The sequence below is a fragment of the Streptomyces sp. NPDC001156 genome (assembly GCF_053598275.1).
Genome location: NZ_JBSFJX010000039.1, coordinates 1 through 57,671 on the forward strand (window position 1 = coordinate 1; position 57,671 = coordinate 57,671).

The following is a 57,671-nucleotide window of genomic DNA, read 5'->3' on the forward strand; positions in this document are numbered from 1 at the left end:
CGTCTCGTCCGGGAGCGGGCTCTGCGGTGGTCTCGGCCGGAAAGCGAGCCGACCCGGCCCGGATGTTTCTCCGCCTTTCAACGATGTACAGCTCGCTCCTCCTCACCGCGCCCACGAGTGAACCCGCGGCGCAAGGAGGCGGTAGAGCTCTGCATCGTCATCTTGCTTCAAGGGGTACGCGAGTTGCTCACGCAGGGACGTGACCCTGCTTCACATCTTGACGCCTCTGGTTCAGACCTTTAGGTTCACAGGTCGCCAGCGACTCAGAAATGCGCCTCACGTTCAGCTGGCTGAACCGAGCTTTCACCGTTCCCCCCCACCGTCAGCCTGGGCCGTACAGGCGGGCGCAGAACGAGGTCAGTATCTCCACCATGTCCCGCACCAGATCGTCTTCAACCTCGCCCTTATCCAGGACGACGAGACGGCGCCCGGTCCTCCGAAACCGCCTGGTACACAGTGCGGAACTCCGGCAACGGGACGTGCGTGGACGCGCGAGCCGCCGCCACCGCCAACGGCACCGTCGTCCAGCAATACACCTGCAACAACACCGTGGCGCAGCAGTTCCAGTTCCGCTCGACCGACAGCGGCTACTCCCGTATCGCCGCCCGCGGCAACCCCCAGCAGGTCATCGACGTCACCGACCGCTCGCAGGCGGAGAACGCGCCACTGCAGCTGTGGTCCTACGCCGGCGGCCAGAACCAGCAGTGGAGGCCGGTCCAGGAGACGGGCGAGCGCTACCACTTGGTCGCCCGCCACAGCGGCAAGTGCCTCAGTGCCGCCGCCACGGCCGGCAACAGCGTCCAGCTGACCCAGCGCAGCTGCGACGGATCAGGCGCCCAGAGCTTCCAGTTGACCGCGCAGTGACCCCACTCTCCTCCCGACTCCTCGGAAGGCCCCCCACATGACCCGTTCCAAGTTCCTCGCAGCGGCGACCGTCGCGAGTGTCGTCGGCGCGCTGGCGGTCTTCGGCGGTGGCAGCGCCGACGCCGCGGACCCGAACGTCGCGCCCGGCGGCAACTTCGACCTGTCGATCTGGCAGTTGCAGGAGCCGGTCGGCTGGCCGGGCTCCCCGACCACCATTCCGTCGTCCCGGCTCCAGGGACCCAATGGCTACCAGGACGCCTACTTCTACACCGATTCGCGTGACGGTGCGATGACCTTCTGGGCCCCGGAGTTGGGCGTCACCACGCCCAACTCCAACTACGCCCGCTCGGAACTCCGGGAGATGAACCGCGACGGCAGCGCCGCGAACTGGCCGCTCAGCGGTACCCACCGGTTGAACGCGACCCTGCGCGTGGTGTCCGTGACGTCCAACGTGTGCGTAGGGCAGATCCACCTCGGCACCGGCGGTTCGTCCACCAAGCCGCTCCTGGAGCTGTACTACCACGCCAACGGCGACATCGTGCTGGGCACCGAGAACTCCCCGTCCGGCGGCCAGACATTGCACACGGTGGGGCACGTGTCCATCGGCAAGACCTGGCGGTACACCATCGGCGTCTCCGACGGGAACACCATCGACCTGACGGTCAACGGCAGCACCACCCACTACGCCATCCCGTCGTCCTTCAAGCCGTACAAGCAGTACTTCAAGGCCGGCTCCTACAACCAGTCGTCCTCGGACAGCACCACGAAGGGAGCCAGGGTCGCCTTCTACGGACTGACCGTCTCCCACAGCTGATCGACCGCACGGACGGGGCCGTTCCCCCACTGCCTGTGCCGCTCACACACGGTAGTGGGGAGCGGTCCCGTCCGCCTGTCGCCTCACCGTACCGACGCGGCAGGCGGACGCTCGCGCAGAGCGCCGTAGCCGATGAAGTACGCCGGTACCCGCTTGACCCACGGTGACGTGGTGAGCAGGTCGCCCACCCGCTCCGCCCGCCTGGCGTTTCCGAGGGGCGGCCGTCCCGCGAACACGGGCGCGATGACCCGCGCGTGAGCGATCCGCTGCAGTGCCTGCGTCGCGGCCGTGGTCGCCCACCGGCGCCGCTGAACGGCGCGTACGTCTTTTACGCCGACCGCACCCCTGCGCAGCGGTTCGACCAGATACCTTGCGGCGGCCACCGCGTCCTCCACGGCGAGGTTGATGCCGATGCCGAAGACCGGTGACATCGCGTGGGCCGCGTCGCCGATGCACAGCAGGCCAGGGCGGTGCCAGCGCCGGAGGCGGTCGAGCCGTACGTCGAGCATCTTCACCTCGTCCCACGACCGAAGCGCATCCGTCCGGTCCGCCAGCCAGGGCACGGCGCCCGAGAACTCGGCCATGAACCGGTCGAGTCCGGCGGCGCGACGCTCGGCGTCGGTCCCCTTGGGGATCAGCACGGCACACTGCCAGTACTCCCCACGGTCGATCAGTGCGGTGAGGATCCGGTCGCCGACGCCTCCCACCAGGCCCTGCGGGTCGGCTTCCCGTCGTGGCAGCCGGAACCACCAAGCGTCCATGGGACAGGTGAACTCCTGCAACCCCAGTTCGGGCCTGGACCTGGCCAGCGAGCCCCGGCCGTCGCAGGCCACCGTGAGGGTGGCCCGCAGTTCGCCGGTTCGGCCGTCCTCCGTGCGGTACCGCACGCCGGTGACCCGTCCGTGTTCCAGCAGGAAGGACGTCGCCTCGGTGTTCATGCGCAGAGAGAAGGACGGCTCCTTGCGTGCCTCGTCGGCGAGCAGGTCGAGCAGATCCCACTGCGGCACCATCGCCACGTAGTTGTACGGGCCCGGCAGGACGTTGATGTCCGAGACGGTGATCAGCGACCCTTCCGCGCCGAGCGGCAGCTGCACGGTGTCCACCCGACGTTGCGGCAGACGGGAGAATGGCTCGGCCAGGCCGAGGTCGTCCAGCAGCGCCAGAGTCGAGGGATGGACGGTGTCACCGCGGAAGTCTCGCAGGAAGTCGCCGTGCTTCTCAAGGACCGTCACGGCGACGCCGGCCCGGGCCAGCAGCAGACCGAGGACCATTCCGGCGGGCCCGCCGCCCACCACACAGCACGTCGTCTGCTCCATCGCAGCCCTTCCCTTCGTTTCCGTTCGCTTCCCATTGCTTCGCTTCTGTGACATGTGCGTCCACGCCGACACCAAGTGAATCCCCCGTCCGCGACGCGTCGTCACACGCGACCCTCGCGCGGCCCGGCGGCCCCGGCACTGGCCCATACGAGTGATCCATCGCGCGGCAGGGTGAACGACGTGTCCTTGCGCCCCGCGCCGACGGCGACCAGCCGCTCGCGACCACTAGCGTCCCCCCTGTGTCGCTGAGCTACGCCTTTGTGAATCTGAAGCCCGGAGTGGGAAAGACGACCAGCGCGGTCTGGTTGGCCCACGCACTTCACGAGTCCGGTATCTCACCCCTTCTGGTCGACAGTGACCCCGCCTCCTCGGCGCTGCGCTGGAGCGAGTTGGCGGGTGGCTTCCCGTTTCCTGTGATCGCCCTCCCGGTGGGTGATGTGCACCGGCGCGTGAACGACTTCCTCGGCCACCGGCAGGCCGTGGTGTTCGACGCCCCGCAGATGGAGGACCACGCGCACATCGCCCGCAGCATCATGAGATACGCGAGCGAGTGGATCGTGCCGGTGACCCCGGCCCCCATCGAGCTGGACCGCATGGCACCCATCGGCGGTGAGATGGGCGACGTGCAGTCCCTGCGCGCCCGGCCGGCCCGTGCGGCTGTCCTGCTGAACCGCACGAATCGTGCCGACGCCACGCGCACCGGTCCCGATGCCGACGCGCGCGAGGCCCTCACCGAGCGGGGATTCGACGTGCTGTCCACCCATATTCCGCGCCTCGACCTGTACGCCCAGTCATTCGGCGGCCCCGTCGAGGTCAAGGGGTCGGCGTACATGGACCTCGCGGACGAACTCATCAAGCGTCAGGACAAGGCGTGAACCAGCGCAAGGACACCTACCGAGCCGCCCTGCAGCGCGAACCGGACGCTGCCGCACCGCGTCCCGCCAAGGTCACCCGGCTGCACACCCGATACGTCCGGGTGACCATCGAGCTCGACACCGCCCTGTCACGGGACCTGATCCAATGGGTGGGGGCTCCGGTGTCCGCGATCGCGCGCGCCGGTGCCGCGGTACTGCGACCTCTGCGCGGCACCAGCTGACGGGGCAGGAACCGGGGCCGCACCTCGCTTGAGCAGGGCGTCATCGGGACACGGGTCATGGCGCCCCTCCTGGGGGCGAGTCGGACCCGTGCCCGCGCGGCCCGTCCCGTTCACAGTCACAGGGCCAGCAAGGCCTGTTCCACGACCTCGGTGAGTGCCGGGTGGATGTACAGCACGTCCCGGGCGATGCGGTCGACTGTCAGGTTCAGCGTCATCGCCTGGATCAGGGGCTGGATGAGTGTCGCGGCCTGTGTGCCGATGATGTGTGCGCCGAGGATCATACGGTCGTGAGGGTTCGCCAGGACCTTCACGAAGCTGGTGGTGTCCTCCAGGGCCCATCCGTAGGCGGTCGCCGCGTAGTCGCGGACACTCACCAGGTACTCGATCCCGCGGAGGCGTGCCTCCTGCTCGGTCAGTCCGGCACTCGCGATCTGCGGGTCGGTGAAGACGGCATGCGGCGTGATGTTGTAGGGGAGCGTGTGGAGGTCCTGCGGATGGAGGATGTTGTGCCGCACGACACGCGACTCGGCATTCGCCATGTGCTTGAGCTGGAAGTGATTGGCCACGTCGCCGAGTGCCCAGACCCCCGGCACCGAGGTGCGGTAGGCGCTGTCGGTCGTGATGTGACCGTGTTCGTCGAGTTCCAGGCCTCCGGCGGCCGCGTCCAGGCGGTCGGTGTTGGGCCGGCGGCCGACGCTGACCAGCAGCGCCGCGGCCCTGACGACACGCTCGCCGTCCGGACACGACACGGTGAGTGTCACGCCCTCCGGGCTCGGTTCGACAGAGGTGACAGCGGCGTCGAGAAGCACGCGGTGGCGCCGCGACGCGAGTTCGGTGAACCGCGCCGAGATCTGCTCGTCCTCTCCGGTCAGCAGGCGCGGCCCCCGCTGCACGATCGTGACATCGCTGCCGAAAGCGCCGAACACATGGCTGAACTCGGCCGCGATGAAACCGCCGCCGATGACGGCCAGGGATGCGGGCACCTCGTCGATCCGCATGATGGTGTCCGAGGTGTGGTAGGCCACGGAGTCGAGGCCGGGGATGTCCGGCACCACGGGTCGTGATCCGACGGAGATGACGAACGTGTCGGCGGTGATCCGCTCGTTTCCGACCTCGAGCACCTTCGGCGCGACAAAGCGTCCTTCCTCGGTGTAGACATCGATGCCGTTGTTCCTGCGATACGTCAGCGCGCTGTCGTGCAGCGGATCGATGCGGTGGAAGATCCGGTCGCGGATGGCGGTCCAGTCCACGTGGTCGACGGTCGCGTGGACACCGAGCCGTGCTGACGCCCGCGCGCCCCTGGCCGCGTCGGCTGCGAGGACGAACATCTTGCTCGGAATGCAGCCTCTGTTGAGGCAGGTGCCGCCGAAACGACCCGGTTCCACGACGGCGGTGTGCAGACGTGCGAGTTCATCGCTGAGCAGCATGTTGCCGGTGCCCGCCCCCACGACCACAAGATCGTAATGCCGCACGCCCGTCCACCTTCCGTCGGTGAGATGTGTGGCCTTGCAGCGCATGGCCGTCTGGCGCGACCGGGCAGCATCTCGACCCGCGTTCCGGTTCCGGCCGCACCACAACTTCCGAACACATACGTTTTGAGTATTTATCACGGAAAACGGTGCGTCTGTCGGCAATGCCGCCGCGAAACATGACCCGACCCCCGTGCTGGTGGCTGCGTCCGGCACGCGGACGAGTCCCGGGCGTGGAGGAAATGCCGGCCGCCCAGGGCAGGCCGCGTTCCTCCGGGCCCGGGCGGGAGCCGATGGCGTGGCCGGAATCCGGCTTCAGGGCAGGGTGATGCCGTCCAGCTTTCCGGCCTTGGCGTCGTCGACGAGTGACGAGAACTGGTCGGTGCTCATCTGGATGCGCTGGCCGAAGTCATCGGTGAGCACGATCCGGCGGTCGGGCGGTGCGCTCGGGTCGACGAACAACTGCGGACAGCCGCAGTTGCAGTTGCCGCAGAACGTGGCGACGGGCTCCAGCCCGCTGATTTCGGTCATGCTTGCTACCTCCGTGGGCGTGCCGTTGCGGCGCGCCGGTGTCCGGGACCGGCGGTCGCGGGGACTGCCCGAGAGATACCCGGCGTGCCGTGGGAAGACGCGCGTGTCACCCATGTGCCGGGGCGCGGGGGAAGGGGGACGGCGTGCGCTCGCGCTTCCCGGCGCTCGCAGTGACCCGCATCACGCCAGGTGGATTGAGTGCGACGCCGGGCAAGAAACCGTACCCACGCCTGGCGACGGTCTGTTCCCGCGTGGCCCGCGCCCGGGCGACCCTGATGGATCTGCTGGACGAGGCGGACGAGCTGGCCGCACCGGCGCGGCCTGAGCCGACTCGCGCGGGGTGTCGGAGCCGGACGGAAACAGCCGGCACCGACACCCCCGGAGCGCCATTCCCGCAGCGACTGCCGGGTGGCCTACTTGGCCGGAGCGAACACCCGCTGGGCCGCGACCGCGGCGCCGCCTCTGGCCCACTCCTCGAACGGCAGCGGCCGGACCACGAGGTCGCAGTCCGCGGCGGCGCCGAACGCATGGGCGGCGAAGGTCTGCCGGATCTGGTCGGCGAACAGGTCGTAGGAGGCCACGCCCTCACCGGAGATGATGATCCGTTCCGGGCCGATGAGGTTGGCGACCGAGGCCAGCGCCAGGCCCATGGCATGTCCGGCACGGGCGAAGACCGCCCCGACGGCAGGGTCGCCGGCGTGCGCGCGTCGTACCGCCTCGTCCATGGTCAGTGCGGGGTCGACGGCGGCCTGGCGGGCCTGTTCGATGATCGCGTGTGTCGAGGCGACCGCCTCGACACAGCCGGTGTTGCCGCAGGTGCAGATACGGTCGCTCCCGCCTACCGGGAGGTGGCCGACCTCGCCCGCCACTCCGTGCGCCCCGGACACCACCCGGCCGCCGATCGAGAGCCCGGCGCCGATGCCGGCGCCGACGGTGACCAGAGCGAAGGATGACAGGCCGGCGCCCGCACCGAACCACTGCTCGGCCACGGTCAGGGCCCGTACGTCGTTCTCGATGACCGTTGCAATGCCCGTGGTCGACTCCACCAGCTGGGCCAGTGGCACCCGGCGCCAGTTCAGAAAGGGGGAGTACTGCACGGTGCCGGTCTGTCCGTCCACGTCGCCCGAGATGGTCACGCCGATGCTGTGGATCGCGTCGGCCTCCTCCAGGCCCGCCGCGGCCCGCAGTTGATCCACCAGCCCGGCGATCGCCAGCACCACGGTGCCCACGTCACGCGAACTCAGGGCGGTGCGCCGGGAGGTGAGCGGCTTGGCCGCCAGATCGGCCAGTACGCCGATGAGTTCGTCCCCGGTGACCTTCACCCCGGCGAAGTGGGCTCGTTCCGCCCGTACGGCGATCGGCGTCGCCGGACGGCCGTTGGCCCGCTCCGCGGGGCGGCCGGCCTCGATGATCCAGCCGTCGGCGATCAGCGGAGTGGCCGCCTTGGTGACGGCTCCCGCCGACAACCCGGTCCGCCGTCCGATCTCGGCACGGCTGAGGGGGCCGTGCTGTAGCAGCGTCTGGAAGACCAGGACGGCGGCGGGCGGCTGGTCGGCAAGGGTCATGCCGTGACCATACATTTCTTGAGGAAACTAAGACAAGGCGCCAGTCATCCCATCTATATGCCCCTGCGGTAGGGAAAACGCCTCGCTGTACAGAGTTCCCGAAGAAGACATCGGATTTATTGGCGTCGACTATGTTGACGCTGGAAGGAAAGCCTGGCTACATTCGCCGCACTCCTCGCCGGAGCGGACTGGACGGTGTCGCGCCGGGGAGGAGCGAGGCCACTCGTCCCCGACGGTCTCAGCTCTTCCTCGGTGGTGCTCCGGGACGACCACCGCCGAGGGGTTCCCGGCACCCCCGATCCCTCAGGCGGGAAGTCCGCCTGCAGTCGCGCCCAGACGGAGTACATCCATGGCTCGTCAAGCTCGACCCGCACGTCTCACACTCGCCTGTGCCACCGCACTCGCGGTGGCTTTCGCCGTGCCCGCCGCCGCGCGCGCCGCCGATCCCGAAGTGTCTTCCGGCACCCAGGCCTCCGCCGCCGCGCCCGTCGTGGCCGCCAAGCCGTACATGGGCTACAGCACTTGGAGCCTCGAATCGACCAACTTCCCCGGCTACGGTGGGGAGAACTGGCTCACCGAAGCCCATGTGCTGCAGCAGGCCGATGTCCTGGCATCGAAGTTGAAGTCCCACGGCTACGACCACGTGAACGTGGACGCCGGCTGGAACGTCGACAACGGCAAGAACGTCGGCGACGGCTACGCCCGTCCCACCGCGGATCTCAAGAAGTTCCCCCACGGCATGAAGTACGTCGGGGACTACCTGCACAAGAAGGGCCTGAAGTTCGGCCTCTACCTGGCGGTCGGCCTCTACCAGGACTACTACAACAACGGCAACACGCCGATCTACAACGCGCCCGGCTGCACCACCAAGGACATCGTCTACCCGGACCTGCGCAAGACCAGCGGCTGGGACAACGTCTCCTACCAGCTGAACTTCGCCAGCCCCTGCACCACCAAGTACATCCAGTCCGAAGCCGACGAACTGGCCAGCTGGGGCGTGGACTTCCTCAAGATCGACGGAGTCGGACCCGGCTCCAACCAGGGCGACGAGGCGCACAACAACGTTCCCGACATCAAGGCGTGGCACACCGCGCTGCAGAACACCGGCCGGCCCATCGAGTTCATCCTGTCCTGGTCGCTCAGCCACAACCAGGCGGACGTCTGGAAGGCGAACTCCAACGGGTGGCGGGTCGACACGGATGTCGAGTGCTACTGCGACACGCTGGTGACCTGGAACAACTCGGTGAAGCAGCGCTGGAACGACGTCGTGCAGTGGATACCCGACGCCGGTCCCGGGCACTGGAACAACCTCGACTCCCTCGACGTCGGCGCCGGTCCCCTCGACGGCATCAACGAGACCGAGCGGCAGAGCTACATGACGCTGTGGGCCATCGAGTCCGCCCCGCTGTACATCGGTGACGACCTCACCAAGCTCGACTCCTACGGCCTCAAGCTGCTCACCAACGACGAGGTCATCGCGGTCGACCAGACGGGCAACCCGGCCAAGCCGGTCAGCCAGGACACCCCGCAGCAGGTCTGGTACGCCCGTAACGCGGACGGCAGTTACACCGTGGCGCTGTTCAACCTCGGTGGCGGCTACTCGGACGTGACCGCCGACTGGAGCGACCTGGGCATCAACGGCAAGGCCGCGGTCCGCGACCTGTGGAGCCACAAGAACCTGGGTTCGGTCGGCGGTTCCTTCACCGACAACCTGCCCCCGCACGGCTCCCGTCTGCTGCGCATCACGCCGCCCAGCACCGGCAAGAACCCCGCGGTCCCGCTCGCCGTGCACGGCACCGCCTCCACCGCGACCAGCGTCTCGCTCGCCTGGGACGCGGTGAACTCGGGCACCGCCACCACCGGTTACGACGTCTACGCCAACGGGTCGAAGGCCGCCACCGTCACCGGCACCTCCGCCACCCTCAGTGGCCTCAGCGCCGGCACCGGCTACTCCCTCACCGTGGTCGCCCATGATGCCCAGGGGCACGAGTCCTCGCCCAGCAAGGCCGTGGCGATCACCACGCCCGCGGCAGGCGGACCGGTCTCGTACGAGGCCGAGGCGCCCGGCAACACCCTCAGCGGCAACGCCTCCCTCTCGGACTGCTCCGAGTGCTCCGGCGGCAAGAAGGTCGGCAACCTCGGCTACACCGGATCGGTGGCCATCGGCAACGTGACCGCGCCCAAGGACGGTACGTACCTGATGAAGCTCGACTACACCGACGGCTCCTCCGGCCGCACCGTCGTCGTCACCGCCAACGGCAAGTCCTTCCAACTGCCGCTGCCCGGCAGCAACGACAACAACTGGGGCCGCCCGCAGTCGATCACCGTGCCCGTGCAGCTGAAGGCGGGCGCCAACACGATCACCTTCGGCAACCCCTCGGACTACGTGTCCGACGTGGACCGGATCACCCTCTGATCAGCCGCCCGGCTCCGACCCGTCTTCCATCCGTCTGACACCGAGGAGAGTGTGCCGTGGTGGTCACATCACAGGGCAACCCCACGACGCCGGCCACACCGTCGTCCGCCGCGGTGACCACCACGGCCGCCGCCTCCACGAAGCTCCGCAAAATCCGAATGACCCGTCAGGTCCGCAAGCCGCATTCCCCCACCACGACCCGGTCGGCGGCGGCCCGCCGCCGGGACCTGCCGGTCGCACTGCTGCTCATCCTCCCCGCCGTCGCCGGATTCGCTGTCTTCTTCGCCTATCCGACGCTGCGCGGCATCTACCTCAGCTTCACCGACTTCCACGTCCTCAGCCCGCCGCAGTGGGTGGGACTGGCCAACTTCCGCGAGATGTTCGGTGACGACGTCTTCTGGCACTCGCTGTTGGTCACCGTCTACTTCGTCGTGCTGTCCGTCGGCTTCGGCACCCTGGTCTCGCTGGCGACGGCGGTGGTGCTGCATCGGGTGACCCGATCGTCAGCCCTGCGCGGCGTGATCCTGCTGCCGTTCCTGATCTCCAACGTCATCGCCGCCCTGGTGTGGCAGTGGATGCTCGACCCGACCCTCGGCATCATCAGCATTGTCATCAAGCATCTGACCGGCCACTCCATCCTCTTCTTCGGCAGCGGGGGATGGGCGATCCCCTCGCTCGCCGCGATCAGCGTCTGGAAGTGGATGGGCTACTACGCCCTGCTGATCTTCGCCGGCCTGCAGACGATCCCGCCGACCATCTACGAGGCCGGCCGGGTCGACGGAGCGAGCGAAGTGCAGATGTTCCGTCGGCTGACGGTCCCTCTGCTGCGGCCGATCCTGGTCATGGTGGTCGTCCTGACCGTGATCAACTCCTTCCAGGTGTTCGACATCGTCCAGGTCACCACCAAGGGCGGCCCGGCCAATGCCTCGAACGTGCTGCAGATGTACATCTACGACAAGGCCTTCCGGCAGTTCGACTTCGGTTACGCCGCCACCATGTCGCTGGCCCTGTTCGCGCTTCTCATCGCGGTCACCTTCACCCAGCTGCGGCTCGCCCGCGCCAACGAATCCGACCTGAACTGAAGGAGGCCGACATGGCTGTCAGCATCACTCCCGGCCAGGCGGCCGTCCTGCGCCGCCGGCCCCGGCAGGACACCCGAAGGCTCTCAGCCGGCAGGGTCGCTGCCTGGATCTACCTGGCCGTCGTCGTGGTGGTCACCCTCTTCCCGTTCTACTGGATTCTGCGCACCGCGCTGTCGAACAACTACCAGTTGGCGACCGACCCGTCCTCACCACTGCCCGTGGGCTTCACCTGGGGGGCGTTCGAACGGGCCCTGGGCATCGCCTCCACCGCGCAGGCCCAGGCCCAGGGCGGCTCCGGCGCCTCCCTCGACATCGCGCTCTACCTGCGCAACTCGTTGATCTACGCGTCTGTTCAGACGGCGCTGATCGTGCTGCTCTCCGCGGCAGCCGCCTATGCCTTCTCCCGCCTGCACTGGCGTGGCCGCAACCTGGTGTTCAACATCCTGATCAGCGCCCTGATGGTGCCCGGCGTGTTCACGCTGCTGCCCAACTTCGTCTTCGTGAAGGACCTGGGGCTGACCAACACCTTCGCCGGACTGATCCTGCCCGGCGGCCTCTTCCAGGCGTTCACGCTCTTCTTCCTGCGGCAGTTCATGCTGGGCCTGAGCAGCGAAGTCGAAGAGGCCGCGATCATCGACGGCGCCGGACCGCTGCGGATCTTCTTCCGGATCATCCTGCCGATGTCGTCCGCGCCCATAGCGACCGTGTCCCTGCTGATGTTCGTCAACGCCTGGAACGACTACTTCTGGCCGCTGCTCATCACCAACGGCCCGGACGTGCAGCCGCTCACCCTGGCGCTCGGCGTCTTCAAGCAGTCCTCGCCACAGGCGGCGCCGGACTGGGCGGGCCTGATGGCCGCCGCCCTCATCGCGGCCCTGCCGATGCTGCTGCTCTTCGTCGCCTTCGGCAAGCGCATCGTCAACTCCATCGGCTTCTCCGGCCTCAAGTAATCCACGGCAGCACACCTCGATAGGACGGCACAGCCATGCACCCCACCGACCTGGTGCTGAAGTGGCCCGCGCCCGCGGGCCGGTGGACCGAAGCCGCCCCCGTCGGCAACGGCCGGCTCGGCGCGATGGTCTTCGGCGGCGCCCACCGGGCCCGGATCCAGCTCAACGACTCCACCGTGTGGTCCGGCACCCCCGGCGGCCCGGCCGCCGCCCTCGCCGCGGTGCGCGCGGCCGGTGCCGGCCCCCAGCGGCTCGAAGAGGTCCGCGCCGCGATCCGCTCCGGCGACCAGGATCGGGCCGAGGCGCTGCTGATGACCTTCGAAGGGCCGTACAGCCAGGAGTACCTGCCCTACGCCGACCTCTGGCTGACGGTGGAGGGCGGCGAAGAGGCCGACTACCACGGCCGGACCCTCGACCTCGACTCCGCGGTCGCCGAGGACGGATTCGGCCTGGACGGCACGACCGTCCGCCGCCGGGTCTGGGCCGATGCCGTCGCCGGGACCCTGTGCACGGCGGTGGACGCGGACGGCGGCACCGTGGACGTGCGGGTGGAACTGTCCACGCCGCTGCGCGAGGTTCACCGTTCGTCCACCGTCCGCAGCCTCACCCTGGGCGTGGAGATACCGGTCGACGGAGCGCCCGCGCACGAACCCGGTGTCGCCGAACCACTGCGGTACGCGGACGGACCCGTCGGCGACTACGACCCGTTCGGTGCCCTCGCACTCGCTCTGACCACTGACGGCGAGGTGACCGCGGCAGACGGCAGCCTCCTCGTCCTCGGCGCCTCCCACCTCCTGATCACCCTCGCCAGCTCCACCAACGCCGCCCTCCACTGGAAGGGACAGGCCACCGTGGACCGCGCCACCCACCTGGCCACCGCGGCCCTGGTGGCCGAGCAGGCCGCCGCCCAGGGCGCCGGCAGCCTGCTGAAGTCACACGAGGACGAAGTGCGCGCCCTGCTCGGCGGCACCGCCCTGCGCATCGGCTCGCGTCGCGCCGGCACCTACGACGTGGCACGCGACATCCTCAGCGGGGACGACGAACTCCTCACCGCCACCGTTCTGTTCCAGCTCGGCCGCTATCTGCTGACCTGCGCCTCTCGCCCGCACGCCGGGCCTCCGGCCAACCTTCAGGGCATCTGGAACGCCGATCTGCGGCCGGCCTGGTCCTCCAACTACACCATCAACATCAACACTCAGATGAACTACTGGGGCGCGGAAGCGGCCGGTCTCGCCTCCTGCCACGAGCCGCTGTTCGATCTGCTCGACCGACTCGCCGCGGGTGGCACCGAGGTCGCGCGAGAGGTCTACGGCACCCGTGGCTGGGTGGCACATCACAACACCGACATGTGGGGCTGGGCGCTGCCGGTCGGCATGGGCCACGGCAACCCCTCGTGGGCGATCTGGATGATGGGCGGCACCTGGCTGTCCCAGCACCTGTGGGACCACTACGAGTTCACACGCGACCTCGACTTCCTGCGGAACCGGGCCTGGCCGCTGCTCAGTGGCTGCGCCGAGTTCCTGCTGGACTGGCTCGTCGACGAGGGCACCGGTTTTCTGGACACGATCCCGTCCACCTCACCGGAGAACCTCTTCCTCGACGCCGACGGCACCCCCAGGTCCCTGACCCGCTCCTCGGCCATGGACATCGCGCTGATCCAGGCCACCTTCGACCGCACCCTGCAGGCAGCCGAGATCCTGACCCTGGACAGCCCGCTGACAGACGAGATCCGCGCCGCCCTGCCCCGCTTGCGGCCGCCACGGATCTCGGCCGGCGGCTGGCTGCAGGAGTGGGCCGATGACCTGCCCGAGGCCGACCCGCACCACCGTCACCTCTCCCAGCTGATCGCCCTGCACCCCCTCGGTCTCATCGATCCGGAGAGGACGCCCGAACTGGCCCGAGCCGCGCTGAAGCTGCTGGACCGACGGGGCCCCGGCGCCATGGGCTGGTCCTGGGGGTGGAAGATCGCCCTGCGGGCTTGGCTGCGCGATGCCGCGACGGCCCGTTCTCTCCTGCTGGAGGCGAGTCGCCCGCTCGACGGCGATCCCGGCACCGATGCCCCGGTCGACGGCTCCCGCTGGGGCGGGCTGCTGCCCAACCTCTTCTCCACCCACCCGCCCTTCCAGATCGACGGCAACTTCGGCTTCATGGCCGCCCTCACCGAAATGGTGGTGCAGAGCCACACCGGCACCGTCCATCTGCTGCCCGCCCTGCCCGCGCAGTGGCCGGACGGCCAGGCCACGGACCTGCGGTGCCGGGGCGGTCTCGCGGTCGACTTCACCTGGAGGGACGGCGTCCCGACTACGGCCACCGTGCGCCGGATCGCCGGCGACGACGCCGAGCCGGTCCGGATCCGCTACGGGGAGCGCGTCGCCGAGATTCGTATCCCGGTCGGCACCCAGATCACCCTCGACGCGGACCTGCGCCAGCGGGGGGAGCCGGTGCCGTGCTGACGGAGCAGGATGTGCCCGAGCTGTTCTCCTACCGCAGCACCTACCGCGAGCCGGCGGACTTCGACGTCTTCTGGAAAGCCACCCTCGCCGAGGCCCGCGCCGATCAGGCAGCCGTGCTGGAGTTGACGTCCGTGGCCACCGGTCTGGAGACCGTGGACGTCTACGACGCGGTCTTCCCCGGCTTCGCCGGCCATCCGGTCCGCGGCTGGCTGCGCATGCCCCGGCAGCGCACCGAGCCACTCCCCGCCGTCGTGCAGTTCCACGGCTACGGCAGCGGACGCGGCGCACCCATCGACGATCTGCTGTGGGCCTCCGCCGGATACGCCCACCTGCTGGTCGACACCCGCGGGCAGGGAGGCGCATGGGCGGGCGGCGGCGCCACCCCCGACCCGGTCGGCAGCGGCCCCGCGTATCCCGGCTTCCTCACCCGCGGTATCGAGGACAAGGACACCTACGTCTATCGGCGGGTGTTCACCGATGCCGTCCGCGCCGTCGAGGCCCTGCGCAGCCGCTCCGACCTCGTCGACGCGGCCAGGGTCGCCGTCGTCGGTCCGAGCCAGGGCGGCGGCATCGCGCTCGCGGTCGCCGGACTCGTCCCCGACCTGTCGGCCGCCCACTTCCAGGCGCCCTTCCTCTGTGACATCCGGCAGGCCACCCGGCTCACCGACGCGGATCCGTACGCCGAGCTCATCGGCTATCTGGGGGCCCGCCGCGACCGGGTCGAGCAGACGTTCCGCACGCTGAGCTACTTCGACGGACTGGGCTTCGCCCGCCGGGCCACCGCCCCGGCCTGGTTCTCCGCGGGGCTGCGCGACGAGGTGTGCCCGCCGGTCACCGCGATCGCCGCCTACCAGGCCTACTCCGGGCCCAAGCAGCTGCGCTTGTGGGAGTTCAACGGCCATGACGCCGGCGGCCCCGAAGACCTGGCCATGGCCCTGAGCGCGTTCGGCGCGCTCCTCAAATCGTCGTCCCGTCCGCAAGCGTCGCCGTCCCACGCATCCCCCGTGCCACCCCGAAAGAAGGAACGATGAAAAGAATCACCGGCATACGAAAGGCCGTCGCCCTGGGCGCCACGCTCACTCTGGCGGCAGTGGTCTCCGGCTGCTCCTCCGGCTCCTCCAGCGCCGGCGGCTCCAAGACCGTCAACTGGTGGACCTGGGACGACAAGCAGGCCGCGGCCTACCAGGTGTGCGCCACGGACTTCGAGAAGGCCAATCCCGGCGTCACGGTGAAGATCTCCCAGTACAACGTGAACGACTACTTCACCAAGCTGACCGCCGGGTTCGTGGCCGGCAACGCACCCGACGCGTTCCAGAACAGCGTCCAGTTCTTCCAGGCCTACGCCTCCCAGCACCAGTTGATGCCGCTGGACAGCTTCATCTCCAAGGACAAGTTCGACCTGTCCCGTTTCTCGGTGGGCGTGGACGCCTGGAAGTTCACCGACAGCAAGCAGTACGCGCTCCCGCTGGACTGGGCGGCGACCGGCATCTACTACAACGCGGACGCGCTGACCAAGGCCGGGTACACCAAGCAGGACGTCGACTCGCTGAACTGGAACCCCGACAACGGCGGCACGCTCGGCAAGATGATCGCCCACATGACCATCGACTCCAAGGGCCGGCGCGGCGACCAGCCGGGCTTCGACAAGTCCCACATCAAGACCTACGGCTACGGACAGGTCGCGGCCAAGGACTTCATCGGCCAGACCACGTGGAGCCCTCTCGTCGACACCACGGGCTGGCGCCTGGGCGACAAGCCCACCTGGCCGACGGTGTTCGACTACAGCGACCCGCGGTTCGTGAAGACCATGGACTGGATCCGCTCCCTGACGCAGAAGGGCTACGCGCCCAAGATCGGCGACTTCGCCAACAGCGTCAGCGACGTCGACCTCCTGGCGTCCGGTAAGGTCGCCATGGAAAGTGCCGGCTCGTGGGAGGCCGCGACCTTCGTGAAGCTCCCGGGCCTCAAGGTCGGCATCGCGCCCACCCCCTACGGTCCCGACGGCAAGACCCGGGCCGTACTGAGCAACTCCAACGGCAACAACATCTGGGCCGGCACGAAGAACCCGGACCTGGCCTGGAAGTGGATCTCCTTCATGGGCTCCGAGTCCTGCCAGTCGAAGGCGTCGCAGACCGGCACCTTCTTCCCCTCGATCCCGGCCGCCATGGACGCGTCGGCCAAGGCCCTGGCCTCCCACGGCGTGGATCTGTCCGTGTTCACGGACATGATGAAGAACAATGTCCTCTACCCGTCCCCGGTCTACGGCAATGGCGCCGCCATCCAGGACGCGTTGGAGCCGCTGTTCGAGGCGTACTTCGCCGGCCAGAAGAACGACTCCGTCTTCAACGACATGCAGGACAAGAGCAAGACGCTGCTCGCGCAGCACTGAACGTCCGACAGCAACTGGTGACCGGACGCCGGACGCGGCCCACGACCAGGGCGCGTCCGGCGGACCGGACAAACGGAAAGGGCTCTGTATGTCCGACACCACCCCGGGGATCCTCGCCCTGCGCGCGGCCGGCACCTCACTCGTCGTGGAGCTCACCGAGCCGGTGCCAAGAGTCCTGCACTGGGGGGCCGACCTGGGCGAGCTGTCCGAGGACGGACTGGCTGCCCTCGCGCTGACCGACGAGCCCGCCGTGCTCAACAACTCCATCGACATCCCACGACGCTTCACCGTCTGGCCCACGGAGGCGGACGGCTGGTCCGGCACCCCGGCCCACGAGGGCCACCTGGCCGGCACCTCCGCCGCGCCCCGGCTGAGCCTCGCCGAAACCGCCTACCGCCCCGAGGCCGAGGGCGGCGAACTGTCCCTGCGGCTCACCGACCCCGGAGCCGGACTCGACGCCACCGTCACCTACCGGCTGGAGCCCTCCGGAGTGCTGGGCGTGCAGACCCGGATCACCCGGCAGCAGGACGCCGACCCGGCGCCCTACGACCTCGCGCAGGTCACCACCCTGCTTCCGCTGCCCCGCCGGGCCGGGGAGATCCTGGACTTCACCGGCAAGTGGAGCCGGGAGCGCTCTCCCCAGCGCCGCCCGCTGGCCTACGGCAGCTACGCCCGGCAGGTGCGCCGGGGCAAGCCCGGCCTTGACTCGCCGTACCTCGTGGCGGTGGGCGTGCCCGGGTTCGGTTTCCGCGAGGGCGAGGTGTGGGGTGTGCACATCGCCTGGAGCGGCGACCAGCGGTATCTGGTCGAGCAACTGCCGGAGGGCGCCGGCGCCCACGCCGCGGTGCTCGGCGGGGGAGAGCTGCTGCGGGCCGGGGAGATCCGGCTCGCCCCCGGGGAGTCCTACACCACGCCGGTATGCCACTTCACCTGGTCCGACCACGGACTCGACGGCCTCGCCGACCGCTTCCACACCCTGCTGCGGGCCCGGCCCGCCCACCCGCGCACCCCCCGCCCGGTGATTCTCAACAGCTGGGAGGCGGTCTACTTCGACCACGACCTGGACCGCCTGCTTCGACTGGCCGACAAGGCCGCCGAGGTCGGTGTCGAGCGCTTCGTGCTGGACGACGGCTGGTTCCGCGGGCGCCGCTCGGACCACTCCGGGCTGGGCGACTGGACCGTGGACCCCGTGGTGTGGCCCGAGGGACTGACGCCGCTGGTGGACCATGTGCGTTCGCTCGGCATGGAGTTCGGGCTGTGGGTCGAGCCGGAGATGGTCAACCTCAATTCGGACCTGGCCCGGGAACACCCCGACTGGGTGCTCGGCCCGGCCCGCGGAGTCGGCCCGTCCTCCCGTCATCAGCACGTCCTGGATCTCTCCAACCCCGCCGTGTGGGACTACCTGCTGGGTGCGCTGGACGCACTGGTGGAGAAGTACGGCATCGCCTACCTGAAGTGGGACCACAACCGGGAGCTGCACGAGGCCGTGCACGGTGACGCCGACCGCCCGGTCGCGCACGCCCAGGTGCTCGGGCTCTACCGGCTGCTCGACGCCCTCAAGGAGCGCCACCCCGGGCTGGAGATCGAGAGCTGCGCCAGCGGCGGCGGCCGGATCGACCTGGGCATCCTCGCCCGTACCGACCGGGTGTGGGCCTCGGACTGCAACGACCCGGTGGAGCGCCAGGCCATTCAGCGCTGGACCACCCAGCTTCTGCCGCCCGAGCTGATCGGCGCCCACGTCGGCGCGGCCACCAGCCACACCACCGCCCGGATCAGCTACGACAGCTTCCGGCTGGCCACAGCCCTGTTCGGGCACACGGGCATCGAGCAGGACATCACCCGGTGCACCCCCGAGGAACTTGCCCGGCTCACCGCCTGGACCGCGCTCTACCGGGAACTGCGGCCCCTGCTGCACGGAGGCCGCACGGTCCGCGCCGACCTCGCCGGCGACGCGACACTGCTGCACGGGGTGGTGGCGTACGACCAGTCCGCCGCGCTGTACTGCTGGGCGCGGGTGGCCACGTCCCCCGAAGGGCAGTCCGGACGCGTACGCCTGCCCGGACTGGCCGCCGATGCGACCTACCAGGTCAGGGTCCGTACGGAACTGGGCCTGCCGTCCCTGCACCAGACCTCGGGCCCGGCCTGGCTGCCCCAGGCACTCGAGGGCGGGCTGACCCTGCCCGGCGCGGTCCTCGGGGTCGCAGGACTGCCCATGCCGAATCTCAACCCCGACCAGGCGATGCTGCTCGAGGTCAGGCGGATCGGCGAGCCCGTCCAGGGCTGACGCCCACGGGCAGGGGACGGACGCGAGTACGGGAGCGGGGCAGGACCTCTGCCGAGAGGCCTGCCCTGCGTACATCGGGCACAGTGATGAGCGGGCGATGTCTGCGTCGCGGCGATACCCAGCGGCGTGCCTGATGTCGTGCGGACGCCCACACCGGCCACCGTTTCGACGACTGCGGCCGCGGCGAGCCGGGGGGACCGCGGACAGCGGCAACCGGGAAGTCATGAGACAGAACCGAAGCAGTCCCCCCGCCGGTCAGCCCGGCGACGGACCTGACAGACGGCAGGGACGGCGGCGATCGGTCGCCCGGGTGGCGCGGGTGCTTTCTCCCCGCGGTGCGCTGGCCCTGAAAGAGGTGGACGGAGCCTTCCTCTTCGCGCTGCGCGCGGCCCTGGCCATGGCAGTGGTGGCGCTGCCGATCGTGCTGGCCGGGCGGCCGGATCTCGCTGTCTACGCCATGCTCGGCTCGTTCACCACCACGTTCGGGCGCAATCTGCCCTACCCTCGCCGCGCTCGCGTTCTCGCGCTGGTCGGGGTGGCCATGACGGCATGCGTGGGCTGCGGTTCGGCGCTCGCCGCATGGCTCGATCCGCGCGCCGGAGGAATCGGCGAGGTCGTGGTGGTGGCGGTTACGGCCCTGGTCGCCGGGCTGGCCAAGTTCGTCTGTGACGCGACGCGGTTGGGCGGCCTGGGCGCGGTTCTGCTGCTCTTCTCCTTCGCGGTGGCAGCCAACAGCTCGACCGCTCCGGCCGCCGTCCTCCCACAGACCGGACTGGCCGCGGCGGCATCGGCGGTGGCCTGGGCGCTGGCGATGGCAGGCCGGTTCGTCCATCCGGACCGCCCTCAACGGCTCGCGGTCGCAGCGGCCCTGCGCGCCCTCGCGGAGCTGCTGGAAGCAGCCGACCGCGGACTCGCGACCGGCCGGACGCGCCATCGAGCGACGGCGGCCGTCCTGCGGGCATACGACTCCCTCGGTCTCACGCCGCCGACGCACGCGCAGCAACCCGGCGGGACCGGGACCGTGGTGACCCTGACCGACGTGTCCTGGTCGCTGCTGATCAGCTCCGCGCGCCGGTCGGCCGACGACTCCAGCGCCACGGCGCAGGTCCTGCGCCGGCAGGCCCATCTCCTCGCGGACCGGCGCCGCCGACTTCCCCCGGTGCTGCCCGAGCTGGTGCCCCCGGCTCAGGAGACACCGGACGACGCGGCCACCCACGTGGGCGGGACAGCTGCGGCACAGTCCGATCCCGCCGCACGGCGTGCCTCCGAACTGTTGGTGGGGCGCCCCCTCGGCGGCCCCGGCCGTGTCCCGGTCCGGATCGTTCCCGCGCTGCGGATGGTCCTCGGCACGGGGGTGGCAGGTGGGCTGGCCGCCCTGCTAGGGCTACGACACGGCTACTGGGCGGCGATCTCGGCGGCCGCCGTGCTGCACTCGGTCAACATCCGAACGACGACACAGCGTGCGGCCCAGCGGACTCTGGGCACGATCGTCGGACTGCTGCTCACCCTCGGTGTGCTGGCCGCACACCCCGGCCCCGTGGTCCTCGCCCTGGTGATCGTGCTCATGGAGTTCCTGCTGGAATACGTCGTGGTCCGCAACTACGGCCTCGGCGTCGTCTTCCTCACGCCGCTGGCCCTGCTGCTAGGCGACCTGGCCGCCCCGGTGTCCGCCGGCGAACTCGTCCGTGACCGGGGGCTGGCCAGCCTCCTGGGGATCGTCGTGGGCCTGGTCTGCGCACTGGCGGTGGTCCACGACCATGCCGCGGTGCGGGTGGAGCGTGCGCACGCCGCGTGCGAGGGTGCGGCCGAACGCGCGGAGCGGGCGCTGGCCGCCCCTTCCGGGCCGCCGCACCCGAACGTCTCGATGGATCTGGCGGCGGCGGTGGTGGAGTTGCGCGAGGCCGACGACGCCGCGGCCGGTGAGTTGTGGTCAGCGGGAATCGATCCCCCCGAGCTCGCCGCAGCGGAGCAACGGGCCTATCTGCTGCTCGACCAGCTCCTGCACCGCCGGTGGAACTGATCCCGGACCACCCGGTCTCCCCCGATCGTCGGCGACCGCCGGTCGTCATGGATCGCACGGCCTGACGCCGCGGCCGGAGCCGCAGCAGGCGGCCCCGACCGGCGGGTGAGCATGTCAGGCGACGTCAACGCAGACCGAAGGCCCGGGTGATCGTCTGCGAGACACTGTTGTCCGCACTGTCGCGCGCAGTGACCCGCAGGCTGACGAAGCCGGCGGACTTCGGCGCGCGCAGGGCCGTGGCCCAGCCGTCACCGTGGCTGGCCAGGTCGGCCCGCTGCCAGGTCGCCCTGTCGTCGTACGAGACCTCGAGGGAGGGCTTCCCGATGCCGGCAGTCGTGCCGGGCAGGTGGGAAGCGGTGACCGTCAGCTGGGTGTGCCGGTTCGCTCGGCCCGCCTTGTCGGTGTCCACGCCCTAGTCGAGCTGGATCAGCGGCAGTGACACGGTCGAGTCGCTTCCGGTGACCGCGGAGGTGAAGTTCCACTCGGTCAGCGTGTGCGTCGAGTACGGGTTGGCCCAGGCTCCCCGGTCGTTGTCGACCACCAGCCGGTAGGGCAGCCGTTCCGCGGCGAGCGCGGGAACCTGCAGCCACTCGGCGTTGCCCCAGTCGAGCAGGTGGTCGCCCTGGTGGAGCCCGACCCAGTCCTTGACGTCGAAGTTGGCGCCGGCTTCGCCCACGTGGCCGACGCCGGAGTCACCCCAGCCGGGCGCGGTGATGTACATGGTGTCGAGGTACCGCACCGGCTGATAGCCCATCGGGCCCATCCGGGGCCGCTGGATCGGCCCGAACCAGGAGACCTTGCCGGTCTTCCGCGCCGGGTAGCGCAGAACGTCCAACGAGTGCTGCCCGGTCTCGCCCTGGATGAAGGCGTCGTCCAGCCATCTGGCGTCGGAGGTGACCCAGTCGGTCCGCTCGCCCTGGGCGGGAACGGTCAGCTGGTTGCCGACGGCCCAGCCGCGCCAGACGTCGGGGCGGAACTCCATCGCCTTGCCCTGGCGGTAGTTGCGGAAGGAGACGTCCACCCTGCCCAGGTCCTTGGACTTCTCCCCGCCAGGTCGGGTCCGCCGGGACCGCGCCGGACCAGTGGTGCACCACGTCGTAGACGTAGTCGGTGGTCGGGTGCTAGGTGACCTTCAGCTTGACCGCTCCGTGCTGCAGCGCGTCGATCAGGTCGGCGCCCTGGTCCGCGTTGAGGGTCGCCACGGTCAGCGGGGCAGGGCTCTCCGGGCTCCAGGGAGTCTCGTCCCAGGGCTGCAGCCGGCCGATGCCGTCGTTGACGACCATGAGCATCTGCGCGCCCGCGGTCGCGGCGGCCTCCGCCTGCTCTTTGATCGCGGCCGGGTCGCTGCCCCGGACCACCACGGCCTTGCCGCGCACGTCCTGCCGCGCGAGCGCCTGGGCCGTGCCCTCGCAGACGTAGACCGCCGTGAGCGTCCGGCTGCCGGCAGGCAGCGGCTTGGCCGCGCGCTTGACCAGCGGGTCGGCGTAGGTCGTACGCGAAGTGCCGTGACCGTTGAAGTCGGCGACGTCCTCCTCGTAGGGGACGAAGCTGGCGCTGGTGTCGACCTGTCCGGTCAGGTCGGGGTGTGCGGTGTCCACACCGCTGTCGAGCACCGCGACCTTCACGCCCGTGCCGGTGTCGCCCTCCGCCCAGACCTGCTGCGCGCCGATCTGGGCGGTGGAGTCGGCCAGGTCGGCCTTCACCTTGCCGTCGAGCCGGACCTTGGCGATGCCGCCCGCGAACGCCGGGCTCGCCGAACGGGCCGCCGTACCGGAAGCGCCGGTGAGCGCGGACCAGAAGGCCGAGGCCCGCTTGCGGTTCTGTGCGACGGCCGCGCCCTGGATGCTGTCGAGGCGCCGGACGACGGTCGAGCCGGCCACCTTCGGCGTGGTCCGGGACTTGGCGGCGGCATCGGAGTAACGGACGATGAGCGGCAACCGGGCGGCGTGCGCGTCGTTTCGGCAGGGCCGGGGCGCGGGTCGATGCCTCCGTGGCGCGTGTACGGAGCCGGTGGGTGCGGCTCAGCCGAGGTAGAAGTCCTTGCGCGCGGCCACGAACGCCTCGATCGTCTGGGCGGGTGCGCCCGTCACGCGTTCGACGTCGTCGGACGCGCGGTCGTAGCGGTTCTCACGGTGCAGCCGGGCCATGGTGGCGATGTGCTGTTCGGTGTGCGGCGGCAGGCCCACCTTCGCGAGCACCTGGGTGCGCCACTGGTCCAGCGGCACATCCACATAGGACACCGGGCGATCCAGCGCCCGTGAGAACTCCTCGGCCAGTTCTCTCATGTCGACGGTGTGGGGCCCGGTGAGCTCGTAGACGTTGCCGACGTGCGGGGCCGGGTCGCGCAGCACGGTGGCGACCACCCGGGCGACGTCGTCCATGGCGACCGGCGAGGTGCGCCCGGTACCGAAGGGCAGCGCGATCGTGCCGTTCTCCCGGATCGACCGTGCCGCCAGTGTGGTGAACAGCGCGTTGTCCAGGAACGACGTGGGCCGGATGTGCACCACCGGCAGGCCCGACCAGTTCAGTACCTGCTCCGCCAGCCAGTGCAGCCGCTGCTGCTGCGACTCCGCGGTGCTGGTGGCGGTCATCTGCGACACGGTCATCTGGGACATGTCGACCAGAGCGTCGAGCCCCCCGTACTCGCGGGCCACGCTGGCCACCACGGTTGTCGCCAGCAGATGGTCCGGCGACACAGGCATCGCGAAGTACATCCGCCCGGCACCCTCCAGCGCGGCCGCGACGCTCTCGGGCCGGGTCAGATCGCCGGTGACGACCTCCGCGCCGAGGGCACGCATCTCGGCCGCACGGTTGTCGTCGTGGCGGACCATCACCCGAACGAGCACGTCCTCTGCGCGAAGCCGGTCGAGGACCCTGCGGCCCACGCCACCTGCGTTGGAGATGAGGACAAGACTGCTGGCGACCATCGGTCGATCTCCTTGTGAGTGGGTGGGCAGGCCAGTAGCCGGCGGGATCACCAGCGGGAGAGCGGATGGCCACGCCGCTCCGACACGTCGGCTTCGTCATCTTGGACCCGCGGTTCGGCTGCCGTCCTGCCGAACGTGGACCCGACGGTCGTCGGCTCAGGCGTCGATCGCCTACGAGTTCTCGGTGTCGTCCGGTGGCGGAGGTTTCTGGCGGAAGTAGACCTTGATCTCCTCGAAACTCTTGTACTGCTCCGTCCTCGCGTAGGACTCGTAGGCCCGCCGGTCCGCCCAGGTGAGCTGTACATCGTCGGTGAAGGGAGTCATCAGGCTGCGGGGCCACAGCCGGTGCAGGCGCACCGCGCTCACTTCGGCTGCCACGACGAACACCAGAGCCGTGAGATACATCCAGGCGACCAGACCCAGCACGATGCCGAACATGCCGTAGGTGGCGCTGGCACCCCGCAGCACATTGCTGACGTAGTACGTCCCGGCCCACTGCAGGCCCTGCCACGCGCAGGCCGCGCCGATCGAGGCTCCCAGAAGGCGCCGCGCCGGGATTTCGCGATGGGTGAGCATGCGGTAGGTCAGCAGCAGGACCAGCGCATTGAGCGCGATCGCGGCAACGGTGACAGCGAACCGCACCTCGACCCCGAGGTGACTACCGAAGACGCGACTGGCCGATGCCGCGATGGACAGACCGGTCGTGGCGGCCAGGCCTGCTGCCACAACGCCCAGGAACAGCATGCCCTTCAGCCGTGATCGCAGCGGATCGGAGCGCCGGTAGCGCGGGACCCCCCAGATCTTGTTCAGGGTGAGCTGTGCCGCCTGAGCAACGCCGAGCGCACCGTAGAGGCTGACCACCACGCCCACTCCCAGCGCGAAACCGTTGCTGCGGAAGGAATGGATGTTGTGCCCCAGCTGCTCCCCGATCACCGGGAACTTGCTCAGTACCGAGTGCAGGACGCGTTCCTGCAGCTGCGGGTTGTCCTGGAGCAGCGCCCCGAGCGCCGAGACAAGGAGCAGAAGCAGAGGGAACAGCGACAGAAAGGCGTAATAGGTCAGCAGAGCGACAAGGTAAGTGCCCTGGTCGTCAAAGAACTTGTAGGCCACGGCAAGGGCAATACCCGCCGCCTTGTGACGCCGCTGGAAGGCGTCCATCCGCGCAGACAGTCCCATCCAGGGGTCTCCCAGCAGCCTGCCGGTCTTTTCTTCACGATAGAGGAGACGTGGACCGTTCGCAGGGAACGACAAGTCGTATCGAGGTCCTCTGGTGACGCCGAAGGTCGGCGGTTCAGGCCTAGTGGCGGCGAGGCGTGTCGATCGGTACGGCGGTTTCGATGGGGTCCGCCGCCCGCGACTGGACCACGAGCATGTCGTCGGGCGACATTTCCCTGCCATCCTCGGCGGTGAGCGTCAGCGGCCGTGGCGGTTGCCCTGTGCGCGCGTCGATGACACGGTTCATCGGCTCGTCGTCCTCGAACAGGTGCTTCTGCCCCCACTGGCGCAGAGCCGCGAGGACGGTGTGGAAATCCCGCCCCTTCTCGGTGAGGACGTACTCGTGGGAGTTGCCGAGTGCCGACTCGCGGATCTCGAGGATCCCGACCGCCACGAGCTTCTGCAGCCGGGCGGACAGGACGTTGGTGGCAAGGCCGATGTGCTTGTTGAAGTCCGTGAACCGTGTCACGCCGTGCAGGGCGTCGCGGAGGATCTGAAGCGTCCAGGTGTCGCCGACCTCCGACAGGGAGCGGTCGATCGGGCAGGGCGAATTGACCAGCTCTCGACGTTTCATCGGTGCCCCCAATCACAGGTTCCTTGCAATTGTAGAGCAAGGTGGTGATGCCCGGATTCCGGACCGGAGGCTGGGCGTCCGGAAGCCGGGGCATCGGGGCGTCGGGGCCGGCCCCTCTCAGGGCAGCCCGCCGCCCCGCTGGCGTGCAGCCCGTCGCGTCACTTGGTCAGATGCGAGCGGAAGAAGCGCACGGCTGCACCCGTGCTCGCGTCGAGGCCGTCGAGGTACGGATCGAAGTGGCCGCCCGGCAGGAGGACGAGTTCCTTGGGCTCGAGTGCCCGCTCGTAGGCACTCAGGGCCAGGTCGGTCGGGGCGACGGTGTCATGGGTGCCGACCAGCATCATGAGCGGGGTCGGGGAGATCTGGTCGATCCAGTTGCCGGGGTCGTAGGACCGGGCACGCCGGTTGGACTGGACCGTGACGCGGTTCTCCCAGACGCCCTCGGGAATGTCGTGCCCCAGGTAGAAGTTGATCGCGTCCTCGTTCCGGTAGGACGCGGTGACCGCCGGGTCGGCGTTCACGAACTCCTGCACGGCCGGGGCCTCGCCTCGGGCCTGTGCCAGTTCGTCCGCGGCGAAGGACTCCTCCAGCCCGCGGGTCAGGTGCGGCGGCACGCGTCGCTGCCCGCTCCGGGAGCCGCTGATGGTGGGCACCTGCGAGTAGACGGCCTTGATCCGCCGGTCGGTCGCTCCGAGGACGAGGGCGTGTCCGCCGGCGTAGCTCGTGCCCCACACGCCGATCCGGTCGGCGTCGATCACGTCGAGGGTCTGCAGGTGGGAGATGACCCGCCGCCAGTCCTCGATCTGCTGGTAGGGGTCTATGTCCTGGCGTGGCTCGCCGCCGCTCTCGCCGAAGCCGCGGTGGTCGTGGAGCGAGACGGCGAAGCCGGCCTCTGCGAGTCGGCGCGCGACCGGTTCGATGCCGTGGTACTTCGTGCCGCCGAAGCCGTGCGCCATCGTGATGGCCGGGTGGGGTCCGGTGCCGTCCGGCAGGAACAGCCATGCGCTGAGCACCGTGCCGTCGGGCAGGTGAATGGACTCTTCTGTGCGCTCGACCATGCCGAGTCTCCTTGCGTGATGTCCGCACTGCGGTGCCGTTGGCAGGTGACCTGCGGTCCTTTCGTCCGCTTGCAAATCGCAAGCGACTCGGCCAAGGTAGTCATGCCACTTGCAAATCGCAAGCGACCACTGATGAAGGAAGACAGCGAAGGAGTCGGAGCCGATGCCCTGGAACTACTCCACGATTCGGGCAGAACTACGCAACGGGGTCCTGTGGGCCGCGATCGACAACCCTCCGATCAACCTGATCGACGAGCGGTTCGTGGCGGACCTGATCGCGTTGCTCGACGACACCGAGGCCGACGGCAGCGCTCGCGTCGTCGTCTTCCGCAGCGCGGATCAGGACTTCTTCATCCCACACGTGGACGTGCAGCGGATCGCCCAGTACACGGCGACGGCAGCGACGTCCGGCGGACCGGACGACGTCAGCCTCGGTGCGCTGTACCGGCGGCTCAGTGAGGCCCGGCCCGTCACGATCGCCCTCCTCGAAGGCCGTGCCCGCGCCGCCGGCGGGGAGTTCCTGTACGCGTGCGACATGCGGTTCGCGTCCCTCGAGCGCGCGGTGATCGCCCAGCCCGAGGTGGGCCTGGGTACCTATCCCGGCGCGGGCGCGGTCCAGCACCTCGTACGTCTCGTCGGCCGTGGCCGGGCCATGCAGATCATCCTCGCTGGTGAGGACCTCGACGCACGGGAGGCCGAGCGCATCGGCGTGGTCAACAAGGCCCTGCAGGACGAGGAGTTGGTCCCCTACGTCGAGCGTCTCGCCGAGCGCATCGCCGGCTTCCCCGAGGCCGCCGTGCGACTCGCCAAGCGCCGGATCAACGCGGCCGCACTCGCGCCCAAGGAGGACGTCCAGGTCGACTCGGGCTTCTTCCAGATCCTGGCGCGCGACCCATCGAGCACCGCCCGGCTCGGCGCCCTCATGCAGCGCGGATTGCAGGAGCGCTCCCGCACCGAACTCGAGTTGGGCGCAGCCGTCGGGGAACTGTGAGCGCGATGGATCTTCGGGAACATCCGTCCGAGTGACACGCATTCCGGGGCCGATGGGCTTCCGGCTGCCGGGCGACGCGCCTCTGCTGCGCTCGGCCGCAGCCGGTCGCCCTTGCCTGCCGTCCGGGTGCCGTTCAGTCGGCGAAGGTGTGGTCGGCAGGGCACTGGAGCTCCAGGCAGGCAAGAGGGCCGGACCGCGAAGGGCGCAGATGCGTGTTCGACCGCGAGCGCATGGATCAGAGGGCTAGAGGTCCAGGACGATTTCGGTGGCGGGTTCGCTGCAGCAGACCAGGACGGTGCCGGTCTCGGGGAGCTCCAGGGGCTGCAGGGTGTAGGCGATGTCGCCCGAGACGAGGTGGGTGACGCAGGTGTGGCACACGCCGGTGCGGCAGGACCAGCGGGTGGGAATGTCGCAGGCCTCGGCGAGCTCCAGGAGTGAAGCGTGGGCCGGCGACCAGGGGGTGGTGATGCCGCTGCGGGCGAAGGTGATGAGCGGGCCCGTGCCCCTCGGGCCGGGCGGCTGGTGGGGTCTGACCGCGGCGGTGGGCGTGATGCCGGGGTTGATGGCGGGCAGGGCGCTGAACTGTTCCGTATGGATCCGCTCGGGGCGTAGACCGTGATCGCGCAGGTAGCCGCCGATGTCGTCCATGAAGGCAGAGGGCCCGCAGAGGTACGCGTCCGCGTCGGAGGGAACGCCCATGGCCGCCAGCGAAGCGGCGGTCGGGCGGCCCTGGGTGACGTGGGGCTCGTCGGGGCCCGGGGCTTCGGCGGTGTAATAGATGTGCTCGTGGGCGTCGGGGAGCTGGGCCAGGAGGGCGTGGGCCTCCGCCGCGAAGGCGTGGTGGGCACGGTCGTGGGCGGTGTGGATCCACCAGACGGGCCGCGGGTCTCGTACGGCCGCGAGTTGCTGGAGCATGGCCAGCACGGGGGTGACGCCGATGCCCGCCGAGATGAGGACGACGGGGCCGGCTCCACCGCCGAGGACGAAGCTTCCACGGGGGCTGGCGATCTCCACGAGGTCCCCGGGGTGGAGGTTCGTGTGGAGGTAGTGGCTCACCAGACCGTGGGGCTCGTGCTTGACGCTGATGCGGTACGTGCCGGCCTCGGGCGCGGAGGACAGGGAGTAGCTGCGCACTGCGGGGGAGCCTTCGCCGGTGGCGAGACGGATGGAGAGGTACTGGCCCGCTCGGGCCTCGGGCAGTGGGGTGTCGTCGGCGCTGTCGAGGTAGATCGAGGAGATGGTGGGGGTCTCCGGGACGATGCGGGCGACGCGCAGGCGCTTGAAGCCCGGCCACACGGGTTGCTGTCTCGGTTGCTGCGCGGCGGCGCGTTCGCCCGGCCATCCCGGTTCCTGGCAGGGCTGCTGAGCGTCGGCCAGTTCACGGAAGGACTGCTGCCATCCCGGGCTCAGGGCGGGGATGTTCAGAGCTCTGCACAGCTTCGCCGGGTCGCGGTCGGGGAGGTAGAGCAGCGCGTCGATGTCGGCGACGCTGAGTTCCTCCGGGCCCTTGCGGGTGAGAGTGATCTCGTCGCCGGCCTGTACGCGTCCTTCGGTGATGACCCGCAGGTAGAAGCCAGGGCGGTGGTGGGCGACCAGGAGAGAGGCGAGGGACGGTTCACCGAAGCGCATACCGACTCGGTAGCAGGTGACGCGCGGCTGGGTGACTTCGAACTCGGCCTCGCCGATGCGGTACCGGTCGCCGATGCACACCTCGTCGTCGGGCAGGCCGTCGACGGTGAAGTTCTCACCGAAGATCCCGAACGTCAGGTCGTCACGGCCGAGCTGCTTCTGCCAGTACTGGTAGGACTGCACCTGGTAGACCAGCACCGCGCGCATCTCGCCGCCGTGCCCGGCCAGGTCTCCCTGGCCGTCTCCGTCGATGTTCAGCCGCCGCACCATCCGGGAGCCCTCTACGGGGGCCTTCCACGCTCCGGTGCGGACGGTCCTTCCCTGCCAGGAGACGTCTTTCGGCGTCCCGACGTTGACGGACAGCAGCGTCGCCATTGCGGTTCTCCCGTGTGGATGGCCGGCGGGGTGCGGCTCCTCTGACGGTCGGATCTGTGCGATATGACCGATCTTAGTGAGATTCGGTGAGCAAGACCGCGCGTGCAGAGGCGGGCTCGATCGTCGAATGGCGTGACCATGCCGGGAACCGAGGTGTGGAAACGCACCGGGCCCGACTCCGAAAAAAGCGTCCCATTGAGTCCGCCATGAAGCCTGTCGCGGGGTTGCTGCGACGCTCCCGGGTCGGCCTCCGCTGCCCGGGCGCCCTGGCCGGCTGAGTCGGCTCATGACCGTCCACGGGCGGAGGCTGGAACCAGGCCACGGGTCCGATCCCGTCCTTCTCGGCCTCCGGTGACCGATCAGTGCGCTCCGTCCGGGCGCGGCGGCACCCATCTCAGGACTCTCGATGTAACCGCTAAAAGTGGATTGACAGGTTAGCTGGATCGTGGTCGACTGGTTGTATAACCACTCAAACTCAAAAGAAGGGTTAGGGTTATGGCTCTCGCAGTCCACCACCGCACTGCCACCATCGACGGCCTCGAGGTCTTCTACCGGGAGGCCGGCGATCCGAAGGCACCCGCCGTGGTACTGCTCCATGGCTTCCCGACCAGCTCGCACATGTTTCGCCACCTGATCCCGGCGCTCGCCGACCGGTACCACGTCATCGCCCCCGACCACCTCGGGTTCGGCCAGTCCGCGATGCCGTCGCCGCAGGACTTCCGCTACACCTTCAAGGCCCTCACCGAGGTCACCTCAGGGCTGCTCCAGCACCTCGGCGTCGACCGGTTCGCGATGTACGTACAGGACTACGGAGCCCCCATCGGCTGGCGGCTCGCACTCCAGGCCCCGGACCGCATCACCGCGATCGTCACCCAGAACGGCAACGCCTACGAGGAAGGCTTCGTCAAGCCCTTCTGGGACGGTGTGTTCGCCTACGCCAAGGACCCGCGACCGGACACCGAAGCGCCCATGCGCGGCGCCCTGACCGCCGAGGTCACCCGCTGGCAGTACCTCAACGGAGTCGCCGATCCCAGCCTCGTCAGCCCCGACAACTGGGTCCACGACCAGGCACTGCTGGACCGGCCCGGCAACGACGAGATCCAGCTCGGGCTCTTCCGCGACTATCCCACCAACGTGGACCTCTACCCGCAGGTCCACCAGTACTTCCGCGACTCCCAGGTCCCGCTGCTGGCGGTCTGGGGAGCAGGCGACGAGATCTTCGGCCCCGCAGGAGCGGAGGCGTTCGGCCAGGACCTGCCGAAGGCCGAGATCCATCTGCTCGAGTCCGGGCACTTCGCCCTGGAGAGCCACCTCGAGACCATCACCGGGCACATCCGTGACTTCCTCGGCCGCGTCCTGGCCTGACGCACCCAGGGTCGAGGCGGCTGCGGTGGCCCTGACCGGGCACGACGCTCACCCGCACCCCCGGGGTGCAGCCACCACGCCGCACTCCGCACCAGGAAGGAAAACACCATGGGACTGTCCTGGCAGCAAGGCCCCCTCTCCCCGGGCGCGAACGGACACTTCCTCACTCCCGAACCCCCGCCGGAACGCATGCTGTTCGCCGAGCGGTTGCGTCGCCGTATGCGTGTGCAGTTCAACGACGCCTGGATCGCCGACAGCGAGAACGTGATCGTGCTGCACGAGCCGAGCCGGTACCCGGTGGCCTACTTCCCCCGCGAGGACGTGGATGAGCAGGCGCTGGTCGCCGGCGGCAAGGTCACCCAGCACAAGGACCTCGGTGACACCACCTGGTACGCCGTCCACGCAGGCGACCGCACCACCGAACGCGCCGCATGGGAGTTCACCGCGCTGCCCAAACACGCCGCCGTATTCGAGGGCCATATCGCGTTCGCCTGGCGCGCGATGGACGCCTTCTACGAAGAGGACGAACGCATCCTGGGACACGCCGCGGACCAGTACCACCGCATCGACATCCGCGACACGTCCCGCACCCTGGAAGTCCGCCAGGGCGACACCGTGGTGGCTCGCTCCGAACACCCCGTCGTGCTCTACGAGTCGGGATTCGCCCCGCGCTGGTACGTCCCGCGCGCCGATATCGACGAAACCCGGCTGCGCCCGGTGGAAAGCAAGACGTTCTGCCCCTACAAGGGCCTGTGCGACTACTACGACATCGGCGACGCCCGCCGTGCCGCCTGGTCGTACCCCGACGCCTACCGGGAGGTCGACCGGATCAACGACATGGTGTCGTTCGAGCCGGACCAGGTCGAGGTCTACCTCGACGGCAAGCGTCTCCACCTGGAGCCCGGCCAGACGGTCGTCCCCCATGGTGTCGACCGGGGGCTGGAGGCCGACGAGGGCAGGGCCGCCTGACGGCTACGGGGGGACCGACCGGAACGGATCCCGACGACCGGACACCCGGGCACTGCCCGCTCGGGTGTCCGGTCGCCGCCCGTCAGGATCGTGGGCGGCGCAGGTCGGCGCCCATACCCGGCGGGGACGTGGCCGCCATCGGGGGCGGCCGCGCGACCGACTTGTCCTCGACCGGCACTGGCTCCACGGGACGGGTCGCGTCGCACCGATCCAGTTCCAAGCCTGTGTGCACACTCAATGCCACGCGGACGTGACCGTCTGTGATGGGGGCGGTCTTCCGTGGTAGCCCGGAAGGCGGCATGACGCCCGTCCGACCTGGGGGTGCCCCCGCGGCAGGCGGCAGCGCGTCTGATCGAGCGGTCCCACTGGGCCAGCGCTGTCTGCCGTTGGCGGTGGCCCGCCTGCGGAACTCACCATGGGGAGATGGGCGCGTTGCGTCGTCCCGTGGCTGTTCGCGGCCCGGTGGCCCTGCCGCCCGGTGTGAGTGGGAACGGAGGTGTGTGTTGCCGTGTCCAGTAGTGACGTGCTCATGCGAATCGATAGCGCCGGACGGGTGATCGATTGGTCGCCCTTGGCGTCGGAGGTGTTCGGGTGGGCCGCGGAGGAGGTCATCGGCCGGACCGTGGGCGAACTGGTGCATGAGGCCGGGATCGATGACGAATGGCTGCGGACTACATGCACGGCTATGCACGCTCTGGTGGTGATGCCGGTACTGACCGGATCTTCGGTGGTGTGGGAGCTGCGGGCCACCGCAGGCGCCTTTTCGCTGCGGGACCTGGCACTCCTGCGGGTCATGTTCACCCAGTCGCCGGTGGGCGTGCACGTCCTTGACGACCAGCTGCGCATCGTCCGCGTGAACACGGCGGTGAGTAGTCTGCGTGGTTTCCCGGTCGACTCTCTGCAGGGCCAGGTGTTCAGCGAGGCCTACCGGATCACGGCGCCGGAGGAGGAGACGGCGGCGGCGCGCGGGGTGTTGGAGAGCGGTAAGCCGGCGCTGGGCCGTCTGGTGCGATCCATGGTGGGCTCCACCGGCGGCAAACCGAGGATCTACTCCGTCTCCTACGCACGTCTCGAGAGCGGGTGCGGTGACGTTGTGGGCCTCGCCGTCTCCACGCTGGACGTCACCGAACGGGAACGGGCACTGCAGCGTTTGAAGGTGCTGGAACAGGTCCGCAAACGGGTGGGGCAGCGGCTGGACGTCGTGGGCGTGTGCGAGGAACTGGCCGACGCGGTCGTGCCCGCGGTCTCGGGCATCGTGGTGATCGAGGTGATCGAGGCCGTGGTGCTCGGTGAGCAGCCTCCGCTGGCCCCGGTCGATCCGGCCGTACCACTGCGCCGGGCCGCATTTCGGGGGCAGGTATCGGCGTATCCCGTGGGCGAGGTGCGGAAGCTCCCGGAGGGTACCCCCTTCTCGCGGGTACTGACCGATCTGCGGCCACGGCTCGTGCAGGTGCAGGAGGACAGCGTTTGGCTTGCCGCCGACCCGGCTCGAGCAGAGTCCATCCAACGCTCCCACGCCCACTCCCTGATCGTCGCGCCGCTGTCCGTGCGGGGTGGGGCCCTGGGTGTGGTGAGTTTCTATCGCCACCGAGGGGAGGATCCCTTCGACGAAGAGGACATCGCGCTGACGTCCGACGTCTGCGCCCATGCCGCGCTGTGCATCGAGAATGCTCGCCGCTTCACTCAGGAGCGGACCATCGCCGCGACCGTGAAGCGCAAACTGCTTCCGCAGCGGCCGGCGAAGCCGTCCACAGTGGAGATCTCCCACCTGCACATTCCCGGACCCGGAGGCGGGGGTGCGTGGTACGACGTGATCGAGTTGGCGGGTGCGCGAACAGCGCTCATCGTCGGAGATGTCGCCGGACGGGGGATGGCCACGGCCACCACGATGGGGCAACTGCGGACGGCCCTGCACTCCCTGGCCGCCCTGGACCTGGAGCCGGACGAGTTGATGGCACGCCTGAGTGACACTGCCGCCCGTCTGGCCGCCGAACGAGCCGCGCTGCCGGTCGGCGACCCCCTGCACCGTGAGCCGCTCACCGCCAGCTGCCTGATCGTGGTCTACGACTCGGTGGAGCAGGAGTGCGCCATTGTCCGAGCCGGACTGCCGGAGCCTTTCGCCGTCGCCCCTGGCAGCAGCACGGTCAGAGTGCCCGTGGCGGCAGGCCCGCTGCTCGCCGGCTCGGGCAGCGCTCCGTTCCCGGCCACCAAGATCACCATCCCCGAGGGCAGCGTCCTGGCGCTGGTCAACAAGGAAATCCGCATGCCGTCCGCGTCGTTGGACTCTCTCTTGGAAGAGGGCGCGGCAAGGCCCATGGACGACCTGTGCGACACCATCGCCTACGCGCTCAGGGACTGCGACGAGAGCGAGAAGCTCGTGCTGGTTGCCCGCACCAAGGCGCTGCCCCCGGATCGAGTCCTCACCTGTCTCTTGCCTCCCGACCCCGAGGCGGCGCCCCTCGCGCGTGCAGCGGTCCGCCGCCAGCTCAAGACCTGGCAGATCGACGAAGAGAGCGCCTTCACGACCGAGCTCATCGCCAGCGAACTCGTCGGCAACGCGGTCCGCTACGGCACCCCGCCCATCCGGCTGCGCCTCATCCTCGATCGGCTGCTGACATGTGAGGTCAGTGACTCCGCGACCAGCGCCCCGCACCTCAGACACGCCCGCACCGTCGACGAGACCGGACGGGGACTGTTCATCATCGCCAATGTCGCCGACAACTGGGGCACCCGCTTCAACTCACAGGGGAAGACCGTGTGGGCGCAGCAGCCCATCGGAGCGAGCCAGAGCACACCGCCCACGTACCAGCCGAGCTGACGCGCTGTTCCGCCGGAGCTCGCGGCACGGGTGGTCCGATGGCGTAGGTGATGGTTGCCAGGAGCGTTCCGTGCTGCCGTGACGCCTCCTGTGGCACTTGCCCCGACGGCGCCTCAGGAGACTGGGCCGACGAGTGGGATCAACGGGTCGTGTCGACTCCGGGGCGCGCCCCCCGTCGGCCTCATGGGCGTGCGGGCCCGGCCGTCCGAAGTCCCGCGGCGCGCACAGGCTCTGCCATGACGGAGAGCGGGACGTCGGTCAGGCTTTGTGCCCCGGCCAGAGGCTCCTTGCGCGGCTGGACCGGCGGGACCGCCCGGGCCGGACGGACCGCAACGTCTTCGCGTAACCGGACCAGCGGGAGTCGTGTCTTCTTCCTCGGCGCGGCAAGGCATGGGACACGCGCGCGGCCAGGTTCGAGAGGGTGGTCGGGTTGGACTTGGAACGCGAGATGGTCATGTGACCCGCCTCCGGGGCGTGTGGTGGAAGGGGTGCGCACCAGAAGAGGGCGCGTGTGCTGCCAGCGTCCCCCAGAAAGTCATACGGCGCATCTCTCCCGCGTGCGCTGCCGCCGCGGGGTGCCGCCGGCTCTGCTCGCCCAGGCGGAACCCGTGGTCGGCTCCTATGGTGGTGGGAAGGACCTTCATCGGGGCGGTCGCATCGAAGGAGGCCAGGATGGAAGAGAAGTACGTCTGGATCACGACGCGCCGCATCAAGCCGGGCAGCCTGGAGGAGTTCGAGCGGGCCTGGCGTCCGCACTCGCACCCCGGCGGCATGAGCCGTGCCTTCGCCTACTGGTCCGACGACGGGCAGGAGATCATGGGCGTGTCCTTCTGGGAATCCCAGAAGTCCTGTGACGCGTGGCGGTCCTCCGACGAAGAGGCGCGCCGACGGGACGCCATGGCACCGTACGTCCTTCAGGAGGAAAATTCCTTCTACCGAGGCCGCGAACTGGCCATCCCTCAGGGCTAGAACGGCAGTGCCGCCGCCTACGTCTCCGGTGGGGTGAGCGGCCCGTGGATGTCGTGTCCGGTAGGCCCGAGGATCTCGTGCGGGCCCTCAGAGCTGTCGGGGTCAGGGACGAGCTGCTGCTCGAGGCGGTGCGGATGACGCCCCGGGCGGAATTCGTGCCGGCCGCTCTGGCGACCTCCGCCTACCAGGACAAGCCCCTGCCCATAGGGCAAGGGCAGGTCACCACGCAGCCGTCGCTGTCCGCCATGATGATCGAGAGCCTTGACCTCGACGGGAGCGAGCACGTCCTGGAAGTCGGTACCGGTCTCGGCTACCAGACCGCCCTGCTCGCCCGACTGGCCGCCGACGTGGTCACCATCGAGACACGGCCCGGCATCGCACGGCAGGCCGGCGAGAATCTCGCCCGACAGGGCGTACGGAACGTGGAGTTGAGGGTCGGAGACGGCACTGAAGGCGTTGCGGACCGCGCCCCGTTCGACGCGGTGGTCGTGTCGGCCGCGTTCCCGGAGGTACCCGCACCGCTGGTGGCGCAGATACGGCCGTCCGGCCGCCTCGTCCAGCCGATGGGCCCGGGCGGGGACGAGCAGGTGGTGTGCTTCGTGCGCACCGCTTCGGGCCTGGAGCAGCGGCGTGTCCTGACCGCGGCCTGCTTCGTACGGCTCCAAGGACGGTACGGCTTTCCACCGGACAATGCGGAAGCCTCCGGGGAATAGCCGGAAGAGAGCGGGCAGTCCGGCCCGACCGCGTTTCCTTCCGACCGGCCAGTCACAACCCACTCAAGGAGTGGCGCGGCCTGGCGATGCGAACCGGCAAACTCGCCATCGCTCCACAGGCCGTGCCCCATATCGCTGGCTTCCTCATCCCGGCGGGCAGGTGAGTGCTGGGGTCCCTGGTCACATGGACGACCTCTCGCAGTTCCTCCGCGCGCGCAACGAGGACGACGACCCCGCCTATGCCTACGTGGCTCACACCTTCGGCGGCGAAGCCCTTCTCGACAGCCACCTGCCCATGCTCGATCTGATCGGCATGCTGGCGCGGGACCACGAAGCCATGGATCCCTCGGACCCCCGCTGGGTCGGCCTTGCCTACGCGCTTCGCGTGCTCTCGCAGTCCTACACCGACCACCCCGACTACCGGGAGGCATGGCGTCCCTAGTGCCGCATCACGCACCGTTCGCCCGTCGGCGATGCGCCGTCCAGGTATTCGCCTCGGCGTGGTCGTGGCCGGAGCGAGCGTGGCTTGGCGCGTGGGCCGTCATGCCATTGCGGTTGGCGGAGCGTCGTCGACGAATCCCAGTCGTCGGTTCATTCCGATGGCCGGGGCGTTGCCGGGGTGATGGATGGTCCGCAGCCAGCGCACGCCGGCAGAGCGTGCGTATTCGATGGCCAGGAGCTTCATGGCCAGCGAGAGTCCCCTTCCGCGATGGCTGGCCAGGACTCCGGTCATCTCGCTGAAAGCGTGTCCTTCCGGGCGGATCGACGTCGCCGCCATGCCGACCCATGACCCACCATCCACGGCGAGGACGACACCTCGGGGGTCATATGTGGGGGTCTCGATGCGCTGGGCGAGGTACTCGTCGAACGTGTGGAACTCGCCCGGCCCCGGGATGTCGGCGGAGCACGTCCTGTTCAGGTCATAGAGTGCGCGTCGATGCCTGGCCGCGTCGCCGACGGCCGCCATGGTCGTGAACTCGACGCCTGCCTGCCGACAGCTCCGAAGGTACAGCTCGAACCGAGCATCGTCGAACACGTCCAGATCAAGCTTGAGTCGAACCCATTCAACGCCCACGAGTACCTCCAGTCCCGGGAACGCCCCGAGCCTACCTGGGGGAGTACGTATCGGGGCGCACGCTGGTTGATGCGCTTCACAGCCAGCCGCGGCGGGCCGCGGCGAGGCTCGCCTGGAAGCGTGTCGACGCCCCGAGGCGTTCCATCAGCCGCTGGATACGCCGCTGAGTCGTCCGCTCGCTCCAGCCCTGGGCGCGGGCGATGGCGGAGTCGGTGAGACCCGAGGCGAGCAGGTTCAGCAGGGACTGGGTCTCCGGGTCGGGCTTCGTCGTGTCGGAGGGCGGGGATTCTGCTTCGGGCCCAGTGGTGGCGGTCCCGTCGGTGTCCCGCAGCGGGACGGCCCGTTCCCACTCCGCCTCGAACAGGGCCTCCAAGGCCGCGAGAAGGGGGGAGCGGTGGATGAGGTAGGCGGCCGACTGTCCCTGGGACGCGAGGCTGAAGGGGACGACGGCCGCCTCACTGTCGCTGATCACGAGCTTCAGGGGCAGTTCGGGGCGTATCCGTGCCTTCTCGCCCGTTCTGATGCTGGAAAGTATGTCGCCCTGCATCCGCCCCGGCCAGGCGGCTGCTTCCCGGTCGTAGACGACCCGATGGGCGATTCCGGCCCGCTGGCGCTGCGTCTGCACGTCCAGGTTGGTGCCGGGCCGGTTGACGTACGGTGGCCGGTCGAACGCACGGACCTGCTCCCGGGCGTCGAGGATCAGCCTGCCGGCCACTCTGCTGAGCTCGTCCCGGTCGGTGAGGAGTTCGACGCCGAGATCCGGATGGGCGACCCGGGTGGCCTCACGGTGCATGTCCATCAAGCGGTGCACCGCGGAGCGGGCCTCGTTGAGCTGCTCCTCCCGTTCCTGGATGAGTGCGGTCACGGCGACATCGGGGGCAGTGGCCGAATAGCGCGGCGGACGTACGGCCGCCTTGGTCGCCAATCTGTCGGCCACGAGCTTCGACAGCAGCCGCCCCACCTTGGCCGAAGGCAGCCCGCAGGCCGCACCGAGCTCCGACGCGGTGCAGCGCGGATGTGCCACCAAGGCCACGTAGACGCGCTCTGTTTCCTCCGTAAGCCCCAGGACGTCAAGTCCCATTGATCCTCCGCCGTGCTCATGGCGGCCTTCGCCACATGGCGAACTTCGGCCGTCCACATTCCCTTGTGTCACCTACGCTGCGGTGACATCTTCCACCACGGGGCTCCTCCGCCGTCAGGTGGTGGCAGCAGTTCGGACCGGCCGTGGACGGCGGCACCACCTCGGACGACGAGGCGCGCGCGAGTGGGACGGGCAGCGCCGAGGCCGCCCGTCCCACCGTGATCAACGGTTCTTCCCACGGCGGCCCGTCAACCGTGAGCCGCTGCGCTCAGGCATTCGGGTCGAAGGGGATGCCGGACGGCATGGAGTGGGCGAGGTGGTAGTTGAAGTCGCTGTCCCTGATCTTGATGGTGGCCGCGCCGAAGTCGGCGCTCATGAGCTTGTCACGGAAGCCGCTCGGGTAGCCGTTCCAGCCCACGAGGCGGGGATAGAACCAACCGCCTGTGGCGTTCTCGGGCGGTTCGTCGTTGTTGTTGGCGAAACGGAAGCAGTGCGTGGAGACGCCGTCTTTGTGATAGACGACCTTCGGATGGGTTCCGTCGAAGCGCACGGAGGAGCGCGGTGCCACCTGGTAGCCGCTGTGCTGGGAGACCGACACGTACTGCACTTCGTTGTTGTTGATCCAGACCACGACGTGCTCCCAGTCGTGGGTGTGGCCGATGGCGGCGGGACCGAGCGTGGCCTGGTCCTTTTCGAAGTAGCTGGCGTACATCACGGCGCACCAGCCGTTGTTGCACTTCTCGCGCGAGTAGGTGTTGGCGTTGGCGAGTTGGGCGTAGTCGTGGCAGTGCCCGTTGACGTCGCCGCCGAGCTTCAGGCCCGGGTTGATGGTGCCGTCGGCGCCGATGGCGGCTGTGGCGTAGCAGCCGTCCTTGTCGTAGTCGTAGGCGGGGGAGAAGCTCTGCTCCAGGCCGTCGGCGTTCTGCGGCAGCAGAGTCAGGACGTTGGCGTTGGCGACAGTCGGAGTCGCAATGATCAGTGCTGCCGCGCCGAGGGCGCTCGCGAGCGCGGACCACCGCCGCCGCGAAGAGCGCCGTGCTCCGGACGACCTCCGTACCAGCCGTCTCCCAGAAGACTTCTGACGGTACATCAGTGCTGAGAACATCGATCCTCGCTGGGATTCGTTCCCCACTCGCCTCGGACTGTCTTGCTGTGCTGGACATCGCATAGACGGCACCGGCAGGTGCAACCGCGTCTGCCCTGTGGTGCCGTTCGACGTCAAATGGCCCAGTTGCGGCCGAAGTTGTTGCGGCGACTGCCGAGGCAGGAGTGCGGATGGATGGGAGGTGATCCTCCCCAGGAGGAGCGCGCGATACCCAAAGGGCGGCTGAACATTACTGCGAGCGCGACTGAACGTGGGGGAACGGCCCGTACCGGCAGGCTCGCGAGAGACTCTGGGTCTGCAGCGGCGCTGACACGAGTTCGAGCCGGGTACCGGCTTGAGCCGGCCCCGGCTTACTGGTCGATGGTGCAGCGACGCTTACAACTCGGCTGCGGCAGCCTCGATTTCACGGCGCGTGTGGTCCATGAGCTCACTCAGCTCGTCCATCTTGGAGTCGAGTTCCGCGGCGCGCGGCGCCACCTGCTGGAGCCACGTCACCGTGGCCAGAGCCAGCTCGACGGCCTCGTGTACCTGACCGTCGCCGAGCAATTCCTCGATCTTGAAGGCGATGCCGCCGAGCGTCTCGTCGTCCGTCTCCGGTACCAGATAACCCTGGAGTCCCGGTGGGTAGGGTGTCCGTTCCCTGGATTCGCGCAGGGCGGTGACGACCGCGGACTCTTCGCTGAATTGGTCCAGGAGCCCGATGAAGACGTACAGCCGCGCCACCAGTCGCGGTCGGCCCGGGTACCGGTCCAGCCACGTCACCAGACCCTGATGACCTTCCAGGTAGTCGATGACCTGCGTCATCGCCCCGGCCAGTGTGTTGGGCAGGGACCAGTGGAACGGCAGCAGCCGTGCCACTTGGTCCGCGAGCGCCGCCTCACGCGGGGCGTCCAGCTTGCCCGTGACGAAGTCACCGATCAGCGCGGTGTCCAAGCCGTAGCCGGTGGGCGTCGACCGGTCCTGCGAGCTGCGGGACGCGTCATGGCGCAGACGCAGGAGCTCGTTCGCGATCTTGCTCAGCAGTTTCTCGTGCATGAACCCTTCGAGCAGGTCATACGCTGCTCTTCCCTTCGCGTGGAAGTTCGTCCTGGCCGCAAGCTGCGCGGTGCGCGTTCGAGGCAAGCAGGTGCCCGGAGCCCGTACCTCTACGGTTCCACTCGAGGCGAGGGAGTGCGTGCTGGCTGGTCCAAGCGGGTTACGAAGGATGCCCGTCCGCCGACGGCTACCGCTTCCGTCGAGGCTCGGTCACCCCTGTCGACGCTTCGCCGCGTGGTAGGTGGAGCGTCCCCACACCAGCAGTGCGGATGCCACGGCCCAGGCGGCGAGAGTCGCCAGGGGAGCGATGGCGTGGGCTCCGTCGAAGTAGCTCAGGTCGGTGATCGCGCGCACGGCCGCTCCTGGAGGCAGAACGGCTGAGACCGCGTGCGCGACGCTGGGGAGCAGATCCGCTCCGATGGTTGCCCCGCTCGTTGCGTTGCCGACCGTGAGCAGCAGAAGCGTGGCCACGGGGATACCCACCGGGCCGAGATAGGTCCCGAGGAGTTTGGTGGTGAAGGCCGCGGCAGCAGACAGCAGCGCCAGGGTCACCGCCAGCAGAGCGAAGGGAGCAGGTACCGCGCCCAGGACCGGCCCGGCCAGCGTGGCGGCGACGATGCCGGCGGCCACCGCGAAGCACGCCATCAGGGTGAAACGGTGCCGGAGATGCAGGAGCTGGGACAGCCCGAGGACACTTTGCGCCAGGGCGAAGCCGGAGAGGGTGACGCCGAAGGCGACGTAGAAACCTGCCAGGCCCCGGCTGTCGTAGCGGGCCAGCGGCACGGCATCGGTCATCTTCACGGTCTTGCCCGCGCCGTGAGCATAGGCGGACACCAGACTCTCCACGGCGCTGGTGGTGGACAGCCCGTTGGCCCCGGCGACCCTGAGGGACAGACCGCCTCGTCCCCGCTTGGTCACCACCGCGACGACGTCCCGGTGCTTCAGCGCATGGTCCGCCGCAGCGGTGTCCGGCTCCGAACGGATGTCGATGCTGTCGCCGAGGGCGTGCTGGATCTGCGTGGACAGGTGGCTGCCGACCACGGCGACCGGGAGGTGACGTGGCTTCGGAGCGCGTGCCAGCCCCACGTAGCAGCTGATGAAGGCCGAAACCACGATCAGCCCGATCAGAGACGGCTGCAACCAAGCCCGGACGGGTGTCCGCTTGGCCGACGGCTCCTGGGGCGGGTGGACGGCCGTGCTGTCGTGCAGTTCAGCGGTGGAACCGGGCTGCATGGGGATTTCCTTGAGTCTCGAGGCTGGACCGGTGGTAGCGGGACACTCGACAGCTCACCTTTGAGCCCTGAGCAACATGACCATGCGAGGTTAGCCTATGTCTGACTGGTGCTCCGAACATGAGCCAGCAGAGTGATCGGTCACGGCTCGGCACGCGGAGTGTGCAGAGAGGACTGGCCGAGTAAACAGGCCGTTCATACGGCGAGCCGGAGACGAACGCGTCGCGCTCGGCCTTCTAGGCCAACATTGGCAATGTATTAACGCTTGCTTCGCCGATTCATTCGAGCGAAAGGCAGTTCGCCAACCCCGGACTGTTCAGTGACGATCCGGGGCTCGGCGTCGATGTCGCAGTCGGCGGTGAGGGAGAGCGGCCTGGATCAATGGTCGTGGTGGTGGCCGTGGCCGTGATCGTCCCGGTGGTCATGGCCCACGGGGCGTTCTGACAGGGCTTGGGTCCGTGCGGTGACCTCGTCCGTGGACACCGCGCACAGGCCGACAAGCACGTCCTCGAGGGCAGCCAGCCACAGCTGGTAGTAGTTGTAGGGCTCGTCCTGCGCCGCCGTGGTCTCCCATGCTCTGATCCGGGCGATCAGCGCGGCCTGGAAGTCCGGCCAGGTGAACGCGCCCGCCTCGTACAGGCTGACGGCCATGCCGAAGGCGCGGCTCTCCCAGGGTTCGGCGAACACCAGCTCGCCGTTGGCGCGGGGCGGTGCGGCGGGGCCCTCGATCTCCAGTGGCGCGCTCATGATGCTGTCACCTTGGCCACGCCGACCATCGCGTCCCGGGTCACCAGCGGCACGAGTTCTTCCTCGGTCAGGTGCTCGGTGCCGGCCGGACGCTCGGGCAGGACCAGCCAGCGCACCTCGCTGGTGGAGTCGTGGACGGTGATCCGTACGTCGTCGTCGAGTTCGAGTCCCATCTCGGACAAGACCGTGCGGGGCTCCTTGACCACGCGCGAGCGGTAGGCGGGGTCCTTGTACCAGCTCGGCGGCAGGCCGAGGACCGGCCACGGGTAGCACGAGCACAGCGTGCAGACCACGACGTTGTGAGTGGTGGGGGTGTTCTCCACGACGACGATGTGCTCGCCCTGCGCACCGGAGAAGCCCAGTTCCTTGATGGCGGCGGTGCCGTCCTGGAGCAGCCGTCGCCGGTAGTCCGGGTCGGTCCAGGCCCTGGCGACGACCTTGGCGCCGTTGAGCGGGCCCACGTTGGTCTCGTACTCGGTGATGATCCCGTTCATCACCTTGGGGTCGATCAGGCCCCGCTCGGTGAGCAGTTGCTCGAGCGCCTCGGTGCGCAGTGCGACCGGAAGGCGCTCGCCGGATCCGGCGGTGGTGGTCATGAGGTGGTCTCCAGGTAGCTTTCGTACATTTCCGCGGTGATCGAGAAGGGTTCGACGTCGGCGCCCCACAGTTCGCGTGAGTCGAATCGCACCGAGTAGACGTGCTGCGGGTTCTCGCCCTGGAAGTGGGCGTTGGTGTCCGGCAGTACGGCGGCGGGCTGGATGGCGTCGACGACACCGATGTGTCCGCGCGCGTAGCCGGGCAGTCGGGTGTGCCCGGGCGGCGACATGTCCTTGGCCCGTACACGCTCGCCGACGGCGAAGACCGGGGCGGTGTCCACGGTGCGCAGTGAGCCCTCGGCGGTCGGGGCGTAGTCGGGCCTGGCGGGCTCCGGGATCGCCGGCTCCTCGACATGTTCGCCGCGGAGATTGCGGGCGCGGGCGTCGATCGCTCCCGGCGCCAGGATGGAGCGTTCGGTGAGCATCAGCTCCGCGCCGTTGAGCCAGCGCCCGTAGTAGCCGTCCTCGAGGTACGCGGCCCGGCCCAGGCGCTCGTGCGCGTGCCTGAAGGCGTCCGCGTTCACGCCGCCGCACGCAACGCGGCTGGAGAGGATCCCCAGCGCGAAGGCTCGGCGCTGCCACGGTTCCTCGAAGACCGGTTCATCAGGCCTCGGCGGGTGAACGGGGCCCCATCCCGGGGTTCCTCCCATGTCGGCAATACCATCCACGGCACAACCTCGCATATGAGATCAATACGGAAAGAGCTACTCGAAATCGTATTCAGTCAGACGCGTCCGGCTCCACGTCGGCGACCGGCTGCAAGCCCGCCGAACGGAGTGCCCTGCATCCAGGGATCCGCCGGTCTGCCGCCCTTGTGTCGGAGCCCGGAGGGAGACGTCAAGACAGGACGGGCGCTTACGAGCATATGCGCGTATTGATGGGACGGCAAGGCCGGATTGTTGAGGCGGCCGCGCATTCGTCGCGGCCTCGCGCGGGGTGCTCGTGTCCGCAAGGGGTGATATCGCAGGGCTCGCCCATCGGCGGCAGGCCGGCCGCCCCTTCAATTTGCGAGCACGTACTCCTATCATGGGTGCGAGAGCCCTGGAGGAGACCATGCCCACTACGCCGACGGACCTCGCCGACACCTGCAACAACCTGGCACTGCGCAAAGCGTCCCGGTATCTCGGCGCGACCTATGACAAGGCCCTGGCGCCGGTCGGCCTTCGTGCGACGCAGTTCAGCATCCTGCAGAAGCTCAGTGCGGCGGGCGAAATGACGATCACCAGCCTCGCTGAGGGGATCGCCATGGACCGCACCACGATGGCCTCCAACCTCAAGCCGCTCGCGCGCGAGGGTCTGGTGACCGTCGAGCCGTCGGCAGCCGACCGCCGCGCGCGGATCGTCACGATCACACCGGACGGCGTCTCCCGCATGAAAGCGGCGCTGCCGCTGTGGCGCGCCGTCCAAGCCCGGTTCGAGGAGAGCTTCGGAGCCGGCGACGCAGCCCAGCTGCGCGCCTCTCTGGAAGCCGTCCTCGGCACCGGCTTCCAGCCCTGGGCCGAGTGACGACACGCTCGCTCCGAGCGGTACGGGGAGCAAGCCGGGGCCGTCCGGACGTCACCGGGCCCGAGAACGTCCGATCGGCCGGCGGTAGGTCCGACCGTCATGCACCGACCGCGGCCATCGGCCGCCTGGAGCGACGGTCTCGGCACGACGCGTGCCGGCGGCTACGGACGGGACGCGTCACGGCTCGTCCAGCGGGATGCGCATGTCCAGTGACACCGTCTTGCCCCGCCCGTTGGGGGAGCTGTTCCACGGTCCGGCCAGGGCCTCGACGATGAGGAGACCGCGGCCGTGCTCGGCTGCCGAGTTCTCCCCTTCGGTGAGCGCCAGGTGCGAGGGGATGGGCGGGTTGCTGTCGGAGTCCCTCACCTCCAGCCGGACATGATCCGCGAAGGCCCGCAGCCGGACGTCCACGTCGCTGTCCGCGTGGATGAGCGCGTTGGTGACGACCTCGGACGCGATGAGCTGTAGGTCGTCGGAGATGCCCGACAGCCCCCAGGAGGACAGCCGGTCGACCACGAAGCCGCGGGCCGTCTTGACTCCCTGCAGGTCGCGGCGGGGGATCTGCAGATGCCCCGTTCGGGGCGCACCCTCGCCGACAGCACCTTCATAGCGGGCCAGGAGCAGCACGGCGTCGTCCCGGCGGTGCTGGGGGCCGAGATCCTCGACGATGAGGTGGTCGGCCAGTTGTTCCAGATCGGCCCCGGCTGCGTGGCTGCCCGAGCGGAGCATTGCTCGCGCACCGGATCCCGGGTCGCTCGCGTGCCAGTCGACCAGACCGTCGGAGTAGAGCATCACGACGGATCCGGGCTCAAGGACGTGCTCACGCCCCCAGTAAGCATCCGGCACCCTGACGCCCAGGGGTACGTTCGAGGGTGCCTCCAGGGTGCGGATACTCCCGTCGGGGCCGCGTACCAGCGGTTCGGGATGGCCGGCCAGGGCGACCTCGGCCATGCCGTCGGTCGTGTCCAGGGAGACGACGCAGCAGGTCACAAGCAGGTCCGTACCCAGTTCGGTGAGCAACCTGCCGGTACGGTCGATCACCGCCGCGGGGCGATGTCCTTCGGTCGCATAGGCGGCGACCGCAGTGCGCACCTGGCCCATCACGGCGGCGCTCTCCATGGCGTGGCCTTCCACGTCGCCGACGACCAGCACCATCCGTTCACCCGGCAGTTTGATCACGTCGTACCAGTCACCACCCACCATGGACGTGGCTGTGGCAGGTCGGTAACGCGCTGTGGTGGTCAGTCCGGGCAGCTCGGAGAGCGTGGAGGGAAGAAGCGTCCTTTGGAGGTATTCGGCTACTTTATGCTGCCTCTCACTCAGTTCGACGCGTTCCAAGGCCGCGCCCAGCATTTCCGCCATCATGGTCAGGACCGCCCTTTCCTCGGGCGGGAAGCCGCGGGGCCCTTGAAAAGTCAGACAGAAGGCGCCGACGACGTTCCTGCTCGCGACGAGAGGGAGGTCGGTGGCCTTCCGGCATCCGATGAGAGGCAGGTACGCCTCGGATTGGACGTCGCGGTCGGACCTCCCGGAGTGGGCCGGCCGCGCACAGATGAACAGCGGGCGCCCTCGGACCGCCTCCGCTGCCGGGATACTGGAGTCCAACCGGGCGCCGTGGAGGCTCTTGACCAGGCCGCACGAGGCCCCGCTGTGTCCGAGGACCCAGAGGCGGTCCTCGGACGCCGAGGTCAGGACCAGGGCCTGGGCGTCGAACGGGTCCATGACGCAGTACTGGGCTGCCGCGACGATGTCATCCATGGTCGTGATCTGGTTCAGCAGGTCGGCGAGTCGCCGCAGCGGATACATGAGGCTCATGCCCCCGGAGCCGGGGACGTCGGCCACTCCCCAGCCCGGCGCGCAGACGTTCGTGTCCACATCGGTCCCGGCCGGTACGAGCACCGGCATCGGACCGGGCTTGATCTCCGCCCCACTCGCGGCGAGCTTGGCGAGGGCCGTCGCAAGCTCGCTCCCTATCTGCTGCAAGCGCGATCGGTCATGCTCCTGGTAGTCGCCCTGTTCCTCCGTCCGAAGGACGGTGAGGGCACCGAAGCGCTGGTCGGCGGCGATGACGGGGGCCGCGAGGGCGACGTACGGATAGGGCGGCACATGCTGTTCATGGCCCGCTTCTACCTGATACGGATCGGCCAGGATCTCCACACGTCCCGAGGTCAGGGCGCGTGCCGAGGCGTAGGGCGCGTCCAGCTCCATCCGTCCCGGAAGTGTGAACAGGGAGGGGGGACCGCCCACGATGAGCGCGACTCGGATCTCGGTGGCGTCCTCGTCGAGGAGGTACACCCCTGCCGCCACCGCGTTCAATCGGCAGAGAGCCTCGCGGACGGCGCAGTGCAAGACCGCCGTGAGATCCGGGCCCAGAGCGGACCGGCATCTACGGCGGCGTTGTCCGACGGCGCTGCTGTTCGTCACAGAACGGCTCCCTAAAGCGCGAGTATAAATTGAGCGGTGATCTGTCGCTCCCGCGCGCCGGGGCACTGTTCGGCGGGACCCATGCGTGCTCTCAGCCTGTGCCGGCCCGGCCGGCCGCATGCTTCCAGCGGTGCTCGACTTTCGCGATGCGCCAGTAACCCACTGCGCATGCCCACACGAGCACGAAGACTCCGACGATCACGAAGCCGACATTGTTGAGATCGACCGCGGAGATCTCGCCGGTGATCGGGTCGGTCAAGCCGAGCTGGTCGTGCAGGGAGCCGATCAGCTCGATCGTGCCGATCAGAAACGCGACGGCGATGGAGAGGCCGGTGATGGTGAGGTTGTAGTAGACCTTGCGGACCGGGTTCGAGAAAGCCCAGTGGTACGCAAAATTCATGAACGTCCCGTCCAGGGTGTCGAACAAGCTCATCCCGGCGGCGAACAGCAGCGGCAGGCATACGATCGCGTACCACGGCAGCCCGGCTGCGGCGCCGGAGCCGGCCATCACCATCAGCGTGACCTCGGTGGCGGTGTCGAACCCGATTCCGAAGAGCAGCCCGACCGGGTACATCTGACCAGGGCGGGAGACGGACCGGGTGAGCCGGCCCAGGACGCGGTTCATGAATCCGCGGTTGTCGAGGTGCTTGGTCAGCTCGTGCTCGTCGAACTCGCCTGTGCGCATCGCCTTGAACGCCCGCCAGATCCCGGCGAGGGCGAGCACATTGAGCGCGGCGATCAGGTACAGGAAGCCGCCCGAGGCCAGCGTGCCGACCACCCCCAGATGGCGGCGAGTGCTGGAGTCGTCGTTGGTCAGCGTCGTCGTCAGCCGTGTACCCGCGGCGATCCCGGCGGCCAGTAGTGCCACGACGGTGGAATGGCCCAGCGCGAACCAGAAGCCGACGGAGACGGGGCGCTTGCCGTCGGCCATGAGCTTGCGGGTGGTGTTGTCGATCGCGGCGATGTGGTCGGCATCGAACGCATGCCGTACGCCGAGCGTGTAGGCGGTCACGCCGAGCCCGAGACCGAAGACCTCACCGCCGACCTTGTAATGATGTGGGGCCACGAGCGTGGCCAGGATGCCGAACGCCACCAGGTGCAGCGCTGCGATCACTGCCAGCAGCCCACCAGTGCGCCACCAGTCCCGGCGCTCCCAGCGAGGGATCGGCACGGCTGATATCGCGCGGGGAAGGACAGCGGTCGGGTAGGGGTTTTCGGGCAGAGTCATCTAGGACCAGCCTCTCCAGCGCCTCATGGATGGATTTCGTGCGGTGCCGTGGCCGGTCTCCTGGCTGACGGGGAAGTCGTGTGCGCTGCCGGCCCGGCTCTCGGGGCCGCCCTGCCCCATCCCGCACTTAGGAGCATATGCCCCTAAGTGTCGATGAGCGCAGCCTGCGGTCCCCAAAGGGAGCTGAGTCACAGTGTCGAGTCCCGCGCCCCTCTTCCCGCGGGAACGGAAGTCAGCGCTCGTCCAACTCCGAACCCTGGAGGAGTCCGAGCTGCCCGAGGGCGTACAGCCGTACTCCTCGGTGTGTGCGGGGGCACGGCCATCGGCGGAGGTGCTCTTGGTGACTACCCCGCCGTCACAGCGGCGGCCGGCCATGTCGTGCCGGGGGGGTCGCGCCTACGAGGCGTTCTCGGCCCGCTGCCGTGCCCTGTAGGCCCACAGGTTCGCCGCGTTGCCGCAGACCTTGACGTCGTGCCAGACCCCGCTGTTGCTTTTCGACCGGTCGAAGAACGCGGTGCCGCACCGGTCGTTGCGGTACACCTTCAACCGCGGCCAGGTACAGGCCTGTTGGGCTTCGAAGATCTCGATCAGGGCCAGGGGTGCGACCCGCCGCCACCCGGTGCCACGCGGTTCCAGGTGGACCTCTCCGTTCCCGCCGAGCCGCATGGCGATGGCCGCCCTGTGCAGCGGGTGAAGTGCGGCGTCGCGGCCCTGTCCGGTGGCCCGGCGCGGATCGTCCCGGAAGGCTCGCAGCTCCTCCTGGTCCTGAGGAGGCGAGCTCGATGCCGGCTGTGGGAGTGCCGGTGACCCGGCTGCACTCGGGCAGCGCCTGGTCGAGTCAGGCCTGAGCCTCGGCGGGATCCGCCAGGAGGTCGGCCGTGCGGGGCTTGCCGGCGGAGATCGTGGGCCAGGGCCCTTCTCCTGCGGTGACCGGACCGGTCAGAAATGGAGAAGCCAAGGTCACCCGGCCGCGTCTAGCCTGACCGCCATGGGCATCACCGTTCACTGGACCTTCCTGCCGCATGACGACCCCGACGCATCCGCGGCCTTCCAGCGAGGGTGAAGGCGAAGTCCGCGAGATCGACGCGCTGCCGGCAGGCGTGGGGGGTGAGGTCCGTGGCGCAATCCGCTGCGATGTGCGTGAGCCGGCCACGTGCCGCTGGTTCCGTCCGCATCCTCCCCCGCCGCATCCAGGCTGGGATGCCCGTCCGTCGGCTGCTGCACGATGGCAGCCGGCCGGTCGGACGTCTGGCCGGCGCGCTCCGCACGGCCGCGGTCCAAAGGCTCGACGGGCCGAAGCGGCGAGGCCGCCTTGGCGCCTTCGCCGGGCGCGACCCAGGACGACGTCAGCCGGTCGGGAGCCGCACCACGCCGGTCGACACCGCCGATAAGGTAGACAGCCGACAGATGGAGACACGATGAGCATGGCCACGAGGACCGACACGCAATCGCCTGCGCCGTACGTTGCCGACAGTCACGATCTGATCCGCGTGCACGGCGCGCGCGAGAACAACCTCAAGGACGTCAGCATCGAGATCCCGAAGCGACGGCTGACGGTCTTCACCGGCGTCTCCGGTTCGGGCAAGAGCTCATTGGTGTTCGACACCATCGCCGCCGAGTCGCAGCGGCTGATCAACGAGACGTACAGCGCCTTTGTGCAGGGCTTCATGCCGACGCTGTCGCGACCCGAGGTGGACGTCCTCGACGGGCTGACGACCGCGATCATCGTCGACCAGCAGCGGATGGGGGCCGACCCGCGATCCACGGTCGGTACCGCCACCGACGCCAACGCCATGCTGCGCATCCTCTTCAGCCGGCTCGGACAGCCCCACATCGGCCCGCCGAGCGCCTACGCCTTCAACGTCCCCTCGGTCCGGGCCAGCGGTGCGATCACGGTCGAGCGCGGTGACAAGAAGGCGGTGAAGGCGACCTTCACCCGCACCGGCGGCATGTGTCCCCGCTGCGAGGGCCGGGGTTCGGTCACCGATCTCGACCTCACCCAGCTCTTCGACGACTCCAAGTCGCTCAACGGGGGCGCGATCACCGTCCCCGGCTACAAGTCGGGCGGCTGGAACTACCGGCTCTACAGCGAGTCGGGCCTCTACGACGCGGACAAGCCGATCCGCGAGTACACGAAGAAGGAACTGCACGACTTCCTCCACCGCGAGCCGACCAGGATGAAGATCGCGGGGATCAACATGACCTACGAGGGTCTGATCCCGCGGATCCAAAAGTCGATGCTCTCCAAGGACCGGGAGGCGATGCAGCCGCACATCCGGGAGTTCGTGGACCGGGCGGTCACGTTCACCACCTGCCCGGAGTGCGAGGGGACCCGGCTCAGCGAGGGAGCCCGGTCGTCGAAGATCAAGGGGATCAGCATCGCCGACGCATGTGCGATGCAGATCAGCGACCTGGCCGAATGGGTCCGCGGGCTCGACGATCCGTCGGTGGCGCCGCTGCTCACCGCGCTGCAGCACACGCTCGAGTCGTTCGTGGAGATCGGGCTCGGTTACCTCTCGCTCGACCGGCCCGCGGGCACGCTGTCGGGTGGTGAGGCACAGCGCGTCAAGATGATCCGTCACCTCGGCTCCTCGCTCACCGACGTGACCTATGTCTTCGACGAGCCCACCACCGGCCTGCACCCCCATGACATCCAGCGGATGAACGACCTGCTGCTGCGGCTGCGGGACAAGGGCAACACGGTGCTCGTCGTGGAGCACAAGCCCGAGGTCATCGCGATCGCGGACCACGTCGTCGACCTCGGCCCCGGCGCCGGTACGGCGGGCGGCACCGTCTGCTTCGAAGGCACCGTCGAGGGCCTGCGGGTCGGCGGCACCATCACCGGCCGCCACTTCGACGACCGGGCCTCCCTCAAGGAGACGGTGCGCAAGTCCACCGGCACGCTGGAGATCCGCGGCGCGGCGACACACAACCTGCAAGGTGTCGACGTCGACGTCCCGCTCGGGGTGCTGGCCGTCGTCACCGGTGTCGCCGGGTCCGGCAAGAGCTCGCTCGTCCATGGGTCCATCCCCGCCGGCGCGGGCGTGATCTCGGTCGACCAGAGCCCGATCCGGGGCTCGCGGCGGAGCAACCCGGCGACGTACACCGGACTGCTCGAACCGATCCGCAAGGCGTTCGCGAAGGCCAACGGCGTCAAGCCGGCGCTGTTCAGTGCCAACTCCGAGGGCGCCTGCCCCACGTGCAACGGCGCCGGTGTCGTCTACACCGACCTGGCGATGATGGCCGGTGTCGCCTCCACCTGCGAGGACTGCGAGGGGAAGCGCTTCGAGGCCTCGGTCCTGGACTTCCACCTCGGCGGTCGCGACATCAGCGAGGTGCTGGCCATGCCGGTGACGGAGGCCGAGGAGTTCTTCCGCGCCGGCGAGGCGCACACGCCGGCCGCGCACCGCATTCTCGAGCGACTTGTTGACGTCGGGCTCGGCTACCTCGCCATCGGCCAGCCGCTCACGACGCTGTCCGGCGGCGAGCGGCAGCGGCTCAAGCTGGCCACTCATATGGCCGACAAGGGTGGCGTCTACGTCCTCGACGAGCCGACCGCCGGTCTGCATCTCGCCGACGTCGAGCAGCTGCTCGGCCTGCTCGACCGGCTCGTCGACTCCGGCAAGTCGGTCATCGTCGTCGAACACCACCAGGCGGTCATGGCGCACGCCGACTGGATCATCGACCTCGGTCCCGGCGCAGGCCACGACGGCGGGCGGATCGTCTTCGAGGGCACACCCGCCGACCTCGTCGCCGCCCGCTCAACCCTCACGGGCGAGCACCTCGCGGCCTACGTCGGCGCCTGACCCGGTTCGTTGAGGACGCGGTGAGACGAGTCCGTTCATCCGCTCGGACTCGTCTCGCTCACGGAGCCGAACCCACTGCGGTGCGCCGGGCGCGGTGGCTCTCTGGATGCTGGTCACCGTTCGGCGGGCGTATGGTCCCTGTATGGGCGGCGCCGACGTGCCCGTAGTGGCTGACGCGGTGCTGCGAGCCGGGGCCGACGGGCCCTGGGCACCACCGCCGGGCATGCGTCCCGGCAGGTCGGTAGGGTGCGCGGCTTCGGTGGCAGCAGGCCGCCCAGGTGCGTACGACGATGACGCAGGCAGCCGCAGATCCGGTGCAGAGAGGCAGGCCGCGGCGCTGCCGGCGTCTGTCATAAGGCCGCAGCAGGCCGGGGAGGCTGCCGGCCCATGGTTCCGCGCCGACCACGCGGCTTCCTGCCGACTGGTCGGCAGGGAGCCGACAGGGCGGAGTGCGACGCCGGTCCGGGCCTGAGCGCCCGGCCGCCCTGGGGTTCAGTCCGGCCCAGGACCGTTCAGGTTTCAGGAGGGCGGTGAAGAGGTGTGCAACGACTTACCGCCCCTGGTTCCGTCTCGGGTTGGGCAGACCTGGACGGTCTCCTGCGCCGCCTCGTGCAGGATGCCGGTCCCTCGGGCGGCATGCTGTTCCTCCTGCCGCCGGGGGAGCAGGTGCTGCAGTTGGCGATGGTGTACGGGTCCTCCTGGCACATTGTCGCCCCCTGGGCGCGGATCGGGGTGGACGAGGCGATCCCGGCAGCCGAGGCGGCACGCGAGCGGCGTCTGGTGTGGGTAGGCAGCCCGGAGGAGCTGGCCACTCACTACCCGAGGCTCCGTTTCGTGGTGCCGCACGACCACGTTGTGGCGGCCGCGCCCATCATCACCGGCGATGCCGTGTGGGGTACGGCGTGTCTGCTGTGGCCCGCCTGGCACCCCCCGCGGCTTGGCCCGGACGAACGCGAGGCGCTCGATGTCTTCTGCCGCCAGGCGGGCCCGCTGCTTCAGCGGGCGGCCGCCCGCAGCTGCCCCCTTCTGCCGACGGCCGAGCCGCGGGTGCTGGAACCGGTGCGCTCCTGTATCCCGGACCGGGCCGAAGCCCTGGCCGCCCATGCCTTCGCTGCCCGCCTGCCTGGGGCGCTCTCGATGGATCTGGACGGCCGGATCACCTACCTCAGCGAGGCAGCCGCCGACCTGCTCGGTGACGGCGTAGCCTCCGGCCTGCTGGGCGTACGCCCGTGGGAGCATCTTCGCTGGCTCAGCGATCCCACCTTCGAGGATCGTTTCCGTGCCGCGGTCATCAGCCGCCGGCCCACCGCCTTCACCGCCCTGCGCCCACCGGATCGGCGGTTGTCCTTCCACCTCTACCCCGACGCCTTCGGCGTCAGCATCGACATCGCTCCTCTCCCGCACGATCCGGCCACCGCGCCCGAGACGTCCACCCAGCCGCCCGCGGGGCCGGCCGGGGCTGCGGCGCTGTACCACCTCATGCACCTGGCGGCGACCCTCACCGAGACGGTGGGGGTCAAGGACGTGGCCGACAGGGTCGCCGATCAGCTTGTGCCCGGTTTCGGTGCTCAGGGCCTGGCCCTGATGACGGTGGACGACGGACGACTGCGGATCGCCAGCCACCGCGGATACAGCCGCGCGTTCGCGGCCCGCTTCGACGGCGAGTCGCTGACCTCGCACACACCACGCGTACGGGCGCTGACGACAGGGACCCCGATCTTCTTCTCCAGCTTCGCCGAGTTCCAGCGCGCCTACCCCGGAGCCGTCCGCTACGGCGACAGGAACGCGTGGGCGTTTCTGCCGCTGATCACCTCCAGTCGTCCCATCGGCCTTTTGTTTCTGTCCTACGACCGGCCCCGGCACTTCCCTCCGGCCGAACGGACGATCCTGATCTCGCTGACCGGCCTGATCGCCCAGGCCCTGGACCGGGCCCGTCTCTACGACGCCAAGCACACGCTCGCCTGCACTCTGCAAAAGGGCCTGCTGCCGCAGAAACTGCCCCGGATCCCCGGTCTGCAGGTCGCCGCCCGCTACCTCGCCGCCGATCAGGGCATGGACATCGGCGGCGACTTCTACGACCTGATACGCGGCGACGACACCAACGCCTACGCGGTCATCGGCGACGTCCAGGGGCACGACGTGCAGGCCGCCGCCCTCATGGGGCAACTCCGCACCGCCGTCCATGCCCACGCCGCGGTCGGTATGGAGCCCGGCGCCCTCATGACCAGCACGAACCGGCTCCTGTGCGATCTCAACCCTGGACTCTTCGCCAGCTGCATGTACGCCCACCTCGACCTGACCCGGCACTGTGCCCGACTGGCCGTCGCCGGACACCCCCCGCCGCTGCTCCGCCACCCCGGCGGCCGCACCGAAACCCTCATGCTGCAGCCCGGCCCGCTCCTCGGCATCACCCCGGATGCCGACTACCCCACTGCCGACATCCCGCTGCCCTCGGGCACCACCCTCGCCATGTACACCGACGGTCTCGTCGAGGCCCCGGGGATCGACATCGACCACGCCATCGCCGGCCTCGCCGATCAATTGGCCCGCGCCCGCGACGGCGACAGCATGGAGACTCTCATCGAGGCACTCCTCCATCGGGCGGCACAGACCATCACCCCCACCGACGACATCGCCCTGCTCCTCATACACACCACGACGTGATCCGCGGGCCGCGGAACTCGCCCCGTGTTCAAGTGAGTTTCCTGCCGCCTCCCGGGCGGCGCGCGTGTGGCCCGCTGCACCATCCGGCGGCGGTCGTGGCCGTTCCCGGGGCGCTCGTTCGGAGTTGTCCGGGCGGGGGGGCTCCGATCGGCCGCCGCTGCGGCGTACCGTGCCCGCATGGAGCAGCGAGAGATCATGCAGCGAGTGGTCGGCATCCTGACTGAAGCGTTGGAGATGCGGCGCCAAGCCCGCGAGAATCCCGACGGTGGGCTGATGCAGAGCGAAGCGGTCTCTTTGCTGCTCGAGGAGATGCTGCCGAGGATCGAAGTGCCTGCCGAAGCGAGCGCCCAGGAGGTCGCAGGGGCCGTCAGCCGGGAACTCGGGCCTGCCATCGTGCAGATCGCCTCGGCATTCGCGCTCGCTTTCGTGCAGCTCGCCGAGCTTCACGATCAAGGGCGTACGGACGTGAGTTCGGCGGACGTCCTGCAGTCGATCTCTCTGCACTTCGAGACCGGCGCGGACACGTAAAGCCGCCTTGGCTGCGGGTCAGATGAGCGCCTCACCAGCGCCCGCTTCCACAGATCCACCGGGACGCGCGGTCACTGGATCGTCGGAAACACCGTCAGCTGATGCTCACGGGCTGGTCCGATCGGCCGACATCTTCGCCGTCGGCCAAGCTGAGCCGATCGCCGTACTCCGTGATCATCAGCTTGGACAACCAACCCATGCCCGGCTCTGGCCGGAGCCGTCTTGTGATTCTCCCGACGGAAGATCAGGCTGGGCCCATGACCGATGACAAGTTGTCAGGCGGCGACGGTGCCGGGGAAGTGTCCGCAGCTGACATGAGGGCTTCACACGCCGACCGGGACCAGGTCGTGGAGATCCTCCGCGATGCCGCGGGTGACGGTCGGCTGACGTTGGAGGAGCTCGACGAGCGCGTAGAGGCGGCGCTGAGCGCGCGCACCATCGGCGAACTGGCCGGGTTGACCCGCGATCTGCCGATCTCTCCTTCTCCCGCCGACTCGAGCACGCGGTCGACGGACGTGGTGGAGATCAACCAGCGATTCGACACCCTGCACCGGACCGGCTCCTGGGTGGTCCCGCGCCGGATGGACATCCGGATGGTCGGAGGTGACGTCAAACTCGACTTCACCGAGGCGGTGATCGGTCAGGACACCCTCGATATCGATGTCGACCTGAGTATCGGCGGAGATCTGGTGATCGTGACCAAGCCGGGCATCGTGGTGGTGACCGATGAACTGAACGTACGGGTGGGCGAGGTCAAGGTCCGCACGACCAGTGCCGGAGCGGATGTGCCCGTCGTGCTCCGGGTGAACGTGACCGGCCGGCTGCGCGGCGGTGACGTGGTGGTCAGGTACCCGAGGCGGACGCTCGCGCAGTGGATGCGCGGAGAAAGCCCGGTCTGAGACGCCGCACAGGGCAGGGCTCCTCGCCACCTCCTGACCAGCAACGTGCCGCTGCGCCGGCGCATGTCGGCCGGGGAGCGATGCAGGAAGGCCGGCTGCGGGAGAACTCTCCGGCTTGAAGCGGCGGGGACGGGAAATGGGGCAGCGCCCGCGCCATTCCCCGTCCCTCGCGAGTCAGAGAGGCCTCAGTCCCGGTCGGAGGGCCGGCCGGTGAGGTACTCCTGGAAGAAGGGCGCGGCCTCGGCCACGGCGCGGTCCACGTACTTGGGCACGTCGTAGAAGTCCATGTGGGTGCCGCCGTCGACGACCACGAGCCTCTTGGGGCCGCGCACCCGAGAGTGCAACTCGGTGGTGTGCCAGAGCGAGCCCGCGTCACTGCCGGCCACCATGAGGACCGGGTGGGTGAGCCAGTCCTCCACCAGGCGGAAGGCATCGAAAGCGAAGATCTTGGAGATGCTCTTGGCGAAGATCTTCTGGTTCTTCGCGTTCGGGTGCTGAGCGCGCGGAGTCAGGTAGTAGTCGTGCGCCTCGACCAGGTCGCGCGGGGTGTTCTCGTCGGTCTCCCACGGGACGTAGGGGATCAAGGCGACCTCGGCGCCCTTCGCCTCGGCGGTCCGCTGCCGAGAGGCAGCCTGAAGCGTCGGCACGGCGGCGGAGCCGGGGTCGCTGCCTAATCAGCCCTTGCGGTACGAGGTGCCGATGTTGAGGCCGCTGACCGTGGCGACCGCCTTGATGCGGTGATCGGTCATCGTGGCGTTGACGGCGTAACCGCCGCCGGCGCAGATGCCGAGGACTCCGATGCGCTCCGTGTCGACGTAGCCGAGCGTCTGGAGGTAGTCCACCGCGGCGCGCACGTCCTCGACCCGGGCCGGCGGGTCCTCCAGGTGGTGCGG

Annotated in this window: 48 protein-coding genes and 2 pseudogenes (1 of these 50 running past the window's edge); 24 read left to right on the plus strand and 26 right to left on the minus strand. The window is 69.1% G+C overall.

What is annotated here, in order from left to right:
• Positions 1–322: 322 nt before the first annotated feature.
• Positions 323–433 (minus strand): annotated as a pseudogene (locus ACWDA7_RS20145) (IS607 family transposase); the annotation flags it as partial.
• 2 nt (positions 434–435) lie between these two features.
• On the opposite strand from ACWDA7_RS20145, the pseudogene ACWDA7_RS20150 reads away from it, so the two are divergent.
• Positions 436–864 (plus strand): annotated as a pseudogene (locus ACWDA7_RS20150) (RICIN domain-containing protein); the annotation flags it as partial.
• A gap of 37 nt (positions 865–901) precedes the next feature.
• Positions 902–1,678: a polysaccharide lyase family 7 protein gene (locus tag ACWDA7_RS20155; protein ID WP_450605618.1), complete on the plus strand. Its 777-nt coding sequence runs from the start codon at positions 902–904 to the stop codon at positions 1,676–1,678.
• A gap of 83 nt (positions 1,679–1,761) precedes the next feature.
• On the opposite strand, the gene ACWDA7_RS20160 is transcribed toward ACWDA7_RS20155, so the two are convergent.
• Positions 1,762–2,994, minus strand: a complete 1,233-nt coding sequence (locus ACWDA7_RS20160; RefSeq protein ID WP_450605619.1) for an FAD-dependent oxidoreductase — start codon at positions 2,992–2,994, stop codon at positions 1,762–1,764.
• A 239-nt stretch (positions 2,995–3,233) separates the two neighbouring features.
• Between ACWDA7_RS20160 and ACWDA7_RS20165 the strand changes: the two genes are divergently transcribed.
• Positions 3,234–3,869, plus strand: coding sequence for a nucleotide-binding protein (locus ACWDA7_RS20165; RefSeq protein ID WP_432924166.1), 636 nt, complete (start codon positions 3,234–3,236; stop codon positions 3,867–3,869).
• Complete coding sequence (locus tag ACWDA7_RS20170) at positions 3,866–4,090, plus strand: hypothetical protein (RefSeq protein ID WP_450605620.1); 225 nt, start codon at positions 3,866–3,868, stop codon at positions 4,088–4,090. The genes ACWDA7_RS20165 and ACWDA7_RS20170 overlap by 4 nt, the downstream gene beginning before the upstream one ends.
• 116 nt (positions 4,091–4,206) lie before the next feature.
• Here the strand turns inward: ACWDA7_RS20170 and ACWDA7_RS20175 are convergent, their stop codons facing one another.
• From ACWDA7_RS20175 to ACWDA7_RS20185, 3 genes are all read right to left on the minus strand, one after another.
• Positions 4,207–5,562 carry a mycothione reductase gene (locus ACWDA7_RS20175; protein WP_450605621.1) on the minus strand — a complete coding sequence of 452 codons (1,356 nt, stop codon included), beginning with the start codon at positions 5,560–5,562 and terminating at the stop codon, positions 4,207–4,209.
• Positions 5,563–5,874: 312 nt separating this feature from the next.
• Positions 5,875–6,090 (minus strand): hypothetical protein, encoded by a 216-nt coding sequence (locus ACWDA7_RS20180; RefSeq protein ID WP_450605622.1) that lies wholly within the window; start codon positions 6,088–6,090, stop codon positions 5,875–5,877.
• Between the two features lie 413 nt (positions 6,091–6,503).
• Positions 6,504–7,655, minus strand: a complete 1,152-nt coding sequence (locus tag ACWDA7_RS20185; RefSeq protein WP_450605623.1) for an ROK family transcriptional regulator — start codon at positions 7,653–7,655, stop codon at positions 6,504–6,506.
• Between the two features lie 349 nt (positions 7,656–8,004).
• Here ACWDA7_RS20185 and ACWDA7_RS20190 point away from each other — a divergent pair, with 349 nt between their 5' ends.
• The 8 genes from ACWDA7_RS20190 to ACWDA7_RS20225 all read left to right on the plus strand — a co-directional run bounded on the left by ACWDA7_RS20190 (position 8,005) and on the right by ACWDA7_RS20225 (position 21,249).
• Positions 8,005–10,071 (plus strand): fibronectin type III domain-containing protein, encoded by a 2,067-nt coding sequence (locus ACWDA7_RS20190; RefSeq protein ID WP_450605624.1) that lies wholly within the window; start codon positions 8,005–8,007, stop codon positions 10,069–10,071.
• A gap of 56 nt (positions 10,072–10,127) precedes the next feature.
• On the plus strand, positions 10,128–11,153 hold the full coding sequence (locus ACWDA7_RS20195) for a carbohydrate ABC transporter permease (protein ID WP_450605625.1): 1,026 nt from the start codon (positions 10,128–10,130) through the stop codon (positions 11,151–11,153).
• Between the two features lie 11 nt (positions 11,154–11,164).
• The gene (locus ACWDA7_RS20200; RefSeq protein ID WP_450605626.1) at positions 11,165–12,103 is read left to right on the plus strand and encodes a carbohydrate ABC transporter permease; all 939 of its coding nucleotides are present in this window, start codon (positions 11,165–11,167) and stop codon (positions 12,101–12,103) included.
• Positions 12,104–12,138: 35 nt separating this feature from the next.
• Positions 12,139–14,556, plus strand: coding sequence for a glycoside hydrolase family 95 protein (locus ACWDA7_RS20205; protein WP_450605627.1), 2,418 nt, complete (start codon positions 12,139–12,141; stop codon positions 14,554–14,556).
• A complete protein-coding gene (locus ACWDA7_RS20210) occupies positions 14,550–15,587 on the plus strand; it encodes an acetylxylan esterase (RefSeq protein ID WP_450605628.1) in 1,038 nt (345 codons plus the stop codon). Before ACWDA7_RS20205 ends, ACWDA7_RS20210 begins: the two co-directional genes overlap by 7 nt.
• Positions 15,584–16,945: an ABC transporter substrate-binding protein gene (locus ACWDA7_RS20215; protein ID WP_450605629.1), complete on the plus strand. Its 1,362-nt coding sequence runs from the start codon at positions 15,584–15,586 to the stop codon at positions 16,943–16,945. The genes ACWDA7_RS20210 and ACWDA7_RS20215 overlap by 4 nt, the downstream gene beginning before the upstream one ends.
• An 88-nt stretch (positions 16,946–17,033) precedes the next feature.
• Positions 17,034–19,229 (plus strand): alpha-galactosidase, encoded by a 2,196-nt coding sequence (locus ACWDA7_RS20220; RefSeq protein ID WP_450605630.1) that lies wholly within the window; start codon positions 17,034–17,036, stop codon positions 19,227–19,229.
• 223 nt (positions 19,230–19,452) lie between these two features.
• The gene (locus tag ACWDA7_RS20225; RefSeq protein ID WP_450605631.1) at positions 19,453–21,249 is read left to right on the plus strand and encodes an FUSC family protein; all 1,797 of its coding nucleotides are present in this window, start codon (positions 19,453–19,455) and stop codon (positions 21,247–21,249) included.
• A gap of 124 nt (positions 21,250–21,373) precedes the next feature.
• On the opposite strand, the gene ACWDA7_RS20230 is transcribed toward ACWDA7_RS20225, so the two are convergent.
• From ACWDA7_RS20230 to ACWDA7_RS20260, 7 genes are all read right to left on the minus strand, one after another.
• The gene (locus ACWDA7_RS20230; protein ID WP_450605632.1) at positions 21,374–21,658 is read right to left on the minus strand and encodes a hypothetical protein; all 285 of its coding nucleotides are present in this window, start codon (positions 21,656–21,658) and stop codon (positions 21,374–21,376) included.
• Between the two features lie 3 nt (positions 21,659–21,661).
• Complete coding sequence (locus tag ACWDA7_RS20235; protein ID WP_450605633.1) at positions 21,662–22,270, minus strand: hypothetical protein; 609 nt, start codon at positions 22,268–22,270, stop codon at positions 21,662–21,664.
• A gap of 100 nt (positions 22,271–22,370) precedes the next feature.
• Entirely contained in the window at positions 22,371–23,186 is an 816-nt protein-coding gene (locus ACWDA7_RS20240) for a S8 family serine peptidase (protein WP_450605634.1), read from the minus strand.
• 84 nt (positions 23,187–23,270) lie between these two features.
• Positions 23,271–24,176 (minus strand): NmrA family NAD(P)-binding protein, encoded by a 906-nt coding sequence (locus ACWDA7_RS20245; RefSeq protein WP_450605635.1) that lies wholly within the window; start codon positions 24,174–24,176, stop codon positions 23,271–23,273.
• 171 nt (positions 24,177–24,347) lie between these two features.
• Positions 24,348–25,352 (minus strand): YihY/virulence factor BrkB family protein, encoded by a 1,005-nt coding sequence (locus tag ACWDA7_RS20250; protein ID WP_450605636.1) that lies wholly within the window; start codon positions 25,350–25,352, stop codon positions 24,348–24,350.
• 121 nt (positions 25,353–25,473) lie between these two features.
• The gene (locus ACWDA7_RS20255; protein WP_450605637.1) at positions 25,474–25,965 is read right to left on the minus strand and encodes a winged helix-turn-helix transcriptional regulator; all 492 of its coding nucleotides are present in this window, start codon (positions 25,963–25,965) and stop codon (positions 25,474–25,476) included.
• A 158-nt stretch (positions 25,966–26,123) separates the two neighbouring features.
• Positions 26,124–27,023, minus strand: coding sequence for an alpha/beta hydrolase (locus ACWDA7_RS20260; RefSeq protein ID WP_450605638.1), 900 nt, complete (start codon positions 27,021–27,023; stop codon positions 26,124–26,126).
• 163 nt (positions 27,024–27,186) lie between these two features.
• Here ACWDA7_RS20260 and ACWDA7_RS20265 point away from each other — a divergent pair, with 163 nt between their 5' ends.
• The gene (locus tag ACWDA7_RS20265; RefSeq protein ID WP_450605639.1) at positions 27,187–28,014 is read left to right on the plus strand and encodes an enoyl-CoA hydratase/isomerase family protein; all 828 of its coding nucleotides are present in this window, start codon (positions 27,187–27,189) and stop codon (positions 28,012–28,014) included.
• Between the two features lie 243 nt (positions 28,015–28,257).
• Here the strand turns inward: ACWDA7_RS20265 and ACWDA7_RS20270 are convergent, their stop codons facing one another.
• A complete protein-coding gene (locus tag ACWDA7_RS20270) occupies positions 28,258–30,018 on the minus strand; it encodes an MOSC domain-containing protein (protein ID WP_450605640.1) in 1,761 nt (586 codons plus the stop codon).
• A gap of 495 nt (positions 30,019–30,513) precedes the next feature.
• Here ACWDA7_RS20270 and ACWDA7_RS20275 point away from each other — a divergent pair, with 495 nt between their 5' ends.
• From ACWDA7_RS20275 to ACWDA7_RS20300, 6 genes are all read left to right on the plus strand, one after another.
• The gene (locus ACWDA7_RS20275; RefSeq protein ID WP_450605641.1) at positions 30,514–31,383 is read left to right on the plus strand and encodes an alpha/beta fold hydrolase; all 870 of its coding nucleotides are present in this window, start codon (positions 30,514–30,516) and stop codon (positions 31,381–31,383) included.
• 108 nt (positions 31,384–31,491) lie between these two features.
• On the plus strand, positions 31,492–32,352 hold the full coding sequence (locus ACWDA7_RS20280; RefSeq protein WP_450605642.1) for a DUF427 domain-containing protein: 861 nt from the start codon (positions 31,492–31,494) through the stop codon (positions 32,350–32,352).
• A gap of 523 nt (positions 32,353–32,875) precedes the next feature.
• Positions 32,876–35,170, plus strand: coding sequence for a SpoIIE family protein phosphatase (locus ACWDA7_RS20285; RefSeq protein WP_450605672.1), 2,295 nt, complete (start codon positions 32,876–32,878; stop codon positions 35,168–35,170).
• Positions 35,171–35,842: 672 nt separating this feature from the next.
• Positions 35,843–36,139, plus strand: a complete 297-nt coding sequence (locus tag ACWDA7_RS20290) for an antibiotic biosynthesis monooxygenase (RefSeq protein ID WP_450605643.1) — start codon at positions 35,843–35,845, stop codon at positions 36,137–36,139.
• Positions 36,140–36,183: 44 nt separating this feature from the next.
• Positions 36,184–36,852 carry a protein-L-isoaspartate(D-aspartate) O-methyltransferase gene (locus tag ACWDA7_RS20295; RefSeq protein ID WP_450605644.1) on the plus strand — a complete coding sequence of 223 codons (669 nt, stop codon included), beginning with the start codon at positions 36,184–36,186 and terminating at the stop codon, positions 36,850–36,852.
• Positions 36,853–37,036: 184 nt separating this feature from the next.
• On the plus strand, positions 37,037–37,294 hold the full coding sequence (locus ACWDA7_RS20300; protein ID WP_450605645.1) for a DUF6221 family protein: 258 nt from the start codon (positions 37,037–37,039) through the stop codon (positions 37,292–37,294).
• A 99-nt stretch (positions 37,295–37,393) separates the two neighbouring features.
• On the opposite strand, the gene ACWDA7_RS20305 is transcribed toward ACWDA7_RS20300, so the two are convergent.
• From ACWDA7_RS20305 to nthB, 8 genes are all read right to left on the minus strand, one after another.
• Complete coding sequence (locus ACWDA7_RS20305) at positions 37,394–37,927, minus strand: GNAT family N-acetyltransferase (protein WP_450605646.1); 534 nt, start codon at positions 37,925–37,927, stop codon at positions 37,394–37,396.
• A 76-nt stretch (positions 37,928–38,003) separates the two neighbouring features.
• The gene (locus ACWDA7_RS20310; RefSeq protein WP_450605647.1) at positions 38,004–39,008 is read right to left on the minus strand and encodes a helix-turn-helix domain-containing protein; all 1,005 of its coding nucleotides are present in this window, start codon (positions 39,006–39,008) and stop codon (positions 38,004–38,006) included.
• Between the two features lie 268 nt (positions 39,009–39,276).
• Entirely contained in the window at positions 39,277–40,113 is an 837-nt protein-coding gene (locus ACWDA7_RS20315; RefSeq protein ID WP_450605648.1) for an NPP1 family protein, read from the minus strand.
• A gap of 375 nt (positions 40,114–40,488) precedes the next feature.
• Entirely contained in the window at positions 40,489–41,148 is a 660-nt protein-coding gene (locus tag ACWDA7_RS20320; protein ID WP_450605649.1) for a hypothetical protein, read from the minus strand.
• A 210-nt stretch (positions 41,149–41,358) separates the two neighbouring features.
• Positions 41,359–42,381, minus strand: a complete 1,023-nt coding sequence (locus ACWDA7_RS20325; RefSeq protein ID WP_450605650.1) for a hypothetical protein — start codon at positions 42,379–42,381, stop codon at positions 41,359–41,361.
• A 377-nt stretch (positions 42,382–42,758) separates the two neighbouring features.
• On the minus strand, positions 42,759–43,127 hold the full coding sequence (locus tag ACWDA7_RS20330; protein WP_450605651.1) for a nitrile hydratase accessory protein: 369 nt from the start codon (positions 43,125–43,127) through the stop codon (positions 42,759–42,761).
• Complete coding sequence (gene nthA / locus ACWDA7_RS20335) at positions 43,124–43,723, minus strand: nitrile hydratase subunit alpha (protein WP_450605652.1); 600 nt, start codon at positions 43,721–43,723, stop codon at positions 43,124–43,126. The genes ACWDA7_RS20330 and nthA overlap by 4 nt, the downstream gene beginning before the upstream one ends.
• Positions 43,720–44,391 (minus strand): nitrile hydratase subunit beta, encoded by a 672-nt coding sequence (gene nthB / locus ACWDA7_RS20340; RefSeq protein WP_450605653.1) that lies wholly within the window; start codon positions 44,389–44,391, stop codon positions 43,720–43,722. Before nthB ends, nthA begins: the two co-directional genes overlap by 4 nt.
• 358 nt (positions 44,392–44,749) lie before the next feature.
• Here nthB and ACWDA7_RS20345 point away from each other — a divergent pair, with 358 nt between their 5' ends.
• Positions 44,750–45,229, plus strand: coding sequence for a MarR family winged helix-turn-helix transcriptional regulator (locus ACWDA7_RS20345; RefSeq protein ID WP_359400181.1), 480 nt, complete (start codon positions 44,750–44,752; stop codon positions 45,227–45,229).
• A 177-nt stretch (positions 45,230–45,406) separates the two neighbouring features.
• Here ACWDA7_RS20345 and ACWDA7_RS20350 read toward each other — a convergent pair whose 3' ends face one another.
• The 3 genes from ACWDA7_RS20350 to ACWDA7_RS20360 all read right to left on the minus strand — a co-directional run bounded on the left by ACWDA7_RS20350 (position 45,407) and on the right by ACWDA7_RS20360 (position 49,547).
• Positions 45,407–47,653: a SpoIIE family protein phosphatase gene (locus tag ACWDA7_RS20350; RefSeq protein ID WP_450605654.1), complete on the minus strand. Its 2,247-nt coding sequence runs from the start codon at positions 47,651–47,653 to the stop codon at positions 45,407–45,409.
• 91 nt (positions 47,654–47,744) lie between these two features.
• Entirely contained in the window at positions 47,745–48,881 is a 1,137-nt protein-coding gene (locus ACWDA7_RS20355; RefSeq protein WP_450605655.1) for a HoxN/HupN/NixA family nickel/cobalt transporter, read from the minus strand.
• Between the two features lie 396 nt (positions 48,882–49,277).
• On the minus strand, positions 49,278–49,547 hold the full coding sequence (locus ACWDA7_RS20360) for a CGNR zinc finger domain-containing protein (RefSeq protein ID WP_450605656.1): 270 nt from the start codon (positions 49,545–49,547) through the stop codon (positions 49,278–49,280).
• 752 nt (positions 49,548–50,299) lie between these two features.
• Here ACWDA7_RS20360 and ACWDA7_RS20365 point away from each other — a divergent pair.
• The 4 genes from ACWDA7_RS20365 (at position 50,300) to ACWDA7_RS20380 (ending at position 56,778) form a co-directional block, all read left to right on the plus strand.
• Positions 50,300–52,687 (plus strand): ATP-binding cassette domain-containing protein, encoded by a 2,388-nt coding sequence (locus ACWDA7_RS20365; protein ID WP_450605657.1) that lies wholly within the window; start codon positions 50,300–50,302, stop codon positions 52,685–52,687.
• Between the two features lie 540 nt (positions 52,688–53,227).
• Entirely contained in the window at positions 53,228–55,351 is a 2,124-nt protein-coding gene (locus ACWDA7_RS20370) for a SpoIIE family protein phosphatase (RefSeq protein WP_450605658.1), read from the plus strand.
• A 177-nt stretch (positions 55,352–55,528) separates the two neighbouring features.
• Positions 55,529–55,879 (plus strand): hypothetical protein, encoded by a 351-nt coding sequence (locus ACWDA7_RS20375; protein ID WP_450605659.1) that lies wholly within the window; start codon positions 55,529–55,531, stop codon positions 55,877–55,879.
• Between the two features lie 257 nt (positions 55,880–56,136).
• Positions 56,137–56,778: a DUF1707 SHOCT-like domain-containing protein gene (locus ACWDA7_RS20380; protein WP_450605660.1), complete on the plus strand. Its 642-nt coding sequence runs from the start codon at positions 56,137–56,139 to the stop codon at positions 56,776–56,778.
• A gap of 185 nt (positions 56,779–56,963) precedes the next feature.
• Here the strand turns inward: ACWDA7_RS20380 and ACWDA7_RS20385 are convergent, their stop codons facing one another.
• Together ACWDA7_RS20385 and ACWDA7_RS20390 are read right to left on the minus strand one after the other, a co-directional pair.
• Positions 56,964–57,425: an alpha/beta hydrolase gene (locus ACWDA7_RS20385; protein WP_450605661.1), complete on the minus strand. Its 462-nt coding sequence runs from the start codon at positions 57,423–57,425 to the stop codon at positions 56,964–56,966.
• Positions 57,426–57,452: 27 nt separating this feature from the next.
• Positions 57,453–57,671, minus strand: the 3' portion of a protein-coding gene (locus tag ACWDA7_RS20390; protein ID WP_450605662.1) for an alpha/beta hydrolase. 222 nt of this gene lie beyond the right edge of the window; only the last 219 of its 441 coding nucleotides appear in the window; its start codon lies beyond the right edge, outside the window; it ends in the stop codon at positions 57,453–57,455.

What these genes read in the sequence shown, in the direction of transcription:
- ACWDA7_RS20155 (WP_450605618.1), top strand. Translation starts at nt 902, where the DNA reads ATGACCCGTTCCAAGTTCCTCGCAGCGGCGACCGTCGCGAGTGTCGTC.
- ACWDA7_RS20160 (WP_450605619.1), bottom strand. Translation starts at nt 2,994, where the DNA reads ATGGAGCAGACGACGTGCTGTGTGGTGGGCGGCGGGCCCGCCGGAATG.
- ACWDA7_RS20180 (WP_450605622.1), bottom strand. Translation starts at nt 6,090, where the DNA reads ATGACCGAAATCAGCGGGCTGGAGCCCGTCGCCACGTTCTGCGGCAAC.
- ACWDA7_RS20185 (WP_450605623.1), bottom strand. Translation starts at nt 7,655, where the DNA reads ATGACCCTTGCCGACCAGCCGCCCGCCGCCGTCCTGGTCTTCCAGACG.
- ACWDA7_RS20190 (WP_450605624.1), top strand. Translation starts at nt 8,005, where the DNA reads ATGGCTCGTCAAGCTCGACCCGCACGTCTCACACTCGCCTGTGCCACC.
- ACWDA7_RS20200 (WP_450605626.1), top strand. Translation starts at nt 11,165, where the DNA reads ATGGCTGTCAGCATCACTCCCGGCCAGGCGGCCGTCCTGCGCCGCCGG.
- ACWDA7_RS20205 (WP_450605627.1), top strand. Translation starts at nt 12,139, where the DNA reads ATGCACCCCACCGACCTGGTGCTGAAGTGGCCCGCGCCCGCGGGCCGG.
- ACWDA7_RS20215 (WP_450605629.1), top strand. Translation starts at nt 15,584, where the DNA reads ATGAAAAGAATCACCGGCATACGAAAGGCCGTCGCCCTGGGCGCCACG.
- ACWDA7_RS20220 (WP_450605630.1), top strand. Translation starts at nt 17,034, where the DNA reads ATGTCCGACACCACCCCGGGGATCCTCGCCCTGCGCGCGGCCGGCACC.
- ACWDA7_RS20225 (WP_450605631.1), top strand. Translation starts at nt 19,453, where the DNA reads ATGAGACAGAACCGAAGCAGTCCCCCCGCCGGTCAGCCCGGCGACGGA.
- ACWDA7_RS20245 (WP_450605635.1), bottom strand. Translation starts at nt 24,176, where the DNA reads ATGGTCGCCAGCAGTCTTGTCCTCATCTCCAACGCAGGTGGCGTGGGC.
- ACWDA7_RS20250 (WP_450605636.1), bottom strand. Translation starts at nt 25,352, where the DNA reads ATGGGACTGTCTGCGCGGATGGACGCCTTCCAGCGGCGTCACAAGGCG.
- ACWDA7_RS20255 (WP_450605637.1), bottom strand. Translation starts at nt 25,965, where the DNA reads ATGAAACGTCGAGAGCTGGTCAATTCGCCCTGCCCGATCGACCGCTCC.
- ACWDA7_RS20260 (WP_450605638.1), bottom strand. Translation starts at nt 27,023, where the DNA reads ATGGTCGAGCGCACAGAAGAGTCCATTCACCTGCCCGACGGCACGGTG.
- ACWDA7_RS20265 (WP_450605639.1), top strand. Translation starts at nt 27,187, where the DNA reads ATGCCCTGGAACTACTCCACGATTCGGGCAGAACTACGCAACGGGGTC.
- ACWDA7_RS20270 (WP_450605640.1), bottom strand. Translation starts at nt 30,018, where the DNA reads ATGGCGACGCTGCTGTCCGTCAACGTCGGGACGCCGAAAGACGTCTCC.
- ACWDA7_RS20275 (WP_450605641.1), top strand. Translation starts at nt 30,514, where the DNA reads ATGGCTCTCGCAGTCCACCACCGCACTGCCACCATCGACGGCCTCGAG.
- ACWDA7_RS20280 (WP_450605642.1), top strand. Translation starts at nt 31,492, where the DNA reads ATGGGACTGTCCTGGCAGCAAGGCCCCCTCTCCCCGGGCGCGAACGGA.
- ACWDA7_RS20290 (WP_450605643.1), top strand. Translation starts at nt 35,843, where the DNA reads ATGGAAGAGAAGTACGTCTGGATCACGACGCGCCGCATCAAGCCGGGC.
- ACWDA7_RS20300 (WP_450605645.1), top strand. Translation starts at nt 37,037, where the DNA reads ATGGACGACCTCTCGCAGTTCCTCCGCGCGCGCAACGAGGACGACGAC.
- ACWDA7_RS20310 (WP_450605647.1), bottom strand. Translation starts at nt 39,008, where the DNA reads ATGGGACTTGACGTCCTGGGGCTTACGGAGGAAACAGAGCGCGTCTAC.
- ACWDA7_RS20315 (WP_450605648.1), bottom strand. Translation starts at nt 40,113, where the DNA reads ATGTTCTCAGCACTGATGTACCGTCAGAAGTCTTCTGGGAGACGGCTG.
- ACWDA7_RS20320 (WP_450605649.1), bottom strand. Translation starts at nt 41,148, where the DNA reads ATGCACGAGAAACTGCTGAGCAAGATCGCGAACGAGCTCCTGCGTCTG.
- ACWDA7_RS20325 (WP_450605650.1), bottom strand. Translation starts at nt 42,381, where the DNA reads ATGCAGCCCGGTTCCACCGCTGAACTGCACGACAGCACGGCCGTCCAC.
- ACWDA7_RS20330 (WP_450605651.1), bottom strand. Translation starts at nt 43,127, where the DNA reads ATGAGCGCGCCACTGGAGATCGAGGGCCCCGCCGCACCGCCCCGCGCC.
- nthA (WP_450605652.1), bottom strand. Translation starts at nt 43,723, where the DNA reads ATGACCACCACCGCCGGATCCGGCGAGCGCCTTCCGGTCGCACTGCGC.
- ACWDA7_RS20345 (WP_359400181.1), top strand. Translation starts at nt 44,750, where the DNA reads ATGGGTGCGAGAGCCCTGGAGGAGACCATGCCCACTACGCCGACGGAC.
- ACWDA7_RS20355 (WP_450605655.1), bottom strand. Translation starts at nt 48,881, where the DNA reads ATGACTCTGCCCGAAAACCCCTACCCGACCGCTGTCCTTCCCCGCGCG.
- ACWDA7_RS20360 (WP_450605656.1), bottom strand. Translation starts at nt 49,547, where the DNA reads ATGCGGCTCGGCGGGAACGGAGAGGTCCACCTGGAACCGCGTGGCACC.
- ACWDA7_RS20365 (WP_450605657.1), top strand. Translation starts at nt 50,300, where the DNA reads ATGAGCATGGCCACGAGGACCGACACGCAATCGCCTGCGCCGTACGTT.
- ACWDA7_RS20375 (WP_450605659.1), top strand. Translation starts at nt 55,529, where the DNA reads ATGGAGCAGCGAGAGATCATGCAGCGAGTGGTCGGCATCCTGACTGAA.
- ACWDA7_RS20380 (WP_450605660.1), top strand. Translation starts at nt 56,137, where the DNA reads ATGACCGATGACAAGTTGTCAGGCGGCGACGGTGCCGGGGAAGTGTCC.